Source organism: Bradyrhizobium sp. URHA0013 (genome assembly GCF_000518345.1).
GTDB lineage: Bacteria > Pseudomonadota > Alphaproteobacteria > Rhizobiales > Xanthobacteraceae > Bradyrhizobium.
Genome location: NZ_JADK01000010.1, coordinates 1 through 56490 on the forward strand (window position 1 = coordinate 1; position 56490 = coordinate 56490).

Annotated in this window: 49 protein-coding genes, 1 tRNA gene, 2 pseudogenes and 1 other annotated feature (1 of these 53 only partly in view); of the genes and pseudogenes, 28 read left to right on the forward strand and 24 right to left on the reverse strand. The window is 63.2% G+C overall.

The genetic code is table 11. The features are described from left to right. Positions 1-59 (reverse strand) — a sequence feature (AL1L pseudoknot). This feature is flagged as partial in the annotation. Beyond that, a pseudogene (locus tag N551_RS0116310) lies at positions 1-286 on the reverse strand (transposase); the annotation flags it as partial. (Overlaps the previous feature by 59 nt.) A gap of 503 nt (positions 287-789) precedes the next feature. Here N551_RS0116310 and N551_RS0116315 point away from each other — a divergent pair. After that, positions 790-1011 (forward strand): hypothetical protein, encoded by a 222-nt coding sequence (locus N551_RS0116315; protein ID WP_027567834.1) that lies wholly within the window; start codon positions 790-792, stop codon positions 1009-1011. Between the two features lie 23 nt (positions 1012-1034). Here the strand turns inward: N551_RS0116315 and N551_RS0116320 are convergent, their stop codons facing one another. Then, positions 1035-1283, reverse strand: coding sequence for a hypothetical protein (locus N551_RS0116320; RefSeq protein WP_027567835.1), 249 nt, complete (start codon positions 1281-1283; stop codon positions 1035-1037). Between the two features lie 2161 nt (positions 1284-3444). On the opposite strand from N551_RS0116320, the gene N551_RS0116325 reads away from it, so the two are divergent. Next, positions 3445-3660, forward strand: a complete 216-nt coding sequence (locus tag N551_RS0116325; RefSeq protein WP_027567836.1) for a hypothetical protein — start codon at positions 3445-3447, stop codon at positions 3658-3660. Positions 3661-4558: 898 nt separating this feature from the next. Here the strand turns inward: N551_RS0116325 and N551_RS39685 are convergent. Further along, positions 4559-4924, reverse strand: a complete 366-nt coding sequence (locus N551_RS39685; RefSeq protein ID WP_197031151.1) for a DUF262 domain-containing protein — start codon at positions 4922-4924, stop codon at positions 4559-4561. Here N551_RS39685 and N551_RS35555 point away from each other — a divergent pair. Further along, positions 4909-6151: pseudogene (locus tag N551_RS35555) on the forward strand (IS3 family transposase). The gene N551_RS39685 and the pseudogene N551_RS35555 overlap by 16 nt on opposite strands. 6 nt (positions 6152-6157) lie before the next feature. Here N551_RS35555 and N551_RS39150 read toward each other — a convergent pair. Beyond that, complete coding sequence (locus tag N551_RS39150; RefSeq protein WP_155809736.1) at positions 6158-6361, reverse strand: hypothetical protein; 204 nt, start codon at positions 6359-6361, stop codon at positions 6158-6160. 616 nt (positions 6362-6977) lie between these two features. On the opposite strand from N551_RS39150, the gene N551_RS37040 reads away from it, so the two are divergent. Beyond that, positions 6978-7529, forward strand: coding sequence for a tyrosine-type recombinase/integrase (locus N551_RS37040; RefSeq protein WP_371180065.1), 552 nt, complete (start codon positions 6978-6980; stop codon positions 7527-7529). A 29-nt stretch (positions 7530-7558) separates the two neighbouring features. Here the strand turns inward: N551_RS37040 and N551_RS0116350 are convergent. Both N551_RS0116350 and N551_RS0116355 read right to left on the reverse strand, forming a co-directional pair. Next, a tRNA-Ile gene (locus tag N551_RS0116350) sits at positions 7559-7634 on the reverse strand. A 379-nt stretch (positions 7635-8013) separates the two neighbouring features. Then, positions 8014-8988, reverse strand: a complete 975-nt coding sequence (locus N551_RS0116355) for a tripartite tricarboxylate transporter substrate binding protein (protein WP_035961474.1) — start codon at positions 8986-8988, stop codon at positions 8014-8016. Between the two features lie 107 nt (positions 8989-9095). Here N551_RS0116355 and N551_RS0116360 point away from each other — a divergent pair, with 107 nt between their 5' ends. Further along, on the forward strand, positions 9096-10073 hold the full coding sequence (locus N551_RS0116360) for a TAXI family TRAP transporter solute-binding subunit (RefSeq protein ID WP_027567840.1): 978 nt from the start codon (positions 9096-9098) through the stop codon (positions 10071-10073). A 129-nt stretch (positions 10074-10202) separates the two neighbouring features. On the opposite strand, the gene N551_RS0116365 is transcribed toward N551_RS0116360, so the two are convergent. Both N551_RS0116365 and N551_RS0116370 read right to left on the reverse strand, forming a co-directional pair. Then, positions 10203-11429 (reverse strand): ABC transporter substrate-binding protein, encoded by a 1227-nt coding sequence (locus N551_RS0116365; protein ID WP_027567841.1) that lies wholly within the window; start codon positions 11427-11429, stop codon positions 10203-10205. A 100-nt stretch (positions 11430-11529) separates the two neighbouring features. Beyond that, entirely contained in the window at positions 11530-12423 is an 894-nt protein-coding gene (locus N551_RS0116370; RefSeq protein WP_027567842.1) for a helix-turn-helix transcriptional regulator, read from the reverse strand. A gap of 399 nt (positions 12424-12822) precedes the next feature. Between N551_RS0116370 and N551_RS0116375 the strand changes: the two genes are divergently transcribed. From N551_RS0116375 to N551_RS0116385, 3 genes are read left to right on the forward strand one after another with little or no spacing between them, the layout of a single operon-like run. Then, positions 12823-13656 carry a substrate-binding domain-containing protein gene (locus tag N551_RS0116375; RefSeq protein WP_027567843.1) on the forward strand — a complete coding sequence of 278 codons (834 nt, stop codon included), beginning with the start codon at positions 12823-12825 and terminating at the stop codon, positions 13654-13656. 54 nt (positions 13657-13710) lie between these two features. Then, positions 13711-14817 (forward strand): molybdopterin-binding protein, encoded by a 1107-nt coding sequence (locus N551_RS0116380; protein WP_027567844.1) that lies wholly within the window; start codon positions 13711-13713, stop codon positions 14815-14817. A 12-nt stretch (positions 14818-14829) separates the two neighbouring features. Next, a complete protein-coding gene (locus tag N551_RS0116385; protein WP_027567845.1) occupies positions 14830-16779 on the forward strand; it encodes a molybdopterin biosynthesis protein in 1950 nt (649 codons plus the stop codon). 7 nt (positions 16780-16786) lie between these two features. Here N551_RS0116385 and mobA read toward each other — a convergent pair whose 3' ends face one another. Together mobA and fdhD are read right to left on the reverse strand one after the other, a co-directional pair. After that, on the reverse strand, positions 16787-17464 hold the full coding sequence (mobA, locus tag N551_RS0116390) for a molybdenum cofactor guanylyltransferase MobA (protein ID WP_245287785.1): 678 nt from the start codon (positions 17462-17464) through the stop codon (positions 16787-16789). Then, positions 17409-18299 (reverse strand): formate dehydrogenase accessory sulfurtransferase FdhD, encoded by an 891-nt coding sequence (gene fdhD / locus N551_RS0116395; RefSeq protein ID WP_027567847.1) that lies wholly within the window; start codon positions 18297-18299, stop codon positions 17409-17411. The genes mobA and fdhD overlap by 56 nt, the downstream gene beginning before the upstream one ends. 208 nt (positions 18300-18507) lie before the next feature. Here fdhD and mobB point away from each other — a divergent pair, with 208 nt between their 5' ends. The 8 genes from mobB (at position 18508) to ybaK (ending at position 28363) form a co-directional block, all read left to right on the forward strand. Next, positions 18508-19035, forward strand: coding sequence for a molybdopterin-guanine dinucleotide biosynthesis protein B (mobB, locus tag N551_RS0116405; RefSeq protein WP_027567848.1), 528 nt, complete (start codon positions 18508-18510; stop codon positions 19033-19035). Between the two features lie 9 nt (positions 19036-19044). Continuing rightward, positions 19045-20301, forward strand: a complete 1257-nt coding sequence (gene glp, locus N551_RS0116410) for a gephyrin-like molybdotransferase Glp (RefSeq protein WP_027567849.1) — start codon at positions 19045-19047, stop codon at positions 20299-20301. A gap of 66 nt (positions 20302-20367) precedes the next feature. Beyond that, complete coding sequence (locus N551_RS0116415) at positions 20368-20631, forward strand: sulfurtransferase TusA family protein (RefSeq protein WP_027567850.1); 264 nt, start codon at positions 20368-20370, stop codon at positions 20629-20631. A 318-nt stretch (positions 20632-20949) separates the two neighbouring features. Next, positions 20950-22605 (forward strand): OFA family MFS transporter, encoded by a 1656-nt coding sequence (locus N551_RS0116420; RefSeq protein WP_027567851.1) that lies wholly within the window; start codon positions 20950-20952, stop codon positions 22603-22605. 91 nt (positions 22606-22696) lie between these two features. Then, positions 22697-22984, forward strand: coding sequence for a hypothetical protein (locus tag N551_RS0116425; protein WP_027567852.1), 288 nt, complete (start codon positions 22697-22699; stop codon positions 22982-22984). 245 nt (positions 22985-23229) lie between these two features. Then, the gene (locus N551_RS0116430; RefSeq protein WP_027567853.1) at positions 23230-24939 is read left to right on the forward strand and encodes an NADH-ubiquinone oxidoreductase-F iron-sulfur binding region domain-containing protein; all 1710 of its coding nucleotides are present in this window, start codon (positions 23230-23232) and stop codon (positions 24937-24939) included. Further along, complete coding sequence (gene fdhF, locus N551_RS0116435) at positions 24936-27704, forward strand: formate dehydrogenase subunit alpha (RefSeq protein ID WP_027567854.1); 2769 nt, start codon at positions 24936-24938, stop codon at positions 27702-27704. The genes N551_RS0116430 and fdhF overlap by 4 nt, the downstream gene beginning before the upstream one ends. Before the next feature lie 185 nt (positions 27705-27889). Beyond that, positions 27890-28363, forward strand: coding sequence for a Cys-tRNA(Pro) deacylase (ybaK, locus tag N551_RS0116440; RefSeq protein ID WP_027567855.1), 474 nt, complete (start codon positions 27890-27892; stop codon positions 28361-28363). Positions 28364-28376: 13 nt separating this feature from the next. On the opposite strand, the gene N551_RS0116445 is transcribed toward ybaK, so the two are convergent. Continuing rightward, on the reverse strand, positions 28377-29060 hold the full coding sequence (locus N551_RS0116445) for a GntR family transcriptional regulator (protein WP_027567856.1): 684 nt from the start codon (positions 29058-29060) through the stop codon (positions 28377-28379). Between the two features lie 155 nt (positions 29061-29215). Between N551_RS0116445 and tcuA the strand changes: the two genes are divergently transcribed. The 3 genes from tcuA to tcuB are packed head-to-tail and all read left to right on the forward strand — an operon-like array spanning position 29216 to position 32774. Continuing rightward, entirely contained in the window at positions 29216-30607 is a 1392-nt protein-coding gene (gene tcuA / locus N551_RS0116450; RefSeq protein ID WP_027567857.1) for an FAD-dependent tricarballylate dehydrogenase TcuA, read from the forward strand. A gap of 27 nt (positions 30608-30634) precedes the next feature. Beyond that, entirely contained in the window at positions 30635-31663 is a 1029-nt protein-coding gene (locus tag N551_RS0116455; RefSeq protein WP_027567858.1) for an esterase, read from the forward strand. A gap of 4 nt (positions 31664-31667) precedes the next feature. After that, on the forward strand, positions 31668-32774 hold the full coding sequence (gene tcuB, locus N551_RS0116460; protein ID WP_027567859.1) for a tricarballylate utilization 4Fe-4S protein TcuB: 1107 nt from the start codon (positions 31668-31670) through the stop codon (positions 32772-32774). On the opposite strand, the gene N551_RS35560 is transcribed toward tcuB, so the two are convergent. After that, positions 32738-33451, reverse strand: a complete 714-nt coding sequence (locus N551_RS35560) for a triacylglycerol lipase (RefSeq protein WP_051462753.1) — start codon at positions 33449-33451, stop codon at positions 32738-32740. The genes tcuB and N551_RS35560 overlap by 37 nt on opposite strands. Before the next feature lie 5 nt (positions 33452-33456). After that, on the reverse strand, positions 33457-36861 hold the full coding sequence (locus N551_RS0116470) for an acyl-[ACP]--phospholipid O-acyltransferase (protein WP_027567860.1): 3405 nt from the start codon (positions 36859-36861) through the stop codon (positions 33457-33459). 668 nt (positions 36862-37529) lie between these two features. Here N551_RS0116470 and N551_RS37995 point away from each other — a divergent pair. Beyond that, positions 37530-38150, forward strand: coding sequence for a TetR/AcrR family transcriptional regulator (locus tag N551_RS37995; RefSeq protein ID WP_027567862.1), 621 nt, complete (start codon positions 37530-37532; stop codon positions 38148-38150). A 14-nt stretch (positions 38151-38164) separates the two neighbouring features. Here the strand turns inward: N551_RS37995 and N551_RS0116485 are convergent, their stop codons facing one another. The 4 genes from N551_RS0116485 to N551_RS0116500 form a co-directional block, all read right to left on the reverse strand. After that, positions 38165-39472, reverse strand: a complete 1308-nt coding sequence (locus N551_RS0116485) for a GGDEF domain-containing protein (RefSeq protein WP_027567863.1) — start codon at positions 39470-39472, stop codon at positions 38165-38167. A 243-nt stretch (positions 39473-39715) separates the two neighbouring features. Beyond that, complete coding sequence (gene pncB, locus N551_RS0116490; RefSeq protein ID WP_027567864.1) at positions 39716-41020, reverse strand: nicotinate phosphoribosyltransferase; 1305 nt, start codon at positions 41018-41020, stop codon at positions 39716-39718. Between the two features lie 145 nt (positions 41021-41165). Further along, complete coding sequence (locus N551_RS0116495) at positions 41166-42434, reverse strand: bZIP transcription factor (RefSeq protein WP_035961454.1); 1269 nt, start codon at positions 42432-42434, stop codon at positions 41166-41168. A 145-nt stretch (positions 42435-42579) separates the two neighbouring features. Then, positions 42580-43500, reverse strand: coding sequence for a LysR family transcriptional regulator (locus N551_RS0116500; RefSeq protein WP_035961456.1), 921 nt, complete (start codon positions 43498-43500; stop codon positions 42580-42582). 104 nt (positions 43501-43604) lie between these two features. Between N551_RS0116500 and pcaH the strand changes: the two genes are divergently transcribed. Next, entirely contained in the window at positions 43605-44393 is a 789-nt protein-coding gene (pcaH, locus tag N551_RS0116505; RefSeq protein ID WP_027567867.1) for a protocatechuate 3,4-dioxygenase subunit beta, read from the forward strand. 4 nt (positions 44394-44397) lie between these two features. Beyond that, positions 44398-45024 (forward strand): protocatechuate 3,4-dioxygenase subunit alpha, encoded by a 627-nt coding sequence (pcaG, locus tag N551_RS0116510; RefSeq protein ID WP_027567868.1) that lies wholly within the window; start codon positions 44398-44400, stop codon positions 45022-45024. Positions 45025-45029: 5 nt separating this feature from the next. Here the strand turns inward: pcaG and N551_RS0116515 are convergent, their stop codons facing one another. Further along, positions 45030-45935, reverse strand: a complete 906-nt coding sequence (locus N551_RS0116515) for a helix-turn-helix domain-containing protein (protein WP_027567869.1) — start codon at positions 45933-45935, stop codon at positions 45030-45032. A gap of 47 nt (positions 45936-45982) precedes the next feature. On the opposite strand from N551_RS0116515, the gene pobA reads away from it, so the two are divergent. Next, positions 45983-47155, forward strand: a complete 1173-nt coding sequence (gene pobA, locus N551_RS0116520; RefSeq protein WP_027567870.1) for a 4-hydroxybenzoate 3-monooxygenase — start codon at positions 45983-45985, stop codon at positions 47153-47155. Positions 47156-47190: 35 nt separating this feature from the next. Here the strand turns inward: pobA and N551_RS0116525 are convergent, their stop codons facing one another. Both N551_RS0116525 and N551_RS0116530 read right to left on the reverse strand, forming a co-directional pair. Continuing rightward, positions 47191-49341 (reverse strand): adenylate/guanylate cyclase domain-containing protein, encoded by a 2151-nt coding sequence (locus N551_RS0116525; protein WP_027567871.1) that lies wholly within the window; start codon positions 49339-49341, stop codon positions 47191-47193. An 18-nt stretch (positions 49342-49359) separates the two neighbouring features. Continuing rightward, complete coding sequence (locus N551_RS0116530) at positions 49360-50031, reverse strand: hypothetical protein (RefSeq protein WP_027567872.1); 672 nt, start codon at positions 50029-50031, stop codon at positions 49360-49362. A gap of 610 nt (positions 50032-50641) precedes the next feature. Between N551_RS0116530 and N551_RS0116540 the strand changes: the two genes are divergently transcribed. Beyond that, the gene (locus tag N551_RS0116540; protein WP_007606557.1) at positions 50642-51100 is read left to right on the forward strand and encodes a hypothetical protein; all 459 of its coding nucleotides are present in this window, start codon (positions 50642-50644) and stop codon (positions 51098-51100) included. A 25-nt stretch (positions 51101-51125) separates the two neighbouring features. Here N551_RS0116540 and galE read toward each other — a convergent pair whose 3' ends face one another. Beyond that, entirely contained in the window at positions 51126-52118 is a 993-nt protein-coding gene (gene galE, locus N551_RS0116545) for a UDP-glucose 4-epimerase GalE (protein ID WP_027567873.1), read from the reverse strand. Between the two features lie 294 nt (positions 52119-52412). Between galE and N551_RS0116550 the strand changes: the two genes are divergently transcribed. Continuing rightward, the gene (locus tag N551_RS0116550) at positions 52413-52628 is read left to right on the forward strand and encodes a hypothetical protein (RefSeq protein WP_245287786.1); all 216 of its coding nucleotides are present in this window, start codon (positions 52413-52415) and stop codon (positions 52626-52628) included. Positions 52629-52712: 84 nt separating this feature from the next. Here the strand turns inward: N551_RS0116550 and N551_RS0116555 are convergent, their stop codons facing one another. Both N551_RS0116555 and N551_RS38815 read right to left on the reverse strand, forming a co-directional pair. Continuing rightward, on the reverse strand, positions 52713-53078 hold the full coding sequence (locus N551_RS0116555; RefSeq protein WP_027567875.1) for a VanZ family protein: 366 nt from the start codon (positions 53076-53078) through the stop codon (positions 52713-52715). A gap of 599 nt (positions 53079-53677) precedes the next feature. Next, on the reverse strand, positions 53678-53851 hold the full coding sequence (locus N551_RS38815; protein WP_197031142.1) for a hypothetical protein: 174 nt from the start codon (positions 53849-53851) through the stop codon (positions 53678-53680). 646 nt (positions 53852-54497) lie between these two features. Here N551_RS38815 and N551_RS38005 point away from each other — a divergent pair. The 3 genes from N551_RS38005 to N551_RS0116575 all read left to right on the forward strand — a co-directional run bounded on the left by N551_RS38005 (position 54498) and on the right by N551_RS0116575 (position 55770). Further along, complete coding sequence (locus N551_RS38005; RefSeq protein WP_155809740.1) at positions 54498-54776, forward strand: hypothetical protein; 279 nt, start codon at positions 54498-54500, stop codon at positions 54774-54776. A 217-nt stretch (positions 54777-54993) separates the two neighbouring features. Continuing rightward, positions 54994-55296 (forward strand): hypothetical protein, encoded by a 303-nt coding sequence (locus tag N551_RS0116570; protein ID WP_027567876.1) that lies wholly within the window; start codon positions 54994-54996, stop codon positions 55294-55296. Between the two features lie 51 nt (positions 55297-55347). Beyond that, complete coding sequence (locus N551_RS0116575; protein WP_027567877.1) at positions 55348-55770, forward strand: hypothetical protein; 423 nt, start codon at positions 55348-55350, stop codon at positions 55768-55770. A gap of 40 nt (positions 55771-55810) precedes the next feature. On the opposite strand, the gene N551_RS0116580 is transcribed toward N551_RS0116575, so the two are convergent. Next, on the reverse strand, positions 55811-56490 hold the 3' portion of the coding sequence (locus N551_RS0116580) for a metallophosphoesterase family protein (RefSeq protein ID WP_027567878.1). The gene runs 55 nt beyond the window's last position; only the last 680 of its 735 coding nucleotides appear in the window; the start codon falls outside the window, past its right edge; it ends in the stop codon at positions 55811-55813.

The window sequence follows — 56490 nt, forward strand, 5'->3', positions numbered from 1 at the left end:
TCGATGAAGGCGATCATGGCTTGGACCGGCGGTCGAGCTCCGCCATCGCAAAATAAGCGCTCGCCTTGCGCAGGATCTCGTTGGCCTGCCGAAGCTCGCGGTTCTCCCGTTCCAGGGCCTTCAGCTTCTCGGCCCTGTCGGTCGGAACGCCGGCCCGCTGCCCACTGTCGATCTCCGCCTTCTTGACCCAGTCATGCAGCGTCTGCGGCGTGCAGCCGATCTTGGCCGCAATCGATGTCACCGCCGCCCAGCGCGAAGGGTGCTCGCCGGCGTGATCCAGAACCATCCGAACCGCTCGGGCCCGGACCTCGGGTGAAAACTTGTTCGTCGTCTTGCTCGTCGTGGCTCCATCCTCTCAGGAGTTGGAGCCTCCGGCAAACCCGGGGCGGTTCAGCTGCGATCGTAATGACAAAGCAGATTGGTCGCGCTTACGGCGTCTGAGTGAAGCAGCTGAGGAACAATAGAAAGCGGGACGAACGTTGCCGGATGAACATGGTGGCGGCGGGTCGCCGCCCCCAAACGGTTTCGGGCATCGATGCAGAAGGGGCCGTTCAAACCGTCCAAGAGGAACTAACGCTGAAGCCGACCTTTAAGAGCTCAAGCCGCCGCCCGATTCCAGAGAACCAGTGGAGCTAAGCTACCTCGCTCGCCCGATTGCGTAGCAGTAACCCGGCGGAAACCAGTCGCGACTAAGCTTGTCATTGCGCTCGTGAACTGGTCGAGCGCGCTAGGCATGGGCAGGTCGAGCCCCGCTCGCCCGGGGTGAGCGTGCTTCCTTGATCGAGAGAGATGTGCATCAACAAGATCAACTGGGACAAGGTCGATCGCGTGACCGAGCCCGGCCGCTATAGGTGCTTTTTTGGCTATCTAACCGTCACGTCAGACGACATTGAAGTGTGGACGCGCTTTCCCAACGCGACGTTCACCCTGATCACGCAGATGGCGGACGAGCAGTCGATAGGCGATGAGTATCGTCTGGGCGCATTCGACATCGGCGACCCGCAAGGCTAGCAATGCCGCCCTCGGTCAGGTGATTACGCCGCCACCTGCCCAGGCTTCGCACGCCGCTCAAGAGCATAGATGGTCGACAGGAGGTTGTCGCGCCGCGCGCGGAGATTTAGCGCAAGAAGCGGATAGGTTGGCTTCCGCACGTCGAACACGCCTGCCTTGGCTTCCTCTTCGAGGATATCGGAATTCATAAGATCAACGCGCCACCACAGATCGGCTATGAGCGCGCTGAGCTGCAGTTCCCCGGTGATACCGGAACGGGACACTTCTTGCATCGTTTGCCTCAACCTGAAACAGCCACTCCAAGGGAAGTGGGCTTTGGTCTTGACTGAGCAAACAGAGTGCCAAGGAAAGCCCTATGGGGTCAGGTTCCAGAATTAACTTCCAGAGCTACGATCAAGCTTAACTCTCGGGTTCGATTGCCGTCGGCCTCGAATACGGTAGCTTGGCATCGGACATTGCCTGCGTCCGGCTTTGCGACTGCGAGGTCGACACGGTGTGCCGGCGCGCTTTTACTGCGGATACCGCGAGCTTCCTTGTGACGAATGAACCGACCGACGATCCGCTCGATCTTATTGAGATACGAGAACAGATCAGGGTATTGCGATCGAAGCACTCCCACAATCTTCCTCTCACTGCCATCTTGAACGCTTCCTCGTGAAAATCTCATTTCTATCAGAGCCGAGGGATGCCGCGCATATGCGACATTTGCGGTCTGAATTCGGGCGAACGCTGCAAACAGTTGAAGCGATCCTCTCGCGCTGCCACTCAACGAAGAAGTCAGGCGTCCTTAAGCGACCCAAGTCACACTAGCGCAGGACTACTTTCGCCCGCGTGCGTGGTGGTGATGGGATGCCGTCGCGAAGTCGTCCTCGTTGTTCGTAGCGGTGCCTTCGCAGCAAGGGAGGAGGAGCCACCCTCTCGGTCGCGGCCTTGGTCGTTAGTACAGGCACACGAGCTCACACTCGACACGGGCCAGCCACAAGTCGGTGCGGAAGTCAGCCTGTGACTCAAAAGAGACGTCAACCTGAGTGCGGTCCAACCGTGCTCAAAGGACCTCCGCAAGCAGAAGGCCGGCATTTCTTCCGGCCATACGGCTCGAACATCTCTAGCAGGTCTTTCCAGACATCTGCGCGGCCCGAGATGTGCACCCCGCGCCCGCCCTCGGCATTGATTTAGCTTTGGTTGCGCCAGCGGTTTTCGCCGCAGATTTGGTCGAACCAGCCGTGCTGGTTTGAGCTTGGAGACTGGTCGTGCATGAAAGCCCGAAGAACAACACTGTTGTTGCGCATAGCAATTTCTTCATTTGCAATCTCAATTTCAAAAAGGAATGTGAGAACGCGCTCAGCTTACTCCCTTATCTTCGTATGTCACGCCGGGCTCGCTTTCTTGTTCGCTCGGATCGGCGTCATTGCGAGCGCTGAACCGGCATGATGTCCCCGAAACTTAATCCAAAGGGAAGAGAGGTGGAATTGGAGCCGGCGCAAACTGAAAAGGGATGAGTGAAAGAGGCCGCCTACCGAGGCGGCCTCTGGGCTGAAAGCAGCCGCTCGCTTAAACGCGGGCAGCGATTGCATTCAACGTAGCACTCCGGGGCTGGCAAGAGCGCTAAGCCGCTACGGCTCTCCCGCATTAAGTTCTGTGAATGTGTCCTAAATTCAACTGACCGGAGTCATCGCAAAGAAAAACCGAAATTAGCGCTGTGGACCCCCACGCGACATGTCAGCCAGCCCTGCTGTCCATGTCAGAGGAGCTGCCATCCATTCTGCAACAGTCAGCCGATTTCGGTTAATGAAACAACGATTTACGTTGCTCCGAGAACACGGAGGCGTAGCATCGCTGATGCCGGGGCTGGTCCATATTTCACCTAGTTTTTTTTAAACCCGGCGGGCTGCAGCATCGAAAGAGCTGTGGCCCTTTTAGTCGGTGGCCGCGCTGTATTCCGACAGATTGATTTCGAAAAGGAAGAAGCCCCGCCAGGCACGTTAGCTAGCGGGGCTTCCAGCCGAAAGTCGCAGTGAGTTCACCATTGCGACCGAGGAGTATGAATATAACGAGGTTTACACTTTGTAGCGGCGGCTGCGTAGCGTGCTGGTTGGGACGGGGCCGCGGGGGACATACGCGGCCTTGTGCTCGGGGTGAGAGCCCGCCAGCTAGCCAGCCCCGGCGGCGCTCTCCCTCAGCACAAGGTTCAGATTAATGACTCGTGATCTGTGATTTAGGTCATATTGCCGCTGATCGATCGCCCGCAATCATGGCTCCACCGGGCTGGCTCAATATTTTACTTAGACCTATTTCACCCGGAAATTTTTTGACAACAAGGCCGCAGCAGCCCCCTGCTGCGGCCTTTGTGTCCACGGCGCTTAGCGTGATCAGTCTTGCGGCCGTACTTGTGTACCAATGACTTCGGCGTCTTGCGCCATTGGAGAAGGTCTTATGTCCAAAGAGAAAAATTGCCTGATCGTTCGTGCTGCGGGAAGACAACTGGACCTTTTACGCGGCGAAGCCTCCCGCATCGCGAAGGGCAGTAGCCTCGACTGGTGGAGCGATCAGGCGGAGGTCGGCACTCGCTTCTGCTTCGAGAATACAAAGGCAAAAGAGTCATTCGCTCTCGCTTGCGACAACTTCGGGATTCCCTGCCAAGACGGCTAGCCCGCGCTTTGACATCTGACGAGTGGGCCCGCCAGCGTGAACCGGCGGGCCTCGATTTTCGAAGGCGAATTGAACCTTTACACTCCACGCTCATACTCATGGGTATCCGGGATTTTTGTTAATCCCGTCCCGGGGCTGGACGGATATCAAGCCGCCGGGACAAGGTATTGCGTGCCCGGCGGTCTAATTTGGCTTGTCGGTTCGGAGAGCACCATCGGATCAGGCGCGCAGGGGCTCCCCATGCCAAGCGACCCGATAGTTGTGCTCCAGCTCGTCCAGCATTCTGGACAGGTGCAACACGGCAAAGCACAGCTCTGGCCGCGTGCCGTCGTCCGCTTCCGAGATCAATTGCGCGGTGATCCTGCCCATCATAACGCAACGGCTGATCGGCGTTTCCAGGTCGCAGAAGGCCTTACCGCGGAGCGCTGCGGTTCATCCTCGGTGATCGGCCAGGCATCGGCAGCTAGATGATGTTGCTCATGCCATCACCGTATGCTGCCAGAGCCAGCCGGCCTCCTCCAGAAGGCCGTCTTGGTCGTCGCCAGTCCCTCATAGCGGCCGCCGTCGGCCAGGAGCCCCCGCCTACCCCTCAACTCCGGATATGTGCCACTATTGCGTGTGTTCTAGCGTGAGCGGGGCATCACATGGTCATCGGAGACAACCGCCCAGACGTAACCCCAGGCGGATCTGTGCAAAAACTTGTAAGACGGCTCGCTGCCGTTCTTGCATCGGACATTGTTGGCTACAGCGCAATGATGGGCCGCAATGAGGAGGGCACACAAGTGCAGTACCCAGACTTCGTCGTTCCTTAGCATGGCCGAGTGCGGCAAGCAGGCACGCAATGCAGATTGCATCCCTTCGAACGACTGTTCGTCTATGGGTAACGCCTACGTCCAATTCACGGACTCGTTGGTGCTATCTGTAAAGAACAAGGAAATGACCGAAGCGGAAGCGATGCGTCGATATGCAGAGTACAAGACTTCCCTAAGCCAACCATGGTCTTCTTGACGCTCTTGAAGACCGGCTTATCTACGCGCCAAAGCAAGATGCTGCCGATTGGAAAGCCTCGATAGACGCTCTCGAGCAGCTCTAGTACTTGCTTTTCCTCCCAGACGAAGTCTCGTTGAAAGGGGGGGACGCGGTAGTCACCGCTACGAATTCGTCGGAAGATAGTCGGCAGATGCTGACCTTGCCCCTCGGGCTTAATCCAGTTTGAAGTTCGTTCTGGCCCAAGACGAGGACCAGAGCATGAAGCGCAAGCGATTTACGGAAGAACAGATCATCGGGATTTTGAAGGAGCACGAAGCCGGGGTTCCGGTCGCCGATCTCTGCCGCAAGCATGGTGTCAGCGATGCCAGCATCTACAAATGGAAGGCCAGGTTCGGCGGAATGGACGTCTCGGAGGCCAAGCGACTGCGGTCGCTGGAAGACGAGAACACGAAGCTGAAGCGGCTTCTGGCAGACGCCATGTTGGACAATGCGGCGCTGAAAGATCTCCCGGGAAAGAAGTGGTGACGCCCGCCGGGAAGCGGAAAGCTGTCGCTCATCTGGTGGATGCCCATAGGATGAGCGAACGGCGGGCGTGTAAAGCCATCGGCTGCTGCCGCATGACCATGAGATATCGGACGACCCAGGCTGACGATGCCGGCCTTCGCCAGCGCATGCGGGCGATGGCCCAGGAGCGGCGCCGCTTCGGCTCTCGGCGGCTGCATGTTCTGCTCAGGCGGGAGGGATATTTGATCAACCACAAAAAGCTCTTCCGGCTCTATCGAGAAGAGAAGCTAACGGTGCGTCGCCGTGGTGGCCGCAAGCGGGCGATCGGGACCCGGGCGCCGATGCTGTTCCGATGATGCCGAACGACCGGTGGTCGCTCGATTTTGTGTCGGACCAACTGACCTGCGGCCGCCGCTTCCGCATCCTGACCGTCGTCGATGATTGTACCCGCGAGTGCCTGGCGCTGGTGGCCGACACCTCGCTCTCCGGCACCCGCGTGGCGCGGGAACTCGACCGGCTGATGATCGAGCGTGGCAAGCCCAGCATGGTGGTCAGCGACAACGGCAGCGAGCTCACCAGCAACGCCATTCTCGCATGGGCCGACCAGAGCCGTGTCGCGTGGCACTACATCGCGCCGGGCAAACCCATGCAGAACGCCTTCATCGAGAGCTTCAACGGTCGGCTGCGGGATGAGTTTTTGAACGAGACGCTGTTCACGTCATTGGCCCAAGCCCGCGTCGCGCTTGGATGCTGGCGGGCCGACTACAACGATACGCGACCCCACTCGCAGCCCGGATGGAGAACCCCGTCCGGGTTCGCCATGACCTGTCACCCGCGCCGGGATCTGGCGCTGCGCTATGCCGAAGGCTCCGCGCCAGCTCCCGTCGCTCCCACCGCCCAACACGGCAAATCCAGCGGGCAAGGACGAACTCAGAACTGGATAAAACCTGGGGGCAAGGTCAATGCTCCACCGAAGGAGTTGGAGGTGCGGTGCTAGTCTTCTTCATGTCTGACCTTCAGCGGGTGCAGCCTGTAAGCTCTCGCCGGATTGCGGCTGATCCTGTGATTTTGTCTCGGGGGGCTGCTCGGCAACCGCTGGAGCAGTCGCAGCGACAACTGGTTGTATCTCTGAAGCAGATTTTTCCGCAGACTGCTGGGCGATCACGGTCTTCTTCTCCTCTGTATCTTCGTACAGCTGCAAAATCATCCCTTCCAATAGGTGCAGCGTGTGGCTCCTGCCGGGTGGTTGGCGGAGGGAGAGGAGCTGGGGTCGAACCTTCTCCGCCTGTTTGGCAGCCGGCTGGCACCCGGCGCTCTCGACAATGCTCGATGCGACCAGGGCCAAATGGCCCCGTCTTGAACCGCAACGCCGAACCACAAAGCTGCGTCATGGTGGCTGCTGTTGATCGGGCCTGCGCTGCTGGGATTCCGGGTTGCCACCGCCAAGCGATATGAGACGATTTGGCGAGAGTTTTCGGTTACGCCACGTGCTTGGGAGCCATTGGCAGGCGGTTTGATAGGGCTCAAGCACCGACTGCCCACTGAAAAAGTCCGCCCAACAATCAACCGGGCTGCGGCGCTGGTCGGCTGGGGTACCGTTCGCTGCCCTTCGAAAGGAGGTAGAACGTAGTCGTGATAAGCGTTCATCTACTCCGGGTGCTGCTGACAAGCTCGTCAAATATCTCCGCTCGCTCTTCGGTTGAGCCATAGAGAAGCGCTTTGCGAAGCCAAATCCGGCCATCGGAGTCAAGAAGATAAATGAGACGGCAGGATTTCACACCTGGACGTCATCTGAGATCAGCACTTACCGATTGCATCATACGATGGGAACGAAGGCGCGTTTGGCGCTCGAGATTATGCTGAACATAGGGGCTCGACGTTCCGATGCGTGCCGGATTGGGCGTCAACATGAATCTGGCGAGTATCTTGAGTTTGTGTCTTGGAAGGGGCGCAACAAGGAGAAAACACGCAAATTGATCGTTGCCCGATTTACCAGAGAGCTGAGAACTGCACTTGATCAAACTCCGACAGGTGATCTCAGTTATTTGGTGAATGACCACGGTCGCCCGTTCACCATCGCCGGCTTTGGCAACAAAATGAGAGAGTGGTGCGACGCTGCGGGACTGCCAAGGTGTAGTTCACACGGGTTACGGAAGGCCAGTGCCCTAGCCATGGCGGAGAGCGGCGCAACCGCGCCAGAGCTCTGTGCTCTATTCGGCTGGTCGAAATTAGAGACCGCTGAGATCTACATCCGCGGAGCCAGGAAGCGCATCCTGATCGACAACGCGTTCACTCGATTGGACGAACATCGAAAGCAGAAAAGTGTCTCACTAAGGGGACGGAAACCCGCCGGTGGGACAAATGGAGCAAATTAATATGAAATATCAAAAGCGAAATAGTGCTATGGTGGGCCCGGCAGGACTCGAACCTGCAACCAGACCGTTATGAGCGGCCGGCTCTAACCATTGAGCTACAGGCCCCGCCGCGAGACGGCCGCGAAAGCTGCTGCCGGCAACGGTGCGCGGTTCGTTTACAGGGACGGAGGCGGGGGTGCAATGCTGGCTCGGGCGGATGGAAACGCCGGTGCGGCAAGGCTTGGGATTTTCGAATAACCGAAATTTGCGATGATGCCATTATAGTCCTGTTTTGCCCGCCGGCGCAAGGCCACCTCGCCGAGCCTTCGCCCCCGCCCTCTGGCAATCGCGCCAGGTGGTTCGGTTTTCGATTCTGTAACCCCTTGTGATCGCTAGATCTTTCTACTGTGCATGGGGTTGTTTTCGCAAATTTTGTTGGGAGGGGTCTTCCGATCCCCTCCGATGTCGCGTTGGCGCGCTGCAGGCTGGCGGCAGTTCCCCGGCGCTAGTCCACCGACACCCCGGCGAACTCCACCACCTTGCGCCACTTCTCGGTCTCGTCGGTGACCAGCTTGCCGAACTCGGCCGGCGTCATCGGCTTGGGGATGCCGCCGGTCTCGGTGAGGCGCGCGACCAGCTTCGGGTCCTTCAGCGCCTCGTTGACGGCCTTGTTGAGGATTTCGATCACGTCCTGCGGCGTGCCCTTCGGCGCGGAGATGCCGTAGAAGCCGACCGATTCGAATCCGGGCAAGGTCTCGGCGATGGCGGGCACGTCGGGCACGCTCGGCCAGCGCTGCGGCGAGGTGACGCCGAGCGCGCGGACATTGCCGCCCTTGGCCTGCTCCATCGCGGAGGGAAGGTTGTCGAAGATCAGCTGCACCTTGTTGGAGATGATGTCGGGGAAGGCGATCGCAGATCCCCGATAGGGCACGTGCACCATGTCGCACTTGGTCATCACCTTGAACAGCTCCGCCGACATGTGCACCGAGGTGCCGTTGCCGGACGAGGCAAAGGAGATCTTGCCTGGATTGGCCTTGCAGTAATCGATGAACTCCTGAACCGTCTTCGCCGGAAACGCGTTGGAGACGACCAGCATGTTGGTGAGCTGCATGATGCTCGCGACCGGCACGGTGTCGCGCAGGAAGTCGAACGGCAGCTTCTTGTACAGCGAGGTCGAGATCGCGTTGTTGGGCGCGACGAACAGCAGCGTGTAGCCGTCCGGCGGCGAGGCGATCGCGGCGCCCGCCGCGATGTTGCCGCCGGAGCCGGCCTTGTTCTCGACGATGAATTGCTGGCCGAAGCGGTCCGACAGCCACTGCGCCATGATCCGCGCCACGATGTCGACCGGGCCGCCGGCGGAGAAGCCGATGATCCAGTGCACGGGGCGGTCGGGATAAGCGGCGGAGGCGGGAGGTGCGGCGCCCAACAGCGTTGAAAGGAAAACCAGCCCGAAAACACTGTTACGCAAAATTCGCAACATGACGCCTCCCATTGTTCTATTGTCGTTGGACTGCATGCTTTCACAAAATCGGGGCGCTGCCTACATCGCCGCAAGTCGATGTTGACGCGCCCCCGCCGGGACCGACCATGAGATTCGCTTTTCTTTTCCTTCTCGGCGCGGCGCTGCTTTCAAGCCCCGCCGCCGCTCAAACCGGAGGCAACGCCATTCCGACCACGACACCCAGCCTGACGATCAGCTTGGGCACCGCGACGCCTGGCGGCGGCTTTCCGCTCTATGGCAACGCCTTTGCCCAAGCGATGAACGCGGCCGATCCGCAAGTGATCATCGCCCCGCGCAACACCAAGGGCAGCAACGAGAACATTCCGCTCTTGGAGAAGGGCGAGCTCGATCTCGCTCTGGTCGCGGGCGAGCCGGCCTATGAGGCCTTCGCCGGCATCGGCCGCGCGCCGGTAAGGTTGAAGATCCTCACGGCGATCTATTCCAATCCCGGCATGTTCGTGGTGCGCGCGGACAGTCCGTACAAGACCATCCGCGATCTGGTCGGTCAGCCCGTCGCGTTCGGCGCCAAGGGCTCCGGCCTGCCGATCCTGGCCCGCTATGTGCTCGATGGTCTCGGGTTGAAGCAGGACGAGGACTTCAAGGCGATCTACCTCGACCGCGCCGGCGACGGCCCCGCGATGGTCGAGGATGGCCGCGTCGCAGCACTGTGGGGCGCCGGCATCGGCTGGCCCGGCTTTGCAGCGGTGGCCTCGAGCGCGTCAGGCGCGCGCTTCATCGCGCCCAGTGCCGAGGAGATCGCCCGCATCCGCGCCAAGCGCGCGTTCCTCAAGCCGCTCACCGTGCCGGCCGGCAGCTATCCGAACCAGTCCGAGCCAATCGCCTCGCTGGGGTCCTGGAGTTTTGTCCTGACGCGCGAAGATCTGCCCGACGATATCGCCTATCGCCTGGCGAAGACGCTTCACGGTGTCGAGCCGCCATTCTGCAAGCAGCTCGCGCAGGCCTGCGAGACCACGGCCGCAAACACGGTCGCCGCCGCGCCGAAGCCGGAGCTGATCCACCCCGGCGTGATGAAGTATTTTCGCGAGATCGGGGTGGTGAAGTAGGGCGCGGCTGTACCCACAATCGTCATGCCCGGGCTTGTCCCGGGCATCCACGTTCTTGGCGCAGCATGAAAGATCGTGGATGGCCGGGACAGGCCCGGCCATGACGTGGCGGCTAGCTTGCGTCGCCCATCACTTCTTCACCATCGCGCATGCCGGGTCCGGCGGGCCGAACGCCTTGTCGCCCGAGATCGTCGTGAGGATCTTGTAATAGTCCCACGGATATTTGCTCTCCTCCGGCGTCTTCACCTGCACCAGCCAGAGGTCGTGCACCATCAGATTGTCCTCGCGCAGTTTGCCGTTGCGGGCGAAGAAATCCTCGATCGGCTTTTCCCGCATCTTGGCTGCGACCTTGAGCGGATCGTCGGTGCCGGTCTCCTTGATGGCGTTGAGATAGTGCATCACGCTCGAATAGACGCCGGCCTGCCACATCGACGGCATCTTGTTCATCTTGGCGAAGTAGCGCTTCGACCATTCGCGGGTCTTGTCGTCCAGGTCCCAATAGAACGAGGTCGTCAGCAACAGCCCTTGCGCTGCCTGCAGGCCGAGGCCGTGGATGTCGGTGATCAGCGCCAGCAGCGCCGCCATCTGCTGGCCGCCCTTGAACACGCCGAACTCGGAGCCGGTCTTGATCTCGTTCATGTTGTTGGGCGGACCCGCCGCGATGCCGATGATCTTGGCCTTGGAGGACTGCGCCTGCAGCACGAACGAGGAGAGGTCGGGCGTTGCCAAGGGTGGCTTCACCGAGCCCAGCACCTTGCCGCCATTGGCGGTCACCACCGCCGAAGCGTCGCGCTCCAGCGAATGGCCGAAGGCATAGTCGTCGGTGATGAAGAACCAGCTGTCGCCGCCGCGCTTGACCACGGCGTCCGCGGTGCCGACCGCGAGCGCGCGGGTGTCGAACACCCACTGGATCGCATAGGGCGAGCAGAATTTGCCGTGGAAATCCGCGGTGCCGGTGGAGTGGGTGATGAACAGCCGCTTCTTCTCGTTGGCCATGTTCTGCACCGCGAGCCCGACCGCGGAGACCGGCACGTCGACGATCAGATCGACCTGGTCGACGTCATACCAGCGCCGCGCAATCGCGCCGCCGATGTCGGCCTTGAGCTGGTGGTCGCCGACGACGATGCTGATCGGCTTGCCGAGCACGGTGCCGCCGAAATCGTCGATCGCCATCTGCGCCGCCGTCACCGAGCCCTGGCCGGTCGGCGCCGAGGCCGGACCGTTCATGTCGGTGAGCACGCCGATCTTGACGACGTCGTCGGACACCTGCGCCATCGCAGCGCCCGGCATCAGCGCTGCCAGGAACGTTGCTGCAAAGCCGGCAGCAACCGGCAGTCCAAATCTTGTTGGCTTCATGCTTGTCCTCCCCTGATCCGGCGCATTGGCCGGTGTGCCCTCCGGGTATGGCCCGGCTGAATTGGTTTCTTTTGCAACTATTTGGGGGCGGGCGTCAACGTCAGGCGGCGAAGCGGATTTGTCCGGCCGGCGAGGGATCGTAGCCGGTCAGCTCCCCGGCGCGCTGGAGCAACCGCTTTTCGCTGAGGAACCGAATCAGGCCCTGCATGGCGGGGCGGAAATAGCTGCGCTGCCGCATCGCGAGATCGAAATTCTCCCAGACCAGCGGCACGAAATCGAGGCCGGCCGAGCGCGCCGACGCACGCGTCGCGATTCCGCAATCGGCTTGTCCCGCGCGGACGATCTCGGCGAGATCCGGCCCGGTCAGGGCGGGCGTCTTGATCCGGCGCAAATCGCGCGTCGAGGCGCCGGCGCGCTTGAGCAGCACGTCGAGCAGCATCTGCGCGCCCGTGCCTTGTTGGCGCATCGCCACCTTGGCCCCGAGCGCGAGCACGTCGGAAAGGCCGCGCAGCCGCTTGGGATTGCCCGGCGGCAGCACGAGACCCTGCTCGCGACGCACGAACGCGACCAGCAATGCATCATGCAGGTCCGGAGCGTCGCGCAGGACGGTTGCATTGGCGTCGGCGGCGAGATTGCCGTCGGTATCGAGGCTGTGGAAGTGCATCGCCACGGCCATCACCTCGTCGCGCTGCAAGCGCTCGAGCCCGCGCGCGCTGCCCTCGCTCATCGATCCCAGGCCCGAGCCGGATTCGCGCAGACCCCAATCCAGCAGCTCGTCCTGGCTGCCGCCGACGACCGGCGGCGGCTCCGCAATCAGCATGCCGGCCGGGCGCGCCAGTCCGGACAGCACCCAGAGGTCGAGCTCGTGCCGCGGGAAGAGCCACTTTCCGGTCACCTTGGTGCATGGGATCGCGCCGGTGGTGACGAGTTCGTAAAGCTTGCGTTCGCCGAGCCGAAGATAGTCGGCGGCTTCGCTGGTCGTCAGGAATTCCATCCTGCATTCCTATGCAAATTCTTGCTTCTTTTTGGAGTTCGACGCAGGTGGAATTCTGCATTTCCAGTTTTGTCCGCCACGACCATGCCCGATCATCTCGCTGCTTTGCAACACATCCCACGCGCGATCTCTGCTTTGGTGAACGATCCTGAATCGCTCGCGCGGAACGGATCTTGCGGCTGTCGCGCGCAACAGCAATTGGCGTGCCGCTCCGCGCGTTGCCGAGATTTCCCGAGTCGTCGGCGCCCGACGCGAAGGGTAAAGTCTGTCGCCGGTAGTGGTTTGACCCGCGCTCTATCTGTTGTTGTCCGCATCCGACGCTGCAACGAGCAAACGCGTCACGAGTGCGGCGCAATCGATCATCATCATGAGCGCGTCATAGCCAGTGGGAACCCGAACATGGCCGTCCGCCGCCTCTCCGTTGCACTCGCGCTTCTCTGCGGCCTTGCCGCAGGCGTTGCGGCGTCATTCGCGGAGGAACGCGAGATCGTGCTGGCCACGACCACAGCGACGCAGGAGTCCGGCCTGCTCGATTACCTGCTGCCGATCTTCCGTGACAAGACCGGCATCGACGTGACCGTGATCGCGCGGCGCGCCGACGAGGTGCTCGAGGGGGCGCGAAGGGGCGAAGTCGACGTCGTGCTGATGCATGCGCGGCCGCAGGAGGAGAAATTCGTGGCCGACGGTTTTGCCGCGAAGCGCTTCGACGTGATGTACAACGACTATGTGCTGATCGGGCCGAAGAGCGATCCCGCCGGCGTCAAGGGCAAGGACATCGCGACCGCGCTGAAGGCGATCGAGGCCAAGGGCGCGCCGTTCATGACGCGCGGCGACCGCTCGGGCACGCATGCCGCGGAGCTCGCGCTCTGGATCGTCGCCGGCATCGACATCGCCCGCACCCAGGGTGCCTGGTACCGCGAGGCCAAGCAGGACATGGCTTCCGCCCTCGATGCAGCGCGCGTGGCGAACGCCTATGTGCTGTCCGACCGCGGCAGCTGGATCGCTTTTCGGGAGCGCGGCGATCTCGACATCGTCGTCGAAGGCGACAAGCGGCTGCTCAATCAGTACGGCGTGATGCTGGTGAACCCTTTGAAGTTTCCGAACGTGAAGAAGGAGTTGGGGCAGGACTTCGTCGACTGGCTGATCTCGCCCGACGGACAGGCGGCGATCGCCGGATACAAGGTCGACGGACAGCAGCTGTTCTTCCCCAATGCGGACAAGTCGGGCGGCTGACGTTCGTATCGCGAGCGGTTGCCAAACCGGGCGATGCATGATCCATCATGGCGCATGACCCAGCGCCTGCCGCCATCGCTGACGCCGCTCGACACCGCGCTCGCCGCGTTGCTGACAGGGCTTGATCCGCTCGCGCCGATGGAGTTGCAGCTGATTGAAGCGGCCGGCTGCATCGCGGCGGGCAATCCGCTGCTCGCGGCCCGGCCGTCTTGTGACCTCGCCGCCGCGGACGGCTGGGCGTTATGCGCCAATGATCTGGTCGGCGCGTCCTCCTATTCACCGCTGCCTCTCGCAACAGCGCCGGCCTGGGTCGAAGCCGGCGACGCAATGCCGGCGGGATGCGACTGTGTGCTCGATGCTGACGCGGTCGAGGTGTCTGGTCTGCTCGCCCAGGTGTTGGCGGAGGGCGTGCCGGGGCAGGGCGCCAGGCGCGCTGGAAGCGACATCGACGGACGAACGCCTGCCGCGGCAGAGGGGAATCCGCTTGGTCCTGCCGCTCTGTTGCTCGCGCGTGCCGCCGGACTGGACCGGCTGAGCGTGCGCCGCCCGCGACTGCGCATTGTCAATGGATCAGGTGCAACGGTGACCATGCATTTGATCGCGGACATCGCACGCGCCGCAGGACTGGATGTGCAAACGAGCGAGGCCGGCGCGCGAGACGCGGGATCGATCGCGGAGGCGTTCGGGGCGCCCACCTGCGATCTCCTGCTGACGATCGGCGGCAGCGGTGTCGGTCGCAAGGATGCAGCGGTTACGGCGCTGGCCCAGCGTGGTGATGTGATCGCCCATGGTCTTGCGCTCCAGCCCGGACGCACCGCCGCGATCGGGCGGCTCGGAGCCATTCCTGTCGTCGCCTTGCCCGGATCGCCGGATCATGCGCTTGCGGTCTGGCTCGCGCTCGTGCTGCCCCTCGTCGACCGGCTGTCCGCGCGGCTGCCGCGCCGACGGATTGCCTTGCCGCTCGCGCGAAAAATTGCATCCAGCGTCGGCATCGCCGAAATGGTCCTGCTGGCCGAGGAACATCATGCGTGGGTGCCGCTTGCGGTAGGAGAATGGCCGCTCCAGGCAATCGCCCGCGCGGATGCATGGCTGCTTGTTCCCGCCAGTCACGAGGGATTTGCAGCGGGCGCGCCTGTCGATGCCTATCTGATGTGGGAATGATATGGGTTCAGCATGACCATGATCCCGCAATCGCAAGTCCGCAGCGCGCTCGAACAGGAACAGTTCCTCAAAATCCTTTCCCGCGAGGAGGCCCTGGCTCGCTTCGAGGCCGCGCTGTTCCCGCGCGCTCTTTTAAGCGAAACGCGCAAACTCGGTGCTGCGCTCGGTGCGTCGCTCGCTGAAGACATCACTGCGCCGATCGACGTGCCGCCGTTCGACCGTTCCAATGTCGACGGCTTTGCGCTGCGCTCGGCGGACCTTGCGACAGCCGGCGAAGGCGCGCCGGTTCGCCTCGGGTTGAATGGCGAGACTATTCACTGCGGCACCGTCCCGGCGCTGCAAGTGGCGGCGGGAACGGCAACGCCGATTGCCACCGGCGGTCCGCTGCCGCGCGGTGCCGATGCCGTGGTCATGGTCGAGCATACCCAGCCGGCGGGATCGGGTGCGATCGACGTCCGTCGCGCGGCCTCGCCCGGGCAATTCATATCCTACGCAGGATCCGATATCGCGCGCGGAGAGGCGCTGCTACGCACCGGCACAATTATCGGCTCGCGCGAGGTCGGCATGCTGGCGGCTTGCGGCATTGCCGAGGTGAGCGTCATGCGCAAACCTCGTGTTGCCGTGATCTCCACCGGCGACGAACTGGTTCAGCCCGGCGAGGTGCTCGCGCCCGCTGCGATCTACGATACCAATGGCGCGATCGTCACTGCTGCGATCGACGAGAACGGCGGTGAGGCGGTTTTCCTCGGCGCCATTCCCGACGACGACGCTCAGCTCGAAGCCGCCATGCGGCGTGCGCTGGCGGACGCCGACTTGCTGGTGCTCTCCGGCGGCACGTCGAAAGGCGCAGGCGATCTCTCTCATCGCATTATCGGCCGGCTCGGCCAGCCCGGCATCATCGCGCATGGCATTGCGCTCAAGCCCGGCAAGCCGCTGTGCCTTGCGGTGTGCGACGGCAAGCCGGTCGTGATCCTGCCGGGTTTTCCGACCTCGGCGATGTTCACCTTTCACGACATGATCGTGCCGGTGCTGCGCAAAATGGCCGGACTGCCGCCGCGCTCCGATGCCAGGGTCAACGCGACCGTGCCAGTGCGCATTGCTTCCGAGCTCGGCCGCACCGAATTCGTCATGGTCTCGCTGGTAGATGGCAAGGACGGCTTGATCGCCTATCCCTCCGGCAAGGGGTCCGGTGCGATCACGTCGTTCGCGCAGGCCGACGGCTTTCTGCGCATCGACGCGCTCGCCGACCAGATGCCGGCCGGGAGCGAAGCCGAAGTGACGCTTTTCACGCCGCATGTGCGGGTGCCCGATCTCGTGATCGTCGGCAGCCATTGCACCGGCCTCGATCTCGTCACGGCGCAACTTGCGCATGCCGGCCTGACCGTGCGCTCGATCGCGGTCGGCAGTCTCGGCGGACTTGCGGCGGCACGGCGCGGCGAATGCGATCTGGCGCCGATCCATCTGTTCGACGACAAGAGCGAGACTTACAATACGCCTTACCTCGTCGAAGGGCTCGAGCTCGTGCCAGGCTGGCGGCGGATGCAGGGCATCGTGTTTCGCAAGGGCGACAAGCGTTTCGAAGGCCACAGCGCGAAGGACGCCGTCGTCGCGGCGCTCGCTGATTCCTCCTGCATCATGGTCAACCGCAACCAGGGCGCCGGCACGCGCATCCTGATCGAGCGGTTGCTCGGTGGCGCGCGCCCGGAAGGCTACTGGAACCAGCCACGCTCGCACAACGCGGTGGCCGCGGCGGTCGCACAGCACCGCGTCGACTGGGGCGTGACCATTGCGCCGGTCGCCCATGCGGTCGGCCTCGGTTTCATTCCGCTCGCGGAGGAACATTATGACTTCGCGTTGGTGACGGCGCGCAAGCAGCGTCCTGCGGTACAGGCCTTTCTCGCCGCACTCGGTTCGGACGAAGCGCGCGCCGCGCTGGAGCGGGCCGGATTCCGGCCGGCGTAGAGCTTGGTTAGGACGCCGCATCCAGTGCGGCCAGCCGCTCGGCTTCCGCGATATCCTCGACCGTGTTGGCATTGAAGAACGGATCGAGCGGCTCCGTCGGCCACGTCACCGTCGCGAGCGGATAGCGTGCGGTCCAGCGGTCAATCTTGCGGAGATCCTCGACCACCAGCGCGTGACGCAGTTCGTCGCGCAAGCCAACCCGCCACAAGCCGATCACCGGATGCGACTGGCCACCTGACGCCGCAACGGCGAGCTCGGCATTCGCCGCGATGCGTTCTTCATGCAAGCGCGCGATCAAATTTCGCGGCAGGAACGGACAGTCGCCGGCGGCACTGAGCACCCATTCCACCTCAGGCCGGTTCGCCGCGGTCCAGTCGAGCGCGGCAAGGATGCCGGCGAGCGGACCGGGAAAGCCGGGCACGTCGTCGGCAACGACCTGCAAACCGAACGGAGCGAAGCGGTCGGGATCGCCGTTGGCATTGAGGATCAGGCCGCTGCATTGCGGCTTCAGGCGTGCGATTACGCGTTCCAGGATGGTGCGGCCGGCGATGGTGCGCATCGGCTTGTCGCCGCCGCCCATGCGCCGCGCGAGGCCGCCGGCGAGCAGCACGCCTTGCGTGGTCGGAAAGCTAATCGTCACCACTTTCACCCTTGCGCTTGTGCTTGGCCGATTCCTCCTCGACATAAGCGAGGTTCTGGTCGTAGACGATGCGCTCTGCCCCCGACAACGCGATGAACCGTTTGCCGCGTGCGCGGCCGACCAGGGTCAAGCCCACCTGCCGGGCGAGATCGACGCCCCAGGCGGTGAAGCCGGAGCGCGACACCAAAATCGGAATTCCCATGCGGACAGTCTTGATCACCATCTCGGAGGTGAGCCGTCCGGTGGTATAAAGGATCTTGTCGGATGCATCGACGCCGTGGCGGTACATCCAGCCTGCGATCTTGTCGACGGCGTTGTGACGGCCGACATCCTCGGTGTAGCAGAGCGGCTCGCCCTCTCTGCACAGCACGCAGCCGTGGATCGCGCCGGCCTCCAGATAGAGCGAGGGCATGGTGTTGATGGTCTGGGTCATCTGGTAGAGCCAGGAGGTACGCAGCTCCGCCTTCGGCAACGCGACGCTCTCGACCGCCTCCAGCAGATCGCCGAAGGCGGTGCCCTGCGCGCAGCCCGATGTCTGCGTGCGCTTCTTCAGCTTGGCTTCGAAATTGGTGTGGTGCTCGGTGCGCACCACCACCACCTGCAGGTCGTCGTCGTATTCGACCTCGGTGACCGCGTCATTATACTTCAGCATATTCTGGTTGAGCAAATAGCCCAGCGCCAGATACTCCGGATAGTCGCCGATCGTCATCATGGTGACGATCTCCTGCGAATTCAGGTAGAGCGTCAGGGGGCGCTCCACCGGCACCTTGATCTCGATCCTGGCGCCGGACTGGTCGGTCCCGGTCACGCTCTCGGTGAGACGCGGGTCGTCCGTGTCAGGGACGATCAGGGGCGTTGGGGCTTTGTCGATTTTCATCATGGCCGCGACGTTAGCATGACATTCGGGTCAAGCCGATATAAGCATGCTAGCGAGAGAACGAAATGCCGCCTATTCGTCATTGCGAGCGAAGCGAAGCAATCAAGGCTGCCGCCGTGGATGCATTCCTGGATTGCTTCGCTGCGCTCGCAATGACGGAGGAGAGGGTGGTTCCATCAAGGACCGGGTCGCTCGCGGAGACGGAGCTGGAATGAAAGTCATCGGCCTTGCAGGCTGGAGCGGTGCGGGCAAGACCACGTTGTTGACGCGGCTGATCCCGCATTTCCATGCGCTTGGCTTGCGCGTCTCTGTCATCAAGCATGCGCATCACCAGTTCGACGTCGACGTGCCCGGCAAGGATTCCTGGCGCCATCGCGAGGCCGGCGCGGCCGAGGTGCTGGTTGCTTCGTCAAATCGCTGGGCGCTGATGCACGAATTGCGCGGAGCGGCGGAGCCGCGTCTGCCGGAACTGTTGAGCAAATTGTCGGCCGTCGATCTCGTCGTTGTCGAGGGTTTCAAGCGCGAGCCGCATCGCAAGATCGAGGTGCATCGCGCCGCCAACGACAAGCCGTTGCTGTTTCCCGATGATCCCGGAATTTTCGGGATCGCGGCCGATGTCGCCATTGAAACCCGACTGCCGACCGTCCATCTCGACGATATCGCCGCGGCCGCGGAATTGCTGCTGCGCGCGGCGATGCCGGTCGAGGAAGCGGTCGCGAAAAGCGCCGCGATGCGCTGACGAGGCACCATGGCGCAACTGTCGGACGATTGTTTTGCCTTCGGCGGACCGATGATGTCGGTCGACGAGGCCGTTGGTCTCATCACGACGCGCGTCAACGCGATTGTCGATCTCGAAGCCGTGGCGCTCATCGATGCCGATGGGCGCGTGCTGGCTCGAGATATCGCGGCGCCGCTGCCGTTGCCGCCCTTCACCAATTCCGCTGTTGACGGCTACGCCGTGCGCAACGCAGATCTTCCTGATAGCGCCGAGCGGGCACTCCCGCTCGACGGCCGCATCCAGGCCGGCGGTCTGGCACTGGCGCCGATCAAGGCCGGCCGCACCGCGCGCATCTTCACCGGCGCGCCGATGCCGCCGGATGCCGAAACCGTCTTCATGCAGGAAGACGTCCGCGTCGACGATGCCGGCCGAATTGTGCTGCCGCCGGGGCTGAAGCCGGGTACGAATGTCCGCCCTGCGGGAGAGGACATTCCCCAAGGCCACATTGCGCTGCGCGCAGGCCAGCGCTTGCTGCCGCAGCATGTCGCGCTCGCGGCGGCGTTCGGCCTGGTCAGGCTCGACGTCGTCAGGCGCATCCGTGTCGCGGTGTTCTCGACCGGTGACGAACTGGCCTCGCCCGGCGAGCCGCGCGCGGCCTCGCAGCTGTTCGACTCCAACCGCTTCATGCTGATGGCGATGCTGCGCCGGCTCGGCTGCGACGTCAGCGATCTCGGCATTTTGCGCGACGAACGTATCTCGCTTGCGAATGGCCTCAAGCAAGTCGCCGGCACGCACGATCTGATTCTCACCACCGGCGGCGTATCGACCGGGGAAGAGGATCACGTCAAGGCGGCAGTCGAGAGCATCGGCTCGCTGGTGTTGTGGCGGATGGCGATCAAGCCGGGACGGCCCGTGGCGATGGGCATCATCGAGGGCACGCCGCTGATCGGATTGCCGGGCAATCCCGTCGCGAGTTTCGTCACCTTCGTGCATGTGGTGCGGCCGACGGTGCTGGCGCTTGCGGGCAGCCTGCAGGCGCCGCCGTTGCCGATCCCGGTGCGCGCGGCGTTCACCTACAAGAAGAAGGCGGGTCGTCGCGAGTATGTTCGCGCCTCCTTGCGGCGCATGCAGGACGGCGCACTCGAGGCAATCAAGTTTCCACGCGAGGGCGCGGGGCTGTTATCCTCTCTGGTCGACACCGACGGCCTCATCGAGCTCGATGAGGAGGTTACGCGTGTCGAGCCGGGGCAGAGCGTGGGTTTCTTGTCCTATGCCGATTTGCTCTGAGTCTGAGTGCTATGTTGGCGCTGTCCAAGCGTTGACGCCATCGACCCCTCGCGCCATGTTGCGCCGATGACCAGAACGACGCTCGATCTCACCGGATTGAAATGCCCGCTGCCCGCCCTGAAGACGCGCAAAGCGCTGAAGCCGTTGCAGCCGGGCGATCAGCTCGAAGTGTACTGCACCGATCCCCTGTCGGTGATTGACATTCCGAACCTGATCCGAGAGACCGGCGACACGGTGGAGATCACCGAGCGCAACGACGCGCGTATCGTGTTCTTGATTGAGAAGGCCAATCGATCGATAGAAAATTTCAATGGTGCGCCGCCCACTTAGCCGGCGGTCACTCGGTTGATACCTACCTTTTGTCTATCGACATCGATCACCACTTCTGCCCCAATTGAGTTCCTCCGCCGAGACGCGGAGGTCGAGTCTTGCCTGCGATGTGCGGAGCAAATGGGCCATCGAAAGAAGCCCGGCCGTGGCGTCGGGCATAGCCCCCGAGGTTAGGGGTTTAACGTCTCGGATGCGCGTGACGATCCTGGCGCGCGTCGATCATTGTGCGGAGCAGCAGGGACAAAGGCTGCGCTGCAGGCTGAGGAACAGGACCGTCGTGGCAGGCCGTTCAGAAGGGCGGCTTCAGGGGAGGAATGCATGTCTACCATCGAGAGCGCTGGAACACTTTCGGGTGCCGGCGCAGGTTTTCTGGATCGCGAGCGGACCATCGCGACCGCGGGGTTCAATCGCTGGCTGGTGCCACCGGCCGCCCTGTGCATCCATCTCTGCATCGGCATGGCCTACGGCTTCTCGGTGTTTTGGCTGCCGCTGTCGCGCGCGATCGGAGTGACCGCGCCGAAGGCGTGCGCAGAGATGTCGCTGTTTCAGGAGCTGTTCACGACCAGCTGCGACTGGAAGGTCGCCAGCATGGGATGGATGTACACGCTCTTTTTCGTGCTGCTCGGTATCGCGGCTGCGGTCTGGGGCGGCTGGCTGGAGCGCGTGGGCCCGCGCAAGGCCGGCTTCGTCTCGGCGCTGTGCTGGTGCGGCGGCCTCTTCCTCGGTGCGATCGGGGTTTACACCCATCAGCTCTGGTTGTTGTGGCTGGGTTCGGGCGTGATCGGCGGCATCGGTCTCGGCCTTGGCTATATCTCGCCGGTGTCGACGCTGGTGAAGTGGTTCCCGGACCGCCGCGGCATGGCGACCGGCATGGCCATCATGGGTTTTGGCGGCGGCGCCATGATCGGCGCGCCGCTGGCTAACCTGTTGATGAACTACTTCAAGACCCCGACCTCGGTCGGCGTCTGGGAGACCTTCGTCACGATGGGCATCATCTACTTCGTGTTCATGATGATCGGCGCGTTCCGCTATCGTTTGCCGCCGCCCGGCTGGCAGCCCGAGGGCTGGACCGCGCCGTCGAAGGCCAACGCGATGATCTCGAAGGCCAACGTCCATCTCAATGATGCGCACAAGACGCCGCAGTTCTGGCTGATCTGGTGGGTGCTGTGCCTGAACGTGTCGGCCGGCATCGGCGTGATCGGCATGGCCTCACCGATGCTCCAGGAGATCTTCGCCGGCAAATTGATCGGCCTGCCTAGCGTCGGCTTCAATGCGCTTGATGCGGGACAGAAGGCGCAGATTGCCGCGATCGCCGCGGGCTTCGCCGGATTGCTGTCGCTGTTCAACATCGGCGGCCGCTTCTTCTGGGCATCGCTGTCGGACAAGATCGGGCGCAAGAATACTTACTATACGTTCTTCATCCTCGGCATCGTGCTCTACGCGCTGGCGCCGACTTTTGCGGCGATGGGTTCGAAGCTGCTGTTCGTGCTTGGCTTCGGCATCATCCTGTCGATGTATGGCGGCGGCTTCGCCACCGTGCCGGCCTACCTCGCCGACATGTTCGGAACCCAGTTCGTCGGCGCCATCCATGGCCGGCTGCTGACGGCGTGGTCCACCGCGGGCATTATCGGCCCCGTCGTCGTCAACTACATCCGCGAGTTCCAACTCGCGGCAGGCGTGCCGCGCGACCAGCTCTACAACACCACCATGTACATCCTGTGCGCCATGCTGATCGCGGGCCTGATTTGCAACTACCTAATCAAGCCGGTCGATTCGAAATGGCACATGAAGGAGGCTGATGTCGCCAAGTTGCAGGCGGCAAGCGCCAACGCCGCCGCCGCGGGGCCGCACGGCTCCTACGGCATCGGATTTGGCGGGCTTGACGCCAAGGCGGCGCTGTTCTGGGCCTTCGTCGGCGTCCCCCTGCTTTGGGGTGTCTGGAAGACGTTGGAGAGCGCGGTCAAAATCTTCTGATCCGCCGTTGAAACAGAAGCGGGATGCTCATCAGGCGTTCCGCTTCGTTGGCCTTCAGACATCATCAAGAATGGGACTTAGGGGGATTGAAATGATTCGCACCCGAACTTGCCTTCGAATTGGCCTTGCGGCCGTGTTGCTCGTCGCTGGCCTTCATGCCGCATCCGCGCAGACGACAACGACACCGGCGGCGCCTGCTGCAACGACCGAAGCCAAGCCTGGCAAGATGAAACTCACCATGCAAAAGCTGAAAGACATGAAGGCGAAATGGGCTGCCAACAAGCCGAAGCTGAAAGCCTGCCGCGCCGACGTGAAGGCCAAGGGCCTCGCCGGCGATGACCGCTGGTTCTACATCGAAGAGTGCATGAGCAAGACCTGAGATCGGGTTCCGTCTGGCGCACGCGTAAAGGGGCATGGCGGGCGACCGCCTGCCTCCTAAATCATTCTAGAGACGCTCTAAATTGTCTTGCATCTGGCATACCAGAGACTAGAGTTGCTTCGAATTTGGCTTGGTCGGCGGGACCCAGAACCGGTGTTCCGCTGATCGAATCGGGAAACGAAGGCTGATCGCTTTGGCGATCCGGCCTAGACTGATCACGCATTTAAAGAGAACGCGACGTCTCCATGAGCAGCAACGAAGACGTTCACAAGGTTCGCGAGTTCGAACATCCCGGCCAGGGACGGAAGCGCGCCAAGTCCACGCCCAAGGGGAGGCAGGTCGATCCTGCTGCAGCGCACGAGATCGAGGAGCTGCTCGGCGACCGGCCGCGGCGGCGCGACCTGTTGATCGAATATCTGCATCTGATCCAGGACAAGTATCGCCAGATCTCGGCCGCGCACCTCGCCGCGCTCGCCGACGAGATGAAGCTCGCGTTCGCCGAGGTGTTCGAGACCGCAACCTTCTATGCGCATTTCGACGTGGTGAAGGAAGGCGAGCCCGATATCGCGCCGCTGACGATCCGCGTCTGCGATTCGCTGACCTGCGCGATGCTCGGCGGGGAGAAGCTGCTCGCCGATTTGCAGGACGCGTCCGGTCCCGGCATCCGCGTGGTGCGTGCGCCCTGCGTCGGTCGCTGCGACACGGCGCCGGCCGCGGAAGTCGGACACAACTTTGTTGAGCATGCGACGGTCGCCAGTGTCACGGCGGCGGCGAAGGCTGGCGACACCCACGCGCATCTGCCCGAATATGTCGGCTATGCCGCCTATGTCGCCGGCGGCGGCTACAAGCTGCTCAATCGCCTGCGCTCGGGCGAGCTAGCGACGGACGACCTGCTGAAGGCACTCGATGACGCCTCGTTGCGCGGTCTCGGCGGCGCTGGATTCCCCACGGGCCGCAAATGGCGTGCGGTGCTTGGTGAACCCGGCCCGCGGCTGATGGCGATCAACGGCGATGAGGGCGAGCCCGGCACGTTCAAGGATCGCGTCTATCTCGAGAGCGATCCGCACCGCTTCCTCGAGGGCATGCTGATCGGCGCGCATGTGGTGCAGGCCTCGGATATCTACATTTACCTCCGCGACGAATATCCAGCCTCGCGCGAAATCCTCGAACGCGAGATCGCAAAGCTGCCGCCGGGCGGTCCGACGCTGCACATGCGCCGCGGCGCGGGCGCCTATATCTGCGGCGAGGAATCCTCGCTGCTCGAAAGCATCGAGGGCAAGCGCGGCCTGCCCAGGCACAAGCCGCCTTATCCATTCCAGGTCGGCCTGTTCGGGCTGCCGACGTTGATCAACAACATCGAGACCTTGTGGTGGGTGCGTGACATCGTCGAGAAGGGTGCCGACTGGTGGAAGGGCCACGGTCGCCATGAGCGTCACGGCCTGCGCAGCTTCTCGGTCTCGGGCCGCGTCAAGAATCCCGGCATGAAGCTCGCGCCTGCTGGCATCACCGTGCGCGAGCTGATCGAGGAATATTGCGGCGGCATGGCCGACGGCCATCAGTTCTATGCGTACCTGCCGGGTGGTGCGTCCGGCGGCATCCTGCCGGCGGCGATGGACGACATCCCGCTCGATTTCGGCACGCTGGAAAAATACGGCTGCTTCATCGGCTCTGCCGCGATCGTGATCCTGTCGCAGAAGGACAGCGTGCGCGCGGCCGCGTTGAACCTGATGAAGTTCTTCGAGGACGAGAGCTGCGGCCAGTGCACGCCGTGTCGCGTCGGAACCCAGAAGGCCGCACTGCTGATGCAGCAACCGGTCTGGAACCGCGCTCTCCTGGACGAATTGAGCCAGGCGATGCGCGATGCCTCGATCTGCGGGCTTGGACAGGCGGCATCGAATCCGCTGTCCACTGTGATCAAATATTTCCCTGACGAGTTCAAGGAAGCGGCCGAATGACGAAGATTACGTTCGAGCTCGACGGCAAGCAGGTCGAGGCCAATGCAGGCGAGACGATCTGGCAAGTTGCAAAACGTCAGGGCCGCGAGATTCCGCATCTGTGCTATTCGCCCGCGCCCGACTATCGCCCCGACGGCAATTGCCGCGCCTGCATGGTCGAGATCGAGGGCGAGCGTGTGCTCGCGGCGTCCTGCAAGCGCACGCCATCGGTCGGCATGAAGGTGAAGACCGAGAGCGCGCGCGCTGTTTCCGCGCAAAAAATGGTCATGGAGCTGCTGGTCGCCGATCAGCCGGCGCGCGAGACCTCGCACGATCCGGAGTCCAAATTCTGGCACTGGGCCGAAACCACAGGGGTCACCGAGAGCCGCTTCCCCGCCGCAGAGCGTTGGGCGACCGACGCCAGCCATCCGGCGATGCGCGTCAATCTCGACGCCTGCATCCAGTGCGGCCTGTGCGTGCGCGCCTGCCGCGAGGTCCAGGTCAACGACGTCATCGGCATGGCCTATCGCAGTCATGGTTCGAAAATCGTGTTCGATTTCGACGATCCCATGGGCGAGTCCACCTGCGTCGCCTGCGGCGAATGCGTGCAAGCCTGTCCGACCGGAGCGCTGATGCCGGCCGTGATGCTCGACGAGGCGCAGACCCGTGTCGTCTATGCCGACAAGAAGGTGGATTCGCTCTGCCCGTTCTGCGGCGTCGGCTGCCAGGTGACCTATGAGGTCAAGGACGAGAAGGTGATCTATGCCGAGGGCCGCGATGGCCCGGCCAATCACAACCGCCTTTGCGTCAAGGGCCGCTTCGGCTTCGACTACATCCACCATCCGCATCGACTGACCAAGCCGCTGGTGCGGCTGCCGAACGCGAAGAAGGATTCCAACGACCAGGTCGATCCGGCCAATCCCTTCACGCATTTCCGCGAAGCGAGCTGGGAAGAAGCGCTCGACATCGCGGCCAAGGGCCTCGTCAAGATCCGCGACGAGAAGGGCGTGAAGGCGCTTGCCGGCTTCGGCTCGGCGAAGGGCTCGAACGAGGAGGCCTATCTGTTCCAGAAGCTGGTGCGCACCGGCTTCGGCTCCAACAACGTCGACCATTGCACCCGTCTGTGCCACGCCTCGTCGGTCGCGGCGCTGTTCGAAGGCCTGAGCTCTGGTGCCGTGTCGGCGCCGTTCTCGGCTGCGATGGACGCCGAGGTCATTATCGTGATCGGCGCCAACCCGACCGTCAATCATCCGGTCGCCGCGACCTTCATCAAGAATGCGGTCAAGCAGAACGGCGCCAAGCTGTTCGTCATGGACCCACGCCGGCAGACGCTGTCGCGCCATGCGACCAATCATCTGCAGTTCAAGCCGGGCTCCGACGTCGCCATGCTGAACGCGATGATCCACACGATCATCACCGAAGGGCTGACCGACGATCAGTACATCGCCGGCTACACCGAGGGGTTCGAGGACCTCAAGGAGAAGATCAAGGAGTTCACCCCGGAGAAGATGGAGCCGATCTGCGGCGTCCCGGCGCAGACCCTGCGTGAGGTCGCGCGAACCTATGCGCGGGCGAAGTCGTCGATCATCTTCTGGGGCATGGGCATCAGCCAGCACGTCCACGGCACCGACAATGCGCGCTGCCTGATTGCGCTGGCGCTGATCACCGGCCAGGTCGGCCGCCCCGGCACCGGCCTGCATCCGCTGCGTGGCCAGAACAACGTGCAGGGCGCTTCCGATGCCGGCCTGATCCCGATGTTCCTGCCGGACTATCAGCCGGTCGGCCGCGACGACATGCGCGGTGCCTTCGAGAAGCTGTGGGGCCAGGATCTCGATCCCGTGCGCGGCCTGACTGTGGTCGAGATCATGAACGCGATCCACGCCGGCGAGATCACGGGCATGTATATCGAGGGCGAGAACCCCGCCATGTCCGACCCCGATCTCCAGCATGCGCGCCAGGCGCTCGCCATGCTCGATCATCTCGTGGTGCAGGATCTCTTCGTCACCGAGACCGCATTCCACGCCGACGTTATCCTGCCGGCCTCGGCGTTTGCCGAAAAGGAAGGCTCCTTCACCAACACCGACCGCCGCGTACAGCTCGCGCGCCAGGTGATCAAGCCGCCCGGCGATGCGCGGCAGGATCTCTGGATCATCCAGGAGATCGGCAAGCGCATGGGCTTGCCGTGGAATTATGCCGGTCCCGGCGATGTCTTCACCGAGATGGCAGAGCTGATGCCGTCGTTGAAGAACATCACCTGGGAGCGGCTGGTCCGCGAGGGCGCCGTCACCTATCCCGTCGATGGTCCCGACATGCCCGGCAACGAGATCATCTTCACCACGGGCTTCCCGACCGCGAGCGGCCGCGGCAAGATCGTGCCGGCTCACGTCATCCCGCCGGACGAGATTCCCGACGCCGAATATCCGATGGTGCTCTCGACCGGCCGCGTGCTGGAGCACTGGCACACCGGCTCCATGACCCGCCGCGCGCAGGTGCTCGACCAGATCGAGCCCGAGGCGGTCGCCTTCATGTCGCCAAAGGACATGCACAGGAAAAAGCTTGCGCCGGGCGATTTCATCCGGCTCGAGACCCGCCGCGGCGCGGTCGAGGTCAAGGTCCGCTCCGACCGCGACGTTCCCGAGAATATGGTCTTCATGCCGTTCTGCTACGCAGAGGCGGCGGCGAATTTGTTGACCAATCCGGCGCTCGATCCGTTCGGCAAGATCCCGGAGTTCAAGTTCTGCGCGGCCAGGGCCGAGCGCGCCGAAATGCGCGACGCGGCGGAGTAGGACAGCGGCGGTCGTTAGGCGGCGCGGGGATCATCCAACACCCCGGCGTCGTCCTGGCGCACTAAGAGTCTTCCCAAAACGCCTCCCTGAGGTAATGGGTCCTGGCTTTCGCCAGGACGACTCGAGGAAGGACTGCGCCGTACCTGTCCCTTCGCTCCTCGCAGCGGCGGTGGTAAACATCGTCCATGTCCAAAGCCACCCCAGCCACACGCGCGCTCACAGCCGCCAACGTTGCCTTCACCGTCCACGCTTACGACTACGATCCCGATGCCGAGAGCATCGGCCTCCAGGCGGCTGCTGCGCTTGGCGAAGACCCCGCCCGCGTGTTGAAGACGCTGATGGCGCTGATCGACGGCAAGCCGGTCTGCGTGATCGTCCCATCCGACCAGGAAGTCTCGATGAAGAAGCTCGCCGCCGCTTTCAGCGGCAAGTCGGCGCAGATGATGAAGCCGCCGGAGGCTGAGCGCCTCACCGGCTACAAGGTTGGCGGCATCAGCCCGTTCGGGCAGCGGAAGCCCGTGCGCACCTTGATCGAGCAGAGCGCGCTCGCACATGACTATGTGTACGTCAATGGCGGTCAGCGCGGACTGCAGGTGCGGCTCAGTCCAGGCGATGTGCGGGACGTGTTGAAGGCGATTGCCGCAGAACTGGTCGCCTGAGCGCCGCGCTCTGCTACTGCTTTTGCAACAGCTTCAGCCGACAGCGCAGCGCTTCGCGGATGTGTGCGCGCGCGAGCTGCTCCGCTTTACCGCCGTCGCGAGCCGCGATGGCGTCGATGATGGCCCGGTGCTCGCCGTGGCTGGCCGAGGGGCGGCCCGATACGGTGAACGTGGTCGGACCGAGCAGGGCGATCCAGTCCTGCAATTCGCCTGATGCGTTGTCGAGATAGCGGTTGCGCGCAGAGCGGCAGATCGCCTCATGAAACGCGCGATTCAGCCTCGCCATCTCGGCCGCGTCGGTCGCGGATGCTTCGACAAAGGCCTGCTCGATATCCCTCAGTGCATCGATTTCGAGCGTCGAGGCGTGCTCGGCCGCAAGTCGGGCAGCGGCACCCTCCATGATCTCGCGCATGGCGTAGAGTTCGAGCACCTCAGAGATGTCGAGGTTGCGTACGATCAGGCCGCGGCCGCCGGCAGGTTCGACGAACCCGCGTGCGGCAAGCCGCCCGAGAGCTTCCCGCACCGGGGTGCGGCTGACCTTCAGCCGCTGGGCGACCTCTTCCTCGCGCAGGCGGTCGCCCGCACGGTAGCTGCCGGCCTGCAGCGCCTCGCAGAGCGAGCGGAACACGGCTTCGCCGAGCGCCACGCCGCCGCCGCGCGCGATCGAGCCGCCTGCCTTTGTCGGGCGTCTTGCCATGCGTCCCCGTGGGCTCGCGCATCCTGCCCATGCAGCGATGGCGCTTGCTGGATTTCTGTATATCTTTGTATACAAAGGTGCGCAATGGCAAGCCGGATTGACCGGGCCGCCGGCGGGGCAGAATGTCTCCAACTTCGTCGCATCGGGCAGACGGCATGATCAGCAAATACGATGTGCTGGTGATCGGCGGCGGCAATGCAGCGCTGTGTGCGGCGATCAGCGCGCGACGCAGTGGGGCATCGGTGCTGGTGCTCGAAGGCGCGCCAAAATTCTATCGCGGCGGCAACACGCGCCACACCCGCAACATGCGTTGCGCCCATGACGAGGCAACCGAAATCCTCACCGGCCCCTACACCGAGGAGGAGTTTTGGGAGGATCTCCTGCGCGTCACCGGCGGGCAGACCGACGAGGTGCTCGCCCGTCACATGATCCGCGAATCCAAGGACATCTTGAGCTGGATCGTGGAGCAGGGCGTGCGCTGGCAGCCCTCGCTCGGCGGCACGCTGAGCCTCGGCCGCACCAACTCCTTTTTTCTCGGCGGCGGTCGCGCGATGCTGAACGCACTTTATCTCACCGCCGAGAAGCTCGGCGTCAAAGTCGAATACGACGCCGAGGTCACCGACCTCGTGATCGAGGACGGCATGTTTCTCGCCGCTCGCCTCAAGCGGCCGATCAAGGGTGACACCGAGATACGCGCGACGTCGCTGGTCGCCGCCGCCGGCGGGTTCGAGGCCAACATCGAATGGCTGAAGCAATATTGGGGCGACGCCGCCGACAATTTCCTGATCCGCGGCACGCCCTATAACCGCGGCTCGATCCTGAAGGTGCTGCTCGCCAAGGGCGTGCAGGAGGTCGGCGATCCCACCCAATGCCATGCGGTCGCGATCGACGCCCGCGCGCCGAAATTCGACGGTGGCATCATCACAAGGCACGATTCGGTCGTGTTCGGCATCGTCGTCAACAAGCACGCGCAGCGCTTTTACGACGAGGGCGAGGACATTTGGCCGAAGCGCTACGCGATCTGGGGTCGGCTGGTGGCCGCGCAGCCCGACCAGATCGCCTACATCATCTTCGACTCGACCGTTGTCACCAGCTTCATGCCGACGCTGTTTCCTCCGATCGCCGGGCAGACCGTGGCTGAGCTCGCCGGCAAGCTCGAGCTCGATCCGGCCACACTGAAAAAGACCATCACCGAATTCAACGCCGCGGTGCAGCCCGGCACCTTCGACCACACCATTCTGGACGATTGCCGCACCGAAGGCATCACGCCGCAGAAGACGCATTGGGCGCGGCGGATCGAGACGCCGCCCTATCTTGCCTATCCGGTGCGGCCCGGCATCACCTTCACCTATCTCGGCACGCGCGTGACCAGGGAAGCGCGGATGCTGATGGCCGACGGCAAGCCGTCGGCGAACATGTTCGCGGCCGGCGAGATCATGGCCGGCAACGTGCTCGGCAAGGGCTATGCCGCCGGCATGGGCATGACCATCGGCAGCGTGTTCGGACGGATTGCAGGGCGGGAAGCGGCGCGCCACGCCAAGAACTAGGGCGAAGAAAAGGCAGAGGGAGAAACCATGTCACGCATTGCCACTGCCGCGATTGCGGCGCTGCTGATCATCGGCCACGCCCACGCGGCTGAGCCGATCACGCTGCGAGACATGGGTTCATTCCATGTCGGGGGGCGTCTTGTCGAAATCTCGGGCAAGGCGGTGAGGGAGGTCGTGTTCGCGCCCGGCGGCGTGCCGGCCAAGGTCGATCCCAACGGCACGTATCAGGTCGAGCAGATGTACGTGCAGTATTTCCTGCCCGCCAACGAGAAGGGTGCCTATCCCTTGCTGATGTGGCACGGCGGGGGATTGACCGGCGTCACCTACGAGACCACGCCGGACGGACGCGAAGGCTGGCTGAATTATTTTCTGCGCAAGGGGTGGGCGGTCTATAATTCCGACGCGGTAGAGCGCGGACGCGCGGGCTGGGCGCAATACCCCGATATCTTCAAAGGCGAGCCGGTCTTCCTGACCACGGCCAATCCGTTCGAGCGTTTCCGCATCGGCGATGGACCGAACTCATACGATCCCGATCCCGCCAAGCGAAAATTGTTGCCGGGCAACCAGTTCCCCGTCGAGGGTTACGAGAATTTCGTCAAGCAGAACGTACCGCGCTGGACCACGACCGACGATGCGACCATCGCCGCCTATATCGCCGAGATCGATCGCGTCGGCCCCTCGGTGCTTCTGTTCCACAGCCAAGCCGGCACCTTCGGCTTCAAGGTCGCGCAAGCCCGTCCCGACAAGGTCAAGGCGCTGATTGCGATCGAGCCGGCCGGCATCGGCGATCCCGCCAAGGCGGATGTGCTGAAGAACATCCCGACCCTCATCATCTACGGCGACTATATCGAGCGCGATTCGCGCTGGCCCAAGATCCGCGCCAATGGCATCGCCTTTGCGGACGCCATCAAGGCAGCCGGGGGCAGTGTCGACATCGTCGATCTCCCACAGGCCGGCATCAAAGGCAATTCGCATATGGTGATGATGGACAAGAACAACCTCGAGGTCGCGGCCCTGATTCAGAAATGGCTCGAGGGCAAAGGTCTGACGAAGTAAAGCCATGCACGGAACCAGAATTTTGGACGAAGCCGACCGCTTGATGACGGTCTGCAATTCCTGCCGTTACTGCGAGGGTCTTTGCGCGGTGTTTCCCGCCATGGAGATGCGGCGCGCCTTCTCTGATGGCGACCTCAATTATCTCGCCAATCTCTGCCATGGCTGCGGCGCCTGCTACGTCGACTGCCAGTTCTCGCCGCCGCACGAATTCAACGTCAACGTCCCGCAGACGCTGGCGATCGCGCGCGCAGAATCCTACGCGGCCTATGCCTGGCCGCACGCGCTGTCCGGTGCCTTCGCGCGTAACGGTCTCGTCATCAGCATCGTCGCCGCGCTCAGCATGGCCGCCTTCATCCTCGGCTTCGCTGCCCTGAACGACCGCAGCGTGCTGTTTGGCGTGCACACCGGCCCCGGCGCGTTCTACAAGTTGATGCCGCACAACGCGATGGCGGCGTTGTTCAGCGCTGCCTTCCTTTATGCGATCTTCGCGCTGGTGATGAGCGTGCGTGCCTTCTGGCGAGATATCGGTCCGCCGATCGGCGGCCGTGCGGACGGTCGCTCGATCTTTCAGGCGATACGCGACGCTGGTGAGCTGCGCTATCTCCACGGTGGCGGCGTCGGCTGCTACAATGAGGATGACAAGCCGACCGACCGGCGCAAGCTTTTCCATCACCTTACATTCTACGGCTTCCTGCTCTGCTTCGCCGCGACGTCGGTCGCAACGCTGTATCACTATCTGCTCGGCCGCGAGGCGCCGTATCCGTGGTGGGATCTGCCGGTGGTGCTCGGCACGCTCGGTGGCATCGGCCTGATCATCGGGCCGATCGGCCTGTTCGTCGCCAAGATGCGGCGCGATCCGGCGCTGCTCGACGAGCAGCGCTACGGCATGGATGTCGGCTTTATCGCCATGCTGTTCCTGACCGGGTTCACCGGCATGCTGCTTCTGCTCTTGCGGGACACCGCCGCCATGGGCCCGCTGCTGTCGCTGCATTTGGGCGCAGTTTTCGCGCTTTTCATCACCATGCCCTACGGCAAGTTCGTGCACGGCATCTATCGCTTCGCAGCACTGGTGCGTTACGCGCAGGAGCGGCGCAGTGAAGCAGGCTCCTGAGATTCAGACGGTCGGAAGCGGCCGTCGCGCAGGAAAGCGATCGTCTGTTCTATCGCGGCGGCGTGACGCGGAAGTCCGGTATGGGACGCCTTCACGACGATATGGTCGGTCATGCCGGCAACCATCGTGCTTTGCACCGAGACCCGTCCGTCATTCGGCTTCGGCAGAACGAAAAGACCTGCGACGGGATCGATGAAGCGGTTTCCCGCGATCACGCCGACGGGATAGTCCACGGGGGGAAGGGCGTCGGGCCGGGGCGTAGACGTGGTGGTGAGCTCGAGTCCGGCTGGGCCGTAGAATGCGCTGTAGAGGCGATATCGGCTGAGGAGATCGGCGACCTCGCTGCCGCCGTTCGGCGTGCCCAGCATCACCACGCCGGCAAGCCGGTCCGGACGGTATTTTGCGATATAGGCGCGCGTCACCAGACCGCCCATCGAATGCGCGACGAAATGCAGCGGCGCGTCACGTTCGGCGAAGCGGGCAACCTCTGGATGGATATCGTCCGCGAACGCGGTGATCGGCTTGCGGCGGCTGGCATAGTCGATGTTGAGCGTTGCGAAGCCGCTTGCCCGGAGCGCCCGTTCAAGACTTTTCATGGATGCCGAGGTTCGCGCGATGCCGTGAAGCAGAACCACTCCTGGGCATCGCGCGTCGCCTGATTGAGGCGCCTCGTGCATCTCGCTTATGCCACCTCGCGCTCTGGTCCAGACGCCTGCTCGCGAGCCATTGTCGTTGCGGTGACGTAGTCGGTCTTGCCGGTGCCGAGCAGTGGCACCTTGTCCACCACCATGATCGCCGCGGGAACGGTCAACTCGGATGCACCGATGGCCTTGGCCTGGCCCTGCATTGCACTGCGCTCGGCACCCTTTTCCGTCGTCAGCAGCACGATACGCTCGCCCTTGCGCGGATCCGGGATCGAAACCGCGACCGATGCGGCCTGCGGCCACAGGGTCGTCGCGATGTTCTCGACCGCCGACAGCGAGACCATTTCGCCGGCGATCTTGGCAAAGCGCTTGGCGCGGCCCTTGATGGTGATGAAGCCGGCAGCGTCGATCGCCACGATGTCGCCGGTGTCGTGCCAGCCCTCGGCGAGCGGTTCGAGCACGCCGGGACTTTCGGCCCGCAAGTATCCGAGCATCACGTTCGGGCCGCGCACCGACAGGCGGCCGCCTTCCTCGATGCCGGGGACCGGGTCGAGGCGGCTTTCCATCAGCGGCGACAGGCGGCCGACCGTTCCGGGGCGATTGGCCATGGGCGTGTTCATCGCCAGCACCGGCGCGGTCTCGGTGACGCCATAGCCTTCGAGGATGCGGATGCCGTAGCGTTCCATGAACACCTGCCGGGTGCGATCCTTGACCGCCTCGGCGCCGGCGATCACCAGACGCAGGGTGCGGAAGTCATAGGCGTGCGCCGAGCGGGCGTAGCCGGTGAGGAACGTGTCGGTGCCGAACAGGATGGTGGCGCCGGTCTGGTAGATCAGCTCGGGCACGATCCGGTAGTGCAGCGGCGAGGGGTACATGTAGATCGGAATGCCCGCGAGCAGCGGCATCATCATTCCGCCGGTCAGCCCGAACGAGTGGAACACCGGCAGCACGTTGAACACCTTGTCGTTGGCATTGGCATCGACCCGCGCCAGCGCCTGTGCGGCGTTGGCAAGGATGTTGCGGTGGGAGAGCACAACGCCCTTGGGCGTGCCTTCCGAGCCCGACGTGAACAGCACGACGGCCGGATCGGTCGCCTGGCGGATGACGCGCGGCGCGGTGCCGGCGAGCAGACCCTTGATCTTGTCGGCCGTGCCGATCGAGGCGCGGACATCCTCGAGATAGACGACGCGAACTTCCGCGGAGATTGCCGCCATCAGCTTGTCGAGCTTGCCCTTCTCGATGAAGGCCTTGGACGTCAGCACGGTCTTGACCTGTGCGGCTTTCATGGCGGCAAGCACGTTGACCGGGCCGGCCGAGAAGTTGAGCATCGCGGGCACCCGGCCGATATTTTGCAGCGCCATGAAAACGACGGCGACGCCTGCGGAGTTCGGCAGCAGCACGCCGACATTCTCACCAATGACGGTGCCGTTCTCCAGCTTCCGGCTCAAGACCTGCGCGCCCAGGATCAGCTTGCGATAGGTCAGCTTGGTGCCGAGCGCGTCCTCGATGATGACCTTGCCGGTGTCGCGATCGCGGTAAGCGTGTCCGAGCGCCTCGAACAGGGTGTGATCGAGCATGGCGTTTTTCACCATGGCGTCGATCATCACGTCCTGAAGTGCTGCGCCCGCGGCGTTGCGGCGCGTCTTGCCCTTGAGCGATGGATCGACCGGAAGCTTGACCGGCGGCAGGATGGTGACGGTCACCCGCGGAAACCACGAGCGCTTGATCTGGCTGCCGTTGAGATAGCTGAGATGCGAGCGCTGGGCGCCTTCGATGCGGACCGGGACGACGACTGCGTCGGCCTTGTCCGCAATCATCGCGGTGCCGTCATAGACCTTCATGAGCGAGCCGGAGACGGTAATGCGTCCCTCCGGAAAGATCACCACCGGCTCTCCGGCGGCGACGAGCTTGATGAGGTCGCGCGCGGCCAGCGGCTTGCTGGGGTCCATGGTGTAGTGCTTGACTACCCGCAGGAACGGCTTGGCCCACCAGGCCTTGGCGATGCCGGTATCGACCGCGAAGCTCGCGTCGATCGGCAGCACGGCGTGCAGCAGCGGCCCGTCGATCAGGCTGACATGGTTGGGCGCGATCAGCATGCGCGTGCCAGCAGGCGGCAGGTTCTCCAGCCCGCGGACCTCGGTGCGGAACAGCGCGCGGAACAGCAGCCCGCCGAAGTCACGCACGCCTTCCTTGCCCCACTTCGTCAGCACGAACCAGACCGCGCCGAAGCTGGCGACGCCGAGGCCGAAGAAGATCCAGCCGATGTGCAATCCGCCGGCCTGCAGCAGCGCGACGAACAGCGAGCCGGCCACCATGAAGGCGGCCTGTAGCACGTTGCCGCCGGCGATGATGCGGGCGCGCTCGGAGGGGGCGGACCAGGCCTGGACGGCGGCGAAGGACGGAACGACGAACAGGCCGCCGCCGAATGCGAAAGCGACGAAGTCGAGGAGCATGCGCAGGCCCGCGAACGAGGTCGCGAAGTCGGCGGCGGTGATGTCTTGGCCCTTGGCGGTCACGCCGATCGCCCAAGCGAGGTCGATGCCGGCAAACCCCATCATGATGGCGCCGATCGGCACCAGCGCGAGGTTCGGGCGAACGTGGCTCAGATTCGCGGCGAACAGCGAGCCGATGGCGATGCCGATTGCGAAGATTGCGAGACACAACGTCACCACGCCCTCGGTGCCGCCGATGACCTCCTTGACCAGTGCCGGCAGCAGTGAGAGCACGATGGCGCCCACCAGCCAGAACCAGGAGACGATCACGGTGCCGTCCCACAGCCGGTGATCGGCGTGCAGCGTCTTTAGCAGGCCGAGCGTCGAGGTCCACGGATTGCCGTTGACCGGCAGATCGGGTGCAGACGGCGTCGTCGCGGGAATGCGGGAGGCGAAGGCCCAGGACAGCAGGGCCAGCACGACCACGGCCGATGCGACCCAGCCCATATGCGCGGAGCCGGCCACGAACTGGCCGCCGGCAACGGTGCCGAGCAGGATGGCCATGAAGGTCGCGCCTTCGACCAGCGCGTTGCCGGTCGCGAGCTCGCCGAGCTCGAGCTGGTCCGGCAGCATCGCGTATTTCACGGGACCGAACAGCGCAGCGATGACGCCGAACAGTGCGAGTGCTGCGAACAGCAGCGGCACCGAGTGCAGGAAGAAGCCGGCCGCGGCAAAGCCAGCGGCAAAGATCTCGGCGAATTTGAGTCGCCTTGCGACGACGGATTTGACGTATTTGTCGGCGAGCTGGCCGCCGAGCCCGGACAGAATGAAATAGGGGAAGATGAAGACGGCGCCTGCGACCGTCACCAGTGCACCGCCGTGGCCGGTCGCGGCACTGTAAAGCAGGATGATGACGAGTGCGTTCTTGAGCACGTTGTCGTTCAGCGCCGAGAAGAATTGCGCCCAGAACAGCGGCGCGAAGCGGCGTGACGACATCAAATCCCTGATCATGACTAGTCCTGTTTTGGAAAGGCTGCCTGAAGTTTCATTGTCGGATGGACTTTGGGTCCAGAGGATATGCGACGGGCTATTGTGGGTTGACGACAGTCGCCCCGGCCTGCTCTGCGCGCTTACCTTCCGATCCTGTTGGTCTCCGCGTGGCGTGGTTTGGTTCGCAATGGTTCGGTTGCGGCCTTATCCAGACAGGCTGCGCCTGCCAGGATATTGCTCAGGGCGCTGAGGGAAACCTGACCGCATCGTCGAAGGCCGCGGCATCGGCTCGAATGTCGGGACATGGTAAGTCTTTCCTTGCGGTTTGATATTGCATTCGGGGCGACCCGAACGTGCCGGCTGCGCTCGCCTCAGGTGAGGTGGGCGAGGCGGCGAAAGGGCGAGAGGCGGCCGAGCAGGCTAATGCGGCGGCCCTCATGACGGGCACGGCCACGGTTGGCCCGCCACATCCGGAAGGTCGCGCGGCGCTCAGTCAGGACACCGGCGATGTCGCAGGCATTTGCGATACGATCGATCGGCCCCGTCGCGAACCGCAGGAGGGCGCGGCCAAATCCGGTCACGAGAGCTGTGGCGTCATCGACGAAGGTGGAAGCGATATCAACAGCGAGGGTTTGCATTTTGCAGGTCTCCGGGTTAACTTGAACATTGTTCAAATGAGTATCCTGAAAATGAACAATGTTCAAGATGAATCGTTGCGAGATCGAAAAAGGTCTCGCCGGCGGCAGCAGATCGTGGAGATCGCTCGCGGCATTATTGCAGCTAAGGGATTGAAATCGTTGAAAGTCCGGGAAGTCGCGGACACCGCCAGCTGCTCGGTTGGCAGCGTCTATAACGAGTTCGGCGACTTCGACGGGGTGATCCTGACCGTGAATCGGGAGACCGTTAAGGCGCTGACGTTGCGGTTGGGCCAGGTTCCGGCCGAGGATCCCGTTCGCCAGCTCCACGGGCTGGCCGCGACCTACCTCGAATTCTTCGCGACGAACGCCAATCTGCTGCGCTCGCTGTTCGAGCATCGGATGGAGGACGACCGCCCTTACCCCGATGACATCCTTCAGATGGTGATGGACGCCTTCGCGCTGATGCATGCGCCCCTGGTGCGGCTGCTTCCCAATGCAGACGACGTGCAGATCGCGCTGCTGTCACGCACCCTGTTTTCCGCCGTGCACGGGATCATCTCGCTCGGCCTCGAAGAGCGTATGGTGGCCGTACCGCCGCAAATGCTGCGCCAGCAGGTCGAACAATTTCTGGATGCGCATCTCGCGGGGCTCGGGATTCTGCCCATACGATAAAGTGCTGAGCGCTGCTATGCGCTGGCGGACTTGCGTTGCCGAGAGGTGACGACGATGACGTCCGTCGTCCCGTTGTCGACCTGAACACGGTTGCGTCCGTTCTCCTTGGCGCGATAGCAGGCGGCATCCGCGCGCCGCATCGCGTCCTCGAGCGTGGTGTTGCCGTCGCTGATGCAGGTAACGCCGATGCTGGCCGTCACTGCAAAGCAATGATCGTCCCAGGCGAAGACGGATAGCTCGAGCGCCCGGCGCAGCCGTTCGGCGATATCGACGGCGTCGTACGGCGTGCATTGCGGAAGGATTAGGCAGAATTCGTCACCGCCGAGCCGGGCCACCAGGTCATGCGGCCGCCGCTCCTGCTGCAGGAGGCGCGAAATCTGGCGGAGCAGGCGGTCGCCGGCGAGGTGACCGCAGCTGTCGTTGACGTCCTTGAACTGATCGAGATCGAGCAGGATCAGGCCCAGCGAACTCGCCGCGGTGCCGTCCAACTCGCTTTGCAGGCGGGCCTCGAACGCGCGGCGGTTGGACAAGCCGGTCAGCCAGTCGTGCGACGCCTGCCAGGCCAGGCGCTCCTTCTCGGCATGCAAGGCATCCTCGAACGCCTGTCGTTGCAGCACCAATCGCCGCGTGTGCCAGATCAGGAGCAGGATCAGCGTCATGGCTGTGACGATATTGACGCCAGTCAGCGTCATCTTGATAGCGCGCGAGCCTTCGCCGAGAACGGTGGAGAACCGCTTGGCGTGCACCGTGAACTGGGTGTTGAGCTCCGACAGCCGCGACGACAATAATTGCAGGCGCTTGCTGTCCTGGACGGGCCCGTTCTTCAGCTCTGACCGGATGACCTCGCCGAAAACGCTGAGCTCCAGCAGCATGGGGTCTGTGGCAGCCCACTCGCGGATCGCTTCCTTGAGAAAGCTGACCTGTTTGAAGTAGCGAAACAGCCAGATCAGTCCCGGCACGTCATCGGGATGGTTGCCGCCTTGCAGGAAGCCGATGCGGGCGGCCTCGACGTCGACCAGATCGCGCTCGAGCGCCCAGCGCGCGAACTCGTCGCCGATGGGAACGGCCAGCGAGGTCTGATATTGCGCAAACTGGCTGGCGTCGCCCGAATGCAGATAGAGATTGAGGAAATAGACGGCGTTCTTCTGCGAGCGGGACCATAGCGCTTCGCCCGCGACATAGGCGCGAACCGAGGACATCACCTCCAGGCTGAATCCGGCGATCGCCGCCTGCAGCAGGACGACCGTGACGAATGGCGAGACGAGCTTGATGACGTGAAGGAAGTTGCGTCCCTTCGTTGATGGCGCTGTTCTGCGAAACACTTTGCGTTCCCCAAGTCGCTCAACGACCCCAGCGGAGCGATCCGCTCATAACGCGGATTACGCGCCAAAGGTGCTTAACTCGACTTGAAAATGCCAGGAGACCGCGTCGCAAGGTGAAGGCGTTGTGAAGTGGATGCTTGCAGATCGTCGCAAATGCCGCCGAACCGGAACCGACGCGGCATCGCGAGCCGATGTCGCGCATTCGCCTCAAGTGGTTTACCTGATGGAGAGAGAATGCTGCCGCTAGACCAGCACCGGCTTGCGCACGCGGCCGGCGTCGCCGAAGACGCGCAAATAGCGCTCGATCTCCGAGGGCAGGCCGGTCGCCTTCTCGGGATTGTCGGAGAGCTTGACGGCCGGATGTCCGTCGACCGACGACACCTTGCAGACCAGCGAGATTGGATCGAGGTTGAACGAGCCGTCCGGCGTGCAGCCGACGAAATCATTGGTGAGATTGGTGCCCCAGCCGAAGGAGAGCCGCACCCGGCCGGTGAAGTGGTGGTAGGTCTCCTCGATCGAGCCCACGTCCATCGCGTCGGAGAACACCAGCAGCTTGTCCCTGGGATTGCGGCCCTTCTGCTCCCACCATTTGATGATCTCCTCACCGGCCTGGATCGGCGGCGCGCTGTCGGGACGGAAGCCGGTCCAGTCGGCGACCCATTCCGGCGCATCGCGCAGAAAAGCCTTGGTGCCGAAAGCGTCGGGCAGCGCGATCAGGAGGTTGCCGCCATAGGTCTGGCGCCACTGGTCGAGGATGCGATAGGGCGCCCAGCGCAACTCCTCGTCGTCCTTGGCCAGCGCCGCCGCGACCATCGGCAGTTCATGGGCGTTGGTGCCGATGGCTTCGAGATCATTGTCCATCGCGAGCAGCACGTTGGAAGTGCCGATGAAGGACGGGCCCAGGCCTTCCTTCACGGCCTCCACGCACCAGCGCTGCCAGAGGAAGCCATGGCGGCGACGGGTGCCGAAATCGGAGAGCCGCAAGCCATCGAGCTTGCGCAGGCGTTCCACCTTGGTCCACAGCTTGGCCTTGGCCCGGGCATAGAGCACGTCGAGCTCGAAGCGGCCGCGGCCCTTCATCGCTGCCCGCGAGCGCAATTCGTTGAGGATGGCGAGCGCAGGAATCTCCCACATCGTGGTATGGCTCCACGGCCCGTGGAAGTGCAGCTCGTACTGGCCTTCGACCTTGCGCAGCTCGTATTCGGGCAGCCGGAATTCGGCGAGCCAGCGGATGAAGTCCGCCGAGAACATGTGGGTCTTGCCGTAGAAAGTATTACCGGCAAGCCAGATCAGCTCTTTTTTGGAGAAGCGGATGGTGCGGGCGTGGTCGAGCTGGGCGCGCAGTTCGCCCTCGTCGATGATTTCGGCGAGCCGGACATGGCGCGATCGGTTGATGACCGAGAATGTCACCTGCTGATTCGGGTAGGATTCCCGAATCATTTGCAACATCAATAGCTTGTAGAAGTCGGTATCAAGCAGGCTGCGGATGATGGGATCCAGCCGCCAGCTGTGATTGTAGGTCCGGCTCGCAATGTCGGTCACTGTCATGGGTGGAATTCTAGCGTGGCTCCCCGTGCGCAACCAGTGGATTTGGCGAAGGGCAGGCCACCGCCGAGCATCCGGCTGCGCGAGGGCGGCCCGAAATCGCTCCGAGAGCCCGTTCGCGAACCGGTCTGCGGACGGTCCGGGTGGCTTACATGGCGTCGAACGCTCCCGTGAGCGTGACGCGGGGACCGTGCGTGTAGCGGTCGGGCGTCAGACCGGAGTTGGAGGAGCCTGCCTGGTTGAACACATTGATGAACGCATCGAGCCGATAGCCTGCGCCGAGTTTCAGGTTCTGGGTCATCCAATAGGAGACGCCAACCTGAATGTCGGCGCTGAGTACCCCGGCAAACAACCGATCGTTGCTCGTCGAGAGCGTATTCGCGACTGGAAAGAGGGGAGAAAGGACCGACGGCGTTACCGAGAACAGGGCCGACGAACTGGTCGCCGACTGCTGCCGGCCGAGTAGCAGGGCGGCGTCGCCGGCATAATCGAACGACCATTTGCCGCCAAATGGGACCGAGCCCTCGACACCGATGAGTGGTCCCGCGCCGAGGAAGTTCGCGCGCGTATCGCGCAACGTCGAGAGCGTTGTGGAAAAGCTGGTGATCGCCGGAAAGCCAGGCAACGCAACACCAGTGCTGGTCGCGGCCTGGACGTCCGAGCTTGAGCTCCGGGTGACGAATTCGGCAACGCGAAGGCCGCCCTTCAGCTGAAGCGTGCTCGGTCCGCTGCCGGCGATGTCGCGTCCCACCGCGAGATCGGCGAGCCAGCGGGTTTCCTTGTAAGTATTGGCGAAGATTTCCGTGCCTGTCTGGCTCGCAGCGCCAACGACGATTGTTTGCGTCAGTGAGTCCAGGCCGGTGCTCTTGCCTCCCTCGCCGTAGCGGAACTGGCCGCTGATGTGCCAGGGAGATCCGGCGAAGCGATAATCGAAGCCAGTAGCCGTTTCCCATCCGACCTTTGGCGTCAGGTCGAACTGTCCGGTGAGACCGTAAGTGTCTGATATCGGATCCCCGCCGCTGAAGATGGCGCCGCCTTCGATCCAGGCCCTGAACTGTCCCGGACCGGCAAGCAGTTGCGCCTTGACCGGTAGGTCTGCGGCATACGCCTGCAACGGATTTCTGGCCTGTTGCGAAACAGCAGTGACCGCCCGGAACGCGGAATTGTCCTGGTGTGATCGGGCCCCGGTCCTGGCAGGTTCGCTCGTTGCGCGTTCGCCTTGCGATTTCAGCCGCGCATTTTCTTCGCGCAACTGCTGGTTCGCGCGCAACGCGGCATTTTCCTTGCGGATTGCGGCGTTCTGCCTTTCCAGCACCTCGAGGCGCGCATTGACGTCTTCGATTTCTCCGGCGGTGGCGCTGGTGACCGTCCATGCCGCGGTCGTGCCGAGCATGAGCGCCGCAAGATTCTGCTTCATTATATTCACCTCGTCGCACCAGTTGCGCGACCGTGGCGCGGAATCACACAACGTGCATCAACCGTTCGGTTGAACTCGACCGGCTACCGCATTCGAAGAGTCGTTTCCGGACTTGGGTGTGGCTTAAGCGCCGCAGCCCGCGTGTTCAGGGGTGCGAGGCCGTCGCCGCCACGGTCTCGAGCTGGCTTCTGATCCAGCGATGCGCCGGGTCCTTCTGATAGCGCTGGTGCCAGACCATGAACATCGGCAGCTCGGCCAGGATTCGCGTGCGCGAGGCCAGCGGAATCCGTACCTGCGCGAAGCCGTGCATCACGCCGGGCGCCAGCAGGCTCGGCATGCTCGCCAGCATCTGCGAGCCACGCAGGAAGGACGGCACGCCGGAGAAGCTCGGCACGGAGATCGCGATGTCGCGGTGGAAACCGTTGGCTGCAAGCCGGCGATCGAAGTCGAGTCGCTCGTTGTCAGTGTAGACCACGGTGATGTGACGCGCCGCGAGATAGGCGCCGCGCGTTGCCGGCGCGGCACGCGCTTTGGGATCGTAGTAACAAACGTAATGGTCTTGCAACAGGCGCTTCTGCACGATGTCCACGCCGGATGGCGGCAGCGGCGTGATCAGCAGATCGCAGCGGTTTTCCCGCAGCATCGCCGGTGAGGGCGACTGCGAGGGGATCACGCGCAGGTTCAAGCTCGTCACTTGCGCGGCGACATGATCGAAGAACCGCGGCAGCAGCAGGTCGCGCTGGAAGTCGTTCGCGGCGATTGTCAGCGAAAGCTGCGCGATCGCCGGCTCGAACGTGACGCCGCCGGCAAAGCTCCGCATCTCGTCGATCAGCGCTCGCGCCTTTGCCGCGAGCGCCTGGGCGTGCGCCGTGGCCACAATGCCGCGGCCGGATTTGGCAAACAGCGGATCGCCGACGATCTGCCGCAGCTTGTTGAGGGCGTGGCTGACCGCGGATTGCGTCAGGCCAAGCCGCGTTGCGGCCGCCGTCACCGAACCTTCCTCCAGCACCGCCAGGAACAGCTCCAGCGCGTGGCCATCAAGCGCCAAATGATCGATTTTGCTCATGGAATTTATTATAATCGATCTATTTATCTTGAGAATAGCCGGCGCCATCATCTCCCGATAAGCCGTGCGCCCCAACGGGAGCGCCACAGGGAGAGACAACGCCGATGCATGCCCAGGCGCCAGCCTTGCGGGATCCCCGCCTCAACCACCCCGAGCCGTTCACGCCGCCGCTCGGGGACGGCGGCTTCTTCCAGCGCGACCGTTCCATGCATCCGCCCGCGCACGCGCCGGGCTACAAATCATCGGTGCTACGTTCGCCGCGCCAGGCGCTGCTGTCGCTTGAGAACTCGGTCTCGGAGATTACGGGGCCGGTGTTCGGTCACAACGACCTCGGCGCGCTCGACAATGATTTGATCCGCAACTACGCCAAGGACGGTGATCCCGTCGGCGAGCGCATCATCGTCCACGGCCGCGTGCTGGACGAGACCGGCCGCGGCGTGCCGAATACGCTGGTCGAGTTCTGGCAAGCCAATGCCGGCGGCCGCTACCGGCACAAGAAGGACACCTATCTGGCGCCGATCGATCCGAATTTCGGCGGTTGCGGTCGCGCGCTGACCGACGACACTGGCTACTATTATTTCCGGACGGTGAAGCCGGGACCCTATCCCTGGCGCAACTACGTCAACAGCTGGCGTCCCGCTCACATCCACTTTTCGGTGTTCGGCTCGGGCTTTGCACAGCGTCTGATCACCCAGATGTACTTTGAGGGCGATCCCCTGATCCCGGTCTGCCCGATCCTGACGACGATCCCGGACAAGGATGCGCTGGAGCGCCTCGTCGCGCCGCTCGACCTCAACGCATCGGTTCCGTTCGACTCGCTCGCCTACCGCTTCGACATCGTCTTGCGCGGCCAGCGCTCCACTTACTTTGAAAATCGCACCGCAGGGAACTAGGTCCATGCCGCAGCCGCTCAACTACCTCAAGGAAACCGCCTCGCAGACGGCCGGGCCCTACGTGCATATCGGGTTGATCCCGGCCATGGCCGGCTTCGACATTTTCGAGAAGAATTTCTCCAACGTGCTGGTGACGCCAAACACGCAAGGCGAACGCATCACGCTGGATGGCAAGGTGATCGACGGCAGCGGCACGCCGCTGCGCGACGTGCTGCTGGAGATCTGGCAGGCCAACGCGGCCGGCCGCTACAACCATTCGGCCGACCGGTCGACCGGCGCGCTTGACGAGGGATTTCGTGGCTGGGGCCGCGCGGGCTCTGACTTCGAGAGTGGTCTCGTCACCTTCGAGACCATCAAGCCGGGCGCGATCATCGATAAGACGGGCCGCAAAGGCGCTCCGCACATCAATGTCTGGATCGTCACGCGCGGTATCAACATCGGTCTGAACACGCGCCTCTATTTCTCGGACGAAGAGGCCGCCAACGCCGCCGACCCCGTGCTCAACCTGATCGAGCAGCCGGTCCGGCGCTCGACTCTGATCGCAAAGCGCAGCGAACGCGCCGGCAAGATCGTGTACTCCTTCACGATCAATTTGCAGGGGCCGGAAGAGACGGTGTTCTTCGACGTGTGATCGTCTCAGGTCTCCTCGCCGTGGAGCTGCGCGCGAAAGGCGCGCGGTGACACGCCCGTGGCGGCGGCATAGACCCGGCTGAAATAGGCGGGGTCCTCAAAGCCCAGCGCATAGGCGATCGTTGAGACCGGCAAGTTGGTGTAGACGAGGTTGCGCCGCGCTTCGCGGATCAGCCGGTTGAGGATCAGGTGCGAGGCGGTGTCGCCGGTTGCTGACCGCGTCACCCGGTTGAGATGGGTCGGCGTGATCGACAGCGCGCCCGCATAGTCCGCAACGCTCCAGCGTTCCAGATGATGCTGTTCCAGCAGCGCCTCGAAGCGGCGGAATAGTCCGCTTTCAGCCGTGCCGTTGCCACCGCTCTCGCCGGTGAGCGCGCGGGCCACCAGCCCGATCATGGCCGCCGACAGTGCGCGCAGCACATGCGCCCGGCCGAAATCGCGCGCGGCGTGTTCGGCAAAGATCTGCTTCATGGTGGTCCGGATCTGCGGCGTGCCACGTATCACGGCCGAGCGCGACAAGGCACCGCGCAGTCCTTCGGAGGCGAGCAGCGCTTCGTCCAATATTTCCGCGGCGATGGTCAGCACCCAGCCCTGGGTGTCAGGCACGAACCGGAAGCCATGGACGTGGCCGACAGGCACGTTGACGATCTGCATCGGCTTCAGCTGCACCACGCGCCCGTCGAGCGTGGCTTCGCCGCCGCCGCGGTCGATCAGCAGCACCTGGTGCAGCCGGGCATGGCGGTGCACGGCCAGCGTCCAATCGTGCAGCACCGAGCGCGACGCTATCGTCTCGCAATGCACGACATCGGGCAGATCGCCGGACTCGCCGAACAAATTGTAGACCCGGATCGCCGGGGTGGGGACTGCGCTTCTCATGTTCGAATAGTACAAGACAAAGACGAAAGCCTCCATCGGTCAGCGGCGCTGAATCTGCAAGAAAGTGCAGAGGAGGACGCAATATGAAAGTTCAGGTCTGTATCATCGGCGGCGGGCCGTCCGGGCTGCTGTTGTCCCAGCTCCTGCATCTCAAGGGCATCGACACGGTCGTGCTGGAAAAATCCAGCCGCGACCACGTGCTTGCCCGGATCCGTGCCGGCGTGCTTGAGCACGGCTTCGCCAGGCTCATGCGCGAGGCTCAGTGCGGCGAGCGGATGGACCGCGAGGGCGAGATCCACAAGGGATTCGAGATCGCCCATGACGGCGTGCTCTCCCAGATAGACCTCCATAAGCATTCCGGCGGCAATTCGGTGCTGGTCTACGGCCAGACCGAGCTGACGCGCGACCTCTACGAGGCGCGCGACCGCCTCGGCGGCAACGTTGTGCACAATGCCGAGGACGTGACGCCGCATGAGCTGACCTCGGACCGGCCTTACGTGACCTATCGTTCGAACAGCGAGACCGTCCGAGTTGATTGCGACTATATCGTCGGCGCCGACGGCTTTCACGGCGTCAGCCGCAAGTCGATCCCGAAGGACGTGCTGCGGGAATACGAGAAGATCTATCCGTTCGGCTGGCTCGGCGTGCTGTCGCGCACGAAACCGGTGTCGCCGGAGCTGATTTACGTGAAGCACGAGCGTGGCTTTGCGCTGTGTTCCCTGCGGTCGCAAGTGCTGAGCCGCTACTACGTCCAGGTGCCGCTCACCGACAAGGTGGAGGACTGGAGCGACGATGCGTTCTGGGCCGAGCTGAAGCGTCGTTTGCCGGACGAGGTCGGCGGCCGCCTGGTCACGGGACCGTCCATCGAGAAGAGCATCGCGCCCTTGCGCAGCTTCGTCGCCGAGCCGATGAGCTACGGCCGCCTGTTTCTCGCCGGCGATGCCGCCCACATCGTGCCGCCGACCGGCGCGCGCGGGCTGAACAGCGCCGCCTCCGACATCTATTATCTCTACCACGCCATGCTCGCGCACTATCAGAACGACGATGATTCCGGGCTCCAGGGCTACTCCGCCAAGGCGCTGGCGCGGATCTGGAAGGCGCAACGCTTCTCGTGGTGGATGACGATGCTGCTGCATCGCTTTCCCGACCGGCTCGAATACGAGGACCGGCTCCAGCGGACTGAACTGGAATATCTCCTCTCGTCCGAGACGGCACAGCGCCTGCTCGCGGAGAATTATGTGGGGCTACCGTTTTAGCGTGGAGTGGACCCGAAAAGCGGTGCGACGCCGCGCTACTTTCCTTCTAGGATGTTCACCGGCGTCCAGTCCGACCTTGGTGGATTTGTAGCGAGCGCAGTTGCGCGCTTGCCAAAAAGCGCTGACGCCGGATCCATTTCCGCCATTCGCCCGAATGCACCAGCCGCTTTCGCAAACTCCCGCGCCCGCCAGCAGGCGAGCCCCTCCGCGTAAGCCGCGGCGATTTTTTTCTGCCCGGCGCTCTCCGCGCCTCTGTCCGCGAGCGGCTCGAATACCCTGATCGCCTCGCCGCGCCCCAGCACCCGGATCGCATCGAGTTCCCTCCAGGCGAAGCCGTCGCCGGTCTGCGCCATCGTCGATTCCGAGGCCATGATTGCGGTGCCGTAGTATTTGTTGGCGCCTTCGAGCCGCGAAGCGACGTTCACGGTGTCGCTCATCACGGTGTAGTTGAAGCGGCGGCGGGAGCCGATATTGCCGACCACGGCCTCGCCGCTGTTGAGCCCGATGCGGTGCGACAGGCCGCGGCCGGCGAAAGCGGCGCTGCCGGCGTTGAGCTCTGCCAGCTTTGCGTGACATTTCAGTGCGGCATGGACCGCGTGGCGCGCATGCGCGGGATCGTCGGCGGGCGCACCGAACATGGCGACGATGGAATCGCCGATATATTTGTCGACATAGCCGCCATGGCTCTCGATGATGTCGGTCATGGCCGACAGATATTCGTTCATCAGCGTCACCAGCTCGCCCGGCGTCATCGTCTCGGCGATGGAGGAGAAGCCGCTCAGGTCGGAGAAGAACATGGTGACGTTGCGCATTTCGCCGCCGAGCGCCGGCATCTTGCCGGAGGCAACCATGGTGTCGATCACTTCGGGGGCGAGATAGAACGCAAAGCTCTTGCGCAGGAAACGCTCGTCACGATCGGCCAGCACGAAACGGTAGCCGATCATCATCGCGAGCGCGGCAAGGCTTGCGAGTGCCGGCTCCGTCAGCGGCAGCGCCAAGGCATAGACGAATGAACTGACGGCCACGGCGGCGTATACCGCGGTGAGGCCGAGCCATGCGATCAGTGCGCCACCCGGTGCAAGCACGCAGGCCGCGCAGGCCACGATCGCTGCGAACACGACGGTGAGAATGCTCCGCAGCGGAAAGCCGAGCTCGGTCACCGCATCGCGTTCGATCAGATTTCGCACCGCGTTGGCATGCACGAAGACACCGGCGATGTCGCTGCGGGCCTTTTGTGCGATGCTTGCCGGAGCGGGCTGGGCGCATCGTGGCCCGGGCGTTCCGTCATAGCCGCCGGACAGTCGCATCGAGGTGAGCTTGCGATCATCGAAATTCAGAGCGGTGCCGAGCAGCACGACTTTGCCGCCGAAGGCGCGGCGGAAGAAATCGCGGTCGCCTTTTTCGACGCAGGCTCGCAGATCGGCGAAGGAGAAAGTCGGAATGTCGCGGCCAAGTCCTCGAAAATTGAGCGCCAGTGTATTCGGTACCGCGCTCGGAATTGCATAACCGGACAATTCGGTCGTTCCGGACGGTGCAATCTCGGGCTTTACAGCGAGCGCGCGCGCGGCGAGCTCGACCGCCATCGCGGGGACCGGCTTGCCGTCGATCGAGAAGCTCAGCGGCATCCGCCGGATCACGTCGTCGGTGTCGGTATGGACGTTGAGGGCGCGGATATTGTTTCTCACCGCCAATTGCTGCGCGCGGTCGGGCCTTTCCTGATGGTCGTTGCTCAAGATCTCGCCGAGCACCAGCTTGCCGCTGTCGGACAGCTTCCGCAGGGCGATGAGATAGTCCCGATCGAAGCCTCTCATGCGGCTGCCCAGCGAGGCGTCGCCGAAGGGAATCTCCGACTGCTCGATCGAGCTCGGGAAGATGACATCGAAGCCGATGACCTTGGCGCCGCCGTCGTCGATGCTGCCGAGAACCCGGCCGATCTCGCGCGTCCAGGTCTGCGTTGGCGATCCCTTGAACGGCAGAGTGTCGTAGGTCTCGCCGTCGATGGCCACGACGACGACCGGTGATGTCGCGGGATCGCGGTGGTCGCCGACGAGCTTGCCGCGCAGTGCCGTGAGAATGTCGAGCGACAGGCCCTGCAGCGTCTGCAACGGCGGAGACGTCACGATGGCGCCTGCAAGAAGCGCAATCAGGATCGCTGCAACGATGTCCCGTCTGCCGATCCGCCGCATCGCCCCGTCGCTAGCTGCCTATTCGAGCCGCAGCAGGCGTCCGACGATCGGCGTCGGCGACGACGTGGCGCTGGGATCGACCTGGAAGGCGTAACGCTTGGTGCCGAGGATGGCGAGATAGCTGCCGCCCGGCGTCAGCGACTTCCCGGCCTTGGCGAAGTCATAGAACTTGCCGCCGACCATCGTCTCGCTCTTGAGCGGCACGCTGATTGTGGGCTCCTTGCCATCAGTGCGTTCGATCACCAGGGTGCTGCCGCTCTTGGCCTGCACCAACGGCGCGATGCCGTAGAGCGTCGGCAGCTTGGCCGGAGCGCTGCCCTTGGCGTCCGACCGCATGGTGCGGAAGGTCGTCGCGGCACTCTGGTTCGCCTCGCGCTCCGACAGTTTTGCCGCGTTGGTATCGCAGGGCACCGTTTCCCGCTTGACCTCGCCGAGTTGCACGGTGCTCTGCTCCGTGCCGACCATGACGACGCCTTCGCTGATGGTCTCGCGCTGGCACGATTTGAGATAGCTGAGCGTAATGGTTGCCTTGGGTCCCAGCTTGATGATCTTGCCCGGCGCCACATAATCCATGAACGCAACACCGTCGACCTTGCCTTGCACGTCCTCGACGATGGCGGCCGGGGTCTCCGCCAAAGCGGGGGCAGCAAGACAGCACGCGCCGACAACAGCGCCGATCAGGCTTTTCATGGGAAATCTCATCCAGTTCGACCGATATTTGCCCGGTCCCCGTCCAGGGCCGATGCTTAGCAGCGAAACGCCCAGGCAAGTGTGACCGGAATCACTCTCAGATATTGGTGCACTCTATCAGGAAGAGGTTCAAACCGGCGACCGGAGAAAACAGTGCGCCGGCAAGCTGTTGGCCGGATGGATAATTTCATTCGGCTGGGACGGCCTCGACCGGGTGGCCCTCCGCTGCACTCTCTATACCTGTAATGGGCGCGAGCGTGGCCTCGGTCTTCTGATACGGCGTCGCCTGCTGACCGGCGGCGATCTCGACCACTTCCTCCCAGCGCGACAGGAAGGCTAGCTGTCACGAAGGCTGAGTTGATAGCGGTTGTATGCAAGCTGCCAAACGAGGTCGGCACGCCGATCGTTTTTAGCGCGGTATGCAACGAGGTCCAGCTTTCTTGCCCGCTGCGCGGAGGAGCCTGCGCTGCCCACGTCGCTGCGCGTCGGTAGCAATTTGACTGGCTCGCTTTCCAGGGTGTTAACCGTGGCGGAATGCTCTCCGCGCGGATCATTGTCGCGCCCTAGTATTGGTTGCAAATGCGTCCTGAGTTTTACCGCGGATATTTTCATGCTGAGAGACGGCAAATATGCGGCCTGGTTCAGGACCCCGCGCGGTCAGGGCACGGGCGTCGTGCATCTGGCGGAGGGACGAATCTCCGGCAGCGATAGCTTCTTCACTTATGGCGGCTCTTACCGAATCGACGAGCAGCGCTTCACGGCGGTTCTGACCACGCGGCGACATGCCGAGGGTCCGCCGACCGTGTTCGGGCTCGACGAGGTCGAGGTCAAGCTCTCGGGCGTGTGCAGCGGCGCGATGGCGACCTGTTCCGGTACGGCCGAGCAGGCCCCCGATGTGACCTTCGAGGCGACGCTGATCTACAGCCAGGACGAGGTGCCGGCCGCTGACGCCAGAGGTGCGGTCGTGAAGCTCAATGCCGACAAGCTGCCCAAGGGGCTCGACGGCCGTTCGCGCTCGCGCCATCCGTTTGCGCCGGGATCGCTTGGCTCAGAACGGAATAGACCATAAGGCCAGATCGACCTCGACGATGTTGTCAGGACTGCTTAAGCGGATGAGCCCTCTGGTGCCAGGCCCAGGCGGTGCGGATCACGGTCGGTAGATCCGAATGTCGCGGCACGAAATTCAGCACTTTTCGCGCTGCGGAGGGATCGGCAACCAGATAGGTGGGATCGCCGGAGCGGCGCGGTTTGACGGTGTGGGGCACCTCGCGCCCGGTCTCCTGCCTGATGGCAGTCAGGATTTCCCGCACCGAAAAGCCGGAGCCGGTGCCCAGATTGAAGCTGCCGCCGGCATGCCCTTGTTCCAGCAGTTTCAGCGCCGCGACATGCGCCGCGGCGAGGTCGGTGACATGGATGTAGTCGCGGATCGCGGTGCCGTCGGGCGTGTCGTAGTCCTCACCGAACACGGCAAAATCCACATGGCCCTGTAACGCCATCATGGCGCGCGGAATGAGATGGGTTTCGTTGTCACGCAATTCGCCAATGCCGCCGGCAGGATCGGCGCCGCTGGCGTTGAAATAGCGCAGGCAGAACGCGCCGAAGCCGTAAGCGGCGCGGTAATCGGCCAGCATGCGCTCGATCATCCACTTAGATGCGCCATAGGGGTTGATCGGCGCGCAGGGGAAGTCTTCCGGCAGTTCCTTGGAATCGGCATTGCCGTAGACGGCGCCGGTCGAGGAGAAGACGATACGATGGCAACCCGCATTGCGCATCGCCTGCAAGAGCGACAGCGTGCCCTGCACATTGTTGATGTAGTACTTTTGCGGGTCGGTCATGGACTCGCCGACGAGGCTCGCCGCCGCGAAATGCATGACCGCCGTGATGTTGTGCTCAGCGAAGGCGCGCGCCAGCGTGGCGCCGTCGAGCAGATCGCCTGTTACCAGCGAGCCGGCGACGAAGCCGCGATGACCTGTCGACAGATTGTCATAAACGACGGGCTGATAGCCGGCCGCGGTCAGTGCGCGGCAGGCATGCGAGCCGATATAGCCCGCGCCTCCCGTAACGAGGACAGTCGGTCGGTCGTTCATGTCGCCTCTAAGCTGTTTCGCTGGAGGCAGCCTAAAGCAAAATCAACAATGATCCAAGCAACTGCTTGCGGCAAATAGTGCGCACTTTTTCGGGGATTTCCGCTATCTGCCTTTTAGCTTTGCATTGACGCTGTTGTCACGAAAGCACTTAGAGACGGCACGTGGAAACCGAGCCTTCAGATATGAAATCTAGCCTGAGCCTCATAGCAAAAGACGGACAGGGACATGCCTCAAATCTGGATGACATACGACGAACTAGGAAGACTCGGGGGATGCAGCGCCGTCGAGGCCAGGATGCAGGCGCTGCATCTGTCGCTCGATCGCCGCAAGAGCCGCGACGGGAACACCCGCGTCAAGCTGAACCCCGCCCTGATGGCCCGGTTCTTCGAGGCCATTCGCGAAGCCGAATTCGACCTCGATGATGCGGTCGCAGCGTTGCGCGACGGGCATCGGCAGATTTCAGGAGCAGTCGCCGCAGAGCCGGCGAGCCTCGGGCGCGGAGTGGCGTAAGCGCGTCCATTCGGCAGTGACCGGTAGTTTTTTCGAAGCAAAAAGCTCATAAGCGATGGCGGTTCATTCCAGTCTCAACGCCCTTTATGACGGTGGTCTCGGCAGGAAAGTCAGAATGGTTTGAGCCAGAAGGACGCCGACGGTGCCGCCTGCGACCTTTTGCAAGACGTCGATCAAATGGGGATCTCGATCCGGCGTCACCGCCTGCAAGACCTCGGGCCCGATTGCGACGGCGACCACGAAGGCGCACGCCAGTTTGAGCCATCCCGGCAGCAGGAAAGACAGAAGGAAGCCCAAGAGGCCGTAGGCGCTGAAGCGCTCGATCACCACGACCCAATAGGCTTCCGCATGGCCCGCGAGCGCTGGCCTGCCCGCGAGCTTGGCGACCGTGGCATAGATGATCAGCACGAGGCAGATTGCCGCGGCTGCGATGAGATGGTTGCGGCGCATGCCGCCAGCATAGCCGTTCGGCCGGATCGTCGCTCTCGAAAGCCAAGAACATCGTTAAGGTTCAAAAACTTTCGATGGCATGAACCGAGGTTCACGGGGCGCCCCGAAGTGTCCGCGGAAATCGACGTTCAACGCCGATTGTAGGACCAGCCCTTGTCGACATTGGTCGGGTAGTGAGCTGCGAAGTGGGGATTCTTGAGGCAGTTTCGCGCGGGATCATAGATCCAGTCCGTGCATTCCCGGTAATTCATGAATCTGCAATCGAAACCAAAGGCACACCATGGCGCGCCATTCGGAAATCCTAACCGTACGGGGACTTGCGCCGACGCCACTGAAGGCAAAGCCAGGAGCAAAGCTACGGCGAGTGCGCGGGACAACATGATGCATCCTCCAACAACGACCGAGCGGTATCGAAACCAATCGCGGGACGATCTTCCGCCGGAAAGGGACGACATTCAACCTTTGTCGCCGGATAGCTTAACATCCAGAAGCGGAGAGATCGAGAGCGCTGAAGGCGTTCGGGCTGCGTCGATCGGCGTCTTCCGTTCCTCGGTCGATGAGGCAGACGCGCCCGTCCATGATGCGTCGCGCAGGGTCAGTTAGCTCTTCTTGGAGCTCTTGGACTTCAGCGACAGGCCGAGGCGCAGGGCCATGCGCTTGACGGCATCGGGTGAGCGCCCGAGAAGTTTCGCCGCTTCTTCCAGCGAAGTTGAAGACTTGGCCAACTCCATCAGCCGGCGGTCTTCCTTGAACGACCAGGGCCTGCGCGCCATAACCGAAATCATCCTCTCGTCGACACAAAGACAAAGCCGCCAAGCGGACCCACGTGCGCTCGACGGGTGTGCCTGGGTGGGGCCGGGTCTGGGAAGCCCAGTGCGAAGATGGATATGCGATCCTGCGGCGTTCGCAACAAACAACGCCGGTTAAGCTAACCGTTCAACCTTACCGCGATGAATTGGCCGGTTGACGTTCCGTATAATCACGGAGTTTTGCTGATGCGCGCATCGATCGGAGAGCGGTCGCCGAGCGGCGGCCGGTTCTGCGACGCCGTGATGATGAGGATACCCGATACCGCGAGCAGCGCCGATGGATCATCGGCTCATCAACGACAGACGGAATCTGTTTCGAAAACCATGGCGGTGGCGGCGTCGAGCCGGGAACCCTTCGCCCTGCCAGGACCACGCCGTTCATAAGTGCGCGAAGCCCCTGCCGGTCACCTCGACTGACAATGAATGGCGCGGTGGATGCGAACCGGTCCCACGGGTGGCGGACTTCGCGCCAACGGGAGACATCATATCGCCGTGATCACTTGCGCGCGACTTGGAATCGTCATCATGACGGCACGTCGCGGAATCAACGATGAATTGAATCATCGCATGGCGGTGATCGCAATGGCTTCCATCGAGAAACGATCCAATCGTGACGCATGCATCCGACAACGGTCCCGATGAGCGCATCGCGCTTTTCTCAGGCGGCTCGTCACGAGATCGTCGAATTCGTTCGGCTACGGTCGCGCGTAAACAACCACGAGCAAAGACCGAGATGCTTCAGAAGGCGCGAGCGGCACTTCCTCTCTCCAAGATCAGAGAGCGGGCATTTGAGGGCGCGTTTTTCATCGTTGCGCTGATCGCGATGGCGGGCTGGGTGTATTTCATCACGCTATTGCTGGTGAAATTGTTCCTCTGGTTTTTCGGTTGAGGCGCGCGGCCGCTCGCTTCGCATGCACGATGCTGCCCAAAAAATCGCTGGCATGACGAGAAAATCAGCGGCGCTCACCATGATCTCGACACAACTCGAAGATGAGACTGTCGCAAAGGCGTGGCGTGCACACTGAGGATTTACATCAGCGTGCGATCCACTTGCGGCGGGCGCCGCGGCGGGGGGCGTGGATCATGATGAAATCGCGGGGGACGCCATGACTGGCCCGACCATGACTGGCCCGACAACGAACAATGCACCCCGGCGATATTTCGTCGATGCGGGAGGTCGGCGGGTCCTGATCGGCCTGACGCCCGAGGAGACGTTCGAGTTCGAGCGGCTCGACAGCGGGCAGGTGCTCGGCCAGGGAGGCGTGCACGAAGCCTTCCACGGCCGTGATTTGTGGTCGGATGCCGGCGAGCGGCGGCGGCTCGAGCTCTACGAGAAGCACGAGGGCGCCTGGAAGGCCTGGATGGCGCAAAGCCGGGCAGAGAGTCGCGGAGGATTGAACCTTTATTAACCATCCCGGACCCATTTTCTGGTCTGGCGCCTCGAACCGGAAAATGCACGCATGTTTCAACTCTTCCTGCGGGCCCGCACCCATAACTTCCTGAAGGACCGTTTCGGGGGGGAGCAGACGTTCCGCGCGCGCTCGCCCGAGCGTGACGCCGAGACCGATCACACGCGCATCGAAGCGATCATGATCGCGATCGAGGACGCCCTGCACGCGGCGGAGCGGGAACAGTCGGGCCTGAACCGCCGGGTGGAAGACGTGCTGGCGCGTGCCGCCGTGACCTTCGGCAATGGCGATGACGAATATCTCGAACGTGAGGCGCTCGACAATCACCATCAGGATCTGTTCGACAAGGAGATTTTGAACGGCCAGCGACGGCTCAAGGAGCTCGGCGCCTCGATTGCTCATTTCAGGTTCCTGAAGGCGGCGATGCTGAGCCGCTTTCCGGAGTGCCGGACTCCGGCAAGCTCCACCAACTAAGGTTCGGCGCAGCGCATAGCGCCACGGCGAGCCGTTGCGGCTAGATCGCGAGCATGCTGTTGCCCTGGATGGACAGCAGCGTCAGATTTCCCGTGGCATAGGCCCCGGTATCGATGTTGGCACGGTTCTCGAGCAGCTCGGCCTGCCGCACCGGCGTGTGACCGTGCACAACGTATTTGCCGAAGCGCCGCTTGCTCTGGAGGAATTCGTCCCTGATCCACAGCAGGTCCGCCTCGCGTTGTTCGGAGAGCGGAATTCCCGGACGCACCCCTGCATGGACGAAGAAGAAGTCCCCGCATGTGAATGTCGGTCGCAACTGGCGCAGGAAATTGACGTGCTCCGGCGGCATCGCGGATGCGAGCTCGCGCACGAGATCGGACTGCTCGTCCTTGCTGAGGCCTGGCGCGGCCGACACGCCATATGACATCAAGGTCTGGAGTCCGCCGATCTGAAACCATTCAGGGGCGCGCGAGGGGTCTTCCAGTACCGAGGTGACATAGGCCTCGTGATTGCCCTTGAGAAAGACGGTGTTGCGGTGGCGGCTGCGCCTGATCAGGAGATCGAGGGTGTGGCGGGAGTCCGGACCGCGATCGATATAGTCGCCGAGGAACACCTCGATCGCGCGATACGGCCGGCTGTTCGCCATGTCCGCGTCGATGACGGCGAACATCTGTTCGAGCAGATGCGCGCAGCCGTGGATGTCGCTGATCGCATAGATGC

Excerpts from the sequence above, each read along its gene's own strand:
- N551_RS0116315 (WP_027567834.1), top strand. The coding sequence starts at position 790 with ATGTGCATCAACAAGATCAACTGGGACAAGGTCGATCGCGTGACCGAG.
- N551_RS0116320 (WP_027567835.1), bottom strand. The coding sequence starts at position 1,283 with ATGCAAGAAGTGTCCCGTTCCGGTATCACCGGGGAACTGCAGCTCAGC.
- N551_RS0116325 (WP_027567836.1), top strand. The coding sequence starts at position 3,445 with ATGTCCAAAGAGAAAAATTGCCTGATCGTTCGTGCTGCGGGAAGACAA.
- N551_RS39150 (WP_155809736.1), bottom strand. The coding sequence starts at position 6,361 with ATGATTTTGCAGCTGTACGAAGATACAGAGGAGAAGAAGACCGTGATC.
- N551_RS37040 (WP_371180065.1), top strand. The coding sequence starts at position 6,978 with ATGGGAACGAAGGCGCGTTTGGCGCTCGAGATTATGCTGAACATAGGG.
- N551_RS0116355 (WP_035961474.1), bottom strand. The coding sequence starts at position 8,988 with ATGTTGCGAATTTTGCGTAACAGTGTTTTCGGGCTGGTTTTCCTTTCA.
- N551_RS0116360 (WP_027567840.1), top strand. The coding sequence starts at position 9,096 with ATGAGATTCGCTTTTCTTTTCCTTCTCGGCGCGGCGCTGCTTTCAAGC.
- N551_RS0116365 (WP_027567841.1), bottom strand. The coding sequence starts at position 11,429 with ATGAAGCCAACAAGATTTGGACTGCCGGTTGCTGCCGGCTTTGCAGCA.
- N551_RS0116370 (WP_027567842.1), bottom strand. The coding sequence starts at position 12,423 with ATGGAATTCCTGACGACCAGCGAAGCCGCCGACTATCTTCGGCTCGGC.
- N551_RS0116375 (WP_027567843.1), top strand. The coding sequence starts at position 12,823 with ATGGCCGTCCGCCGCCTCTCCGTTGCACTCGCGCTTCTCTGCGGCCTT.
- N551_RS0116380 (WP_027567844.1), top strand. The coding sequence starts at position 13,711 with ATGACCCAGCGCCTGCCGCCATCGCTGACGCCGCTCGACACCGCGCTC.
- N551_RS0116385 (WP_027567845.1), top strand. The coding sequence starts at position 14,830 with ATGACCATGATCCCGCAATCGCAAGTCCGCAGCGCGCTCGAACAGGAA.
- mobA (WP_245287785.1), bottom strand. The coding sequence starts at position 17,464 with ATGTCGAGGAGGAATCGGCCAAGCACAAGCGCAAGGGTGAAAGTGGTG.
- fdhD (WP_027567847.1), bottom strand. The coding sequence starts at position 18,299 with ATGATGAAAATCGACAAAGCCCCAACGCCCCTGATCGTCCCTGACACG.
- mobB (WP_027567848.1), top strand. The coding sequence starts at position 18,508 with ATGAAAGTCATCGGCCTTGCAGGCTGGAGCGGTGCGGGCAAGACCACG.
- glp (WP_027567849.1), top strand. The coding sequence starts at position 19,045 with ATGGCGCAACTGTCGGACGATTGTTTTGCCTTCGGCGGACCGATGATG.
- N551_RS0116415 (WP_027567850.1), top strand. The coding sequence starts at position 20,368 with ATGACCAGAACGACGCTCGATCTCACCGGATTGAAATGCCCGCTGCCC.
- N551_RS0116420 (WP_027567851.1), top strand. The coding sequence starts at position 20,950 with ATGTCTACCATCGAGAGCGCTGGAACACTTTCGGGTGCCGGCGCAGGT.
- N551_RS0116425 (WP_027567852.1), top strand. The coding sequence starts at position 22,697 with ATGATTCGCACCCGAACTTGCCTTCGAATTGGCCTTGCGGCCGTGTTG.
- N551_RS0116430 (WP_027567853.1), top strand. The coding sequence starts at position 23,230 with ATGAGCAGCAACGAAGACGTTCACAAGGTTCGCGAGTTCGAACATCCC.
- fdhF (WP_027567854.1), top strand. The coding sequence starts at position 24,936 with ATGACGAAGATTACGTTCGAGCTCGACGGCAAGCAGGTCGAGGCCAAT.
- ybaK (WP_027567855.1), top strand. The coding sequence starts at position 27,890 with ATGTCCAAAGCCACCCCAGCCACACGCGCGCTCACAGCCGCCAACGTT.
- N551_RS0116445 (WP_027567856.1), bottom strand. The coding sequence starts at position 29,060 with ATGGCAAGACGCCCGACAAAGGCAGGCGGCTCGATCGCGCGCGGCGGC.
- tcuA (WP_027567857.1), top strand. The coding sequence starts at position 29,216 with ATGATCAGCAAATACGATGTGCTGGTGATCGGCGGCGGCAATGCAGCG.
- N551_RS0116455 (WP_027567858.1), top strand. The coding sequence starts at position 30,635 with ATGTCACGCATTGCCACTGCCGCGATTGCGGCGCTGCTGATCATCGGC.
- tcuB (WP_027567859.1), top strand. The coding sequence starts at position 31,668 with ATGCACGGAACCAGAATTTTGGACGAAGCCGACCGCTTGATGACGGTC.
- N551_RS35560 (WP_051462753.1), bottom strand. The coding sequence starts at position 33,451 with ATGCACGAGGCGCCTCAATCAGGCGACGCGCGATGCCCAGGAGTGGTT.
- N551_RS0116470 (WP_027567860.1), bottom strand. The coding sequence starts at position 36,861 with ATGATCAGGGATTTGATGTCGTCACGCCGCTTCGCGCCGCTGTTCTGG.
- N551_RS37995 (WP_027567862.1), top strand. The coding sequence starts at position 37,530 with ATGAACAATGTTCAAGATGAATCGTTGCGAGATCGAAAAAGGTCTCGC.
- pncB (WP_027567864.1), bottom strand. The coding sequence starts at position 41,020 with ATGACAGTGACCGACATTGCGAGCCGGACCTACAATCACAGCTGGCGG.
- N551_RS0116495 (WP_035961454.1), bottom strand. The coding sequence starts at position 42,434 with ATGAAGCAGAATCTTGCGGCGCTCATGCTCGGCACGACCGCGGCATGG.
- N551_RS0116500 (WP_035961456.1), bottom strand. The coding sequence starts at position 43,500 with ATGAGCAAAATCGATCATTTGGCGCTTGATGGCCACGCGCTGGAGCTG.
- pcaH (WP_027567867.1), top strand. The coding sequence starts at position 43,605 with ATGCATGCCCAGGCGCCAGCCTTGCGGGATCCCCGCCTCAACCACCCC.
- pcaG (WP_027567868.1), top strand. The coding sequence starts at position 44,398 with ATGCCGCAGCCGCTCAACTACCTCAAGGAAACCGCCTCGCAGACGGCC.
- N551_RS0116515 (WP_027567869.1), bottom strand. The coding sequence starts at position 45,935 with ATGGAGGCTTTCGTCTTTGTCTTGTACTATTCGAACATGAGAAGCGCA.
- pobA (WP_027567870.1), top strand. The coding sequence starts at position 45,983 with ATGAAAGTTCAGGTCTGTATCATCGGCGGCGGGCCGTCCGGGCTGCTG.
- N551_RS0116525 (WP_027567871.1), bottom strand. The coding sequence starts at position 49,341 with ATGCGGCGGATCGGCAGACGGGACATCGTTGCAGCGATCCTGATTGCG.
- N551_RS0116530 (WP_027567872.1), bottom strand. The coding sequence starts at position 50,031 with ATGAAAAGCCTGATCGGCGCTGTTGTCGGCGCGTGCTGTCTTGCTGCC.
- N551_RS0116540 (WP_007606557.1), top strand. The coding sequence starts at position 50,642 with ATGCTGAGAGACGGCAAATATGCGGCCTGGTTCAGGACCCCGCGCGGT.
- galE (WP_027567873.1), bottom strand. The coding sequence starts at position 52,118 with ATGAACGACCGACCGACTGTCCTCGTTACGGGAGGCGCGGGCTATATC.
- N551_RS0116550 (WP_245287786.1), top strand. The coding sequence starts at position 52,413 with ATGCAGGCGCTGCATCTGTCGCTCGATCGCCGCAAGAGCCGCGACGGG.
- N551_RS0116555 (WP_027567875.1), bottom strand. The coding sequence starts at position 53,078 with ATGCGCCGCAACCATCTCATCGCAGCCGCGGCAATCTGCCTCGTGCTG.
- N551_RS38815 (WP_197031142.1), bottom strand. The coding sequence starts at position 53,851 with ATGGCGCGCAGGCCCTGGTCGTTCAAGGAAGACCGCCGGCTGATGGAG.
- N551_RS0116570 (WP_027567876.1), top strand. The coding sequence starts at position 54,994 with ATGACTGGCCCGACCATGACTGGCCCGACAACGAACAATGCACCCCGG.
- N551_RS0116575 (WP_027567877.1), top strand. The coding sequence starts at position 55,348 with ATGTTTCAACTCTTCCTGCGGGCCCGCACCCATAACTTCCTGAAGGAC.